Consider the following 56,563-nt stretch of genomic DNA (forward strand, 5'->3'; position numbering starts at 1 on the left):
AAGGGCTAAAGAATCGGAGGGCGACGGCACAGCCTTGGGTTTTCGCAACTCAACCAAAGGAGATATCTAGTTTAGCTACTACCTTATGCCCTTGCCGGCATTGGGATGACGTCCTTCCAACTGACTTCATGTGAAATTCGTGGCAACGAAAAAGGGGCGCCCGGAGGCACCCCTTTGAAATTCAACGTGAAAACCGCGATCAGATCGAGTCGTCGATCCAGCTTTGCAGCGCCGCCTTCGGGGCCGCGCCGGCGCGGTTCGAGATCACCTGTCCGTCCTTGAAGATGAACAGCGCGGGAATGCCGCGCACGCCCATCGCAGCGGCGGTGTTGGGGTTGGTGTCCACGTCCACCTTGGCCACCTTGATCTTGCCCTCATACTGGGCCGACAGTTCTTCCAGCGCCGGGCCGATCTGCTTGCAGGGGCCGCACCACTCGGCCCAGAAATCCACCACGACGGGGATATCGGACTGCTTCACTTCCTTGTCGAAGGTATCGTCGGTAACGGCAACGGTGGCCATGGTCATTCTCCTGATGCGAAAGGCTTGCTCGGAACGTATGCAGCGCCACCGGTATCGTCAAGGCAACCCGACCGCGCCAGCGCCGCTGTCACAAGATCGTGCGGCAGGGGCATCAGCCGTGCGGTCTGGGTCCACAGGATGGCGGTTTCGATGCGCCGACCGGGATAGACAAGCGCCAGCGCGGCGGCATAGGCGCCCATTTGCCGCAGCAGCCCCTCGGGGCAGGCTTCGGGCTGCGCGGGCACCGTGGCGTTGGTCTTGAAGTCCACCGCCAACACGTGATCGGGCGCCATGATCAGCCGGTCAATCACCCCGTGCAGGCGCCGTTGGCCCAGCGGCGCGGTCACCGGAACCTCGGCCAGCGCATCGGCGGCAAAGATCGGTGCAAGCTCAGGCGTGCGCAGCACGCCGCGCGCCTCGGCCAGAAGCTCGGCGCGGTCTTCCTCCGGCAGATCGGCCAGCAGGTTGTCGGCGGCCCGCGCCCACTCCGCCTCGGCCACGCCCGGCAGATTCTCCAACAGCAGGTGAATCCGGGTGCCGCGCGCCTTGGCCGCCTCCTCGTCCTGCCCTGCGTCCCCCGGCAGCGCCTTGGCCCCGCCCAGCTCCGACGGTCCCAGCGTCACCGGCGCCGCGGGCTGTTCCGGCGCGGGCTGGGTCAGGAACCCCGGCAGCGGCACCGCGTGGGACACCTGCGGCTCGGCCCCGGTCAGCTCCGGCGCGGTCCAGTCGCCCACCGCATAGCGCAGCCCGGAGCCGCCCTCGAACACCTCCGGCACCGCCCCGGCGCGGACCATCGCCGATTGCACCAACTGGTACCAACTGTCGCCATTCTTGTCCAAATCGCCGGCGGCGACGACGATCAGCCATTTCTCGGCCCGGGTCAGCGCGACGTACAAAAGCCGCAGCCTTTCGTACATTTGCTTGGCCTGCGCCGCGTCGCGGGCCCGGGTCAGCACCGGCGGCATCTGGTCGGCCGGGGTGCGCCACAACGGCACGTTGCCCGACATCATCACCTCGGGCATCGCCGGCGGGCGCCGCTTGCCGGTGTCGGGCAGGATCACGATCGGCGCCTCCAGCCCCTTGGCGCCATGCACCGTCATCACCCGGATCATGTTGCCGGCGCTGCCCATCTGGCGCTTGATCTCAAGGTCGTCGGTTTCCATCCAGACCAGGAAGCCGGTCAGGCTGGGTACCGCGCTGCGTTCATAGGCCAGCGCCTGGCTGAGCAGCGCGTTGATCCCGTCCTCGGCCTCGGCCCCCAGTCGGCCCAGCAGACGCCGCCGCCCGTCGTGACGGGTCAGGATCCGTTCGATCAGGTCATAGGGGCGCAGGAAATCGGTCTGGTCGCGCAGGTCGTTCAGCATCGTCAGGGTTTCGGGAAACTCTTCGGCGCGGTCGCGCAGGGCCTGCCACAGCAGCCGTCTCGGCGCGCGCCGGTGCGCCAGGTCGAACAGCGCCTGTTCCCCCCAACCCAGCAGCGGTGAGCGCAGCACCGTGGCCAGCGACAGATCGTCCTCGGGGGTGGCGAGAAACCGCAGCAGCGCCGCCAGGTCCTTGACCGCAAGCTCGGCCCCGACCTTGAGGCGGTCCGCCCCCGCGATCGGCAGCCGGGCGGATTTGCAGGCGCGGATGATCTCGGCGAACAGGTCCGAGCGCCGCTGCACCAGGATCAGGAAATCGCCCGCCTGCACCGGACGGCGGCGGAATTCCCCCGGTTTAGAGCCGTCTATCGGCACCGTTTCCCCGGTTTCGATCATTCGCTTGATGCCCTGCGCGATCCGCTCGGCCAGGACCACGTTGTGATGCCGGGCGCCGGGCCGGTCGACCGGGTCGGTCCAGTCGCCGTCGTCGTCATCCTCGACCTTTTCCACCACCGGCCAAAGGTCCACCCGCCCCGGCAGGTCGGATTTGAAGGCCCGGTGCAGCGCGTCCTTGTGGAACCCGGCCTCGGCCTTGCCCTCGAACACCAGGTCGACAAGCTGCAGGATCGCCTGCGCCGAGCGAAAGGAGAACTCCAGCGTCAGATCCTGAAGCCCGGTTCCGGTATCCTCCAACCGCCGCGAAAATTCCGCCTGCATCCGGTCAAAGGCGTCCGGGTCCGCCCCCTGGAAGGAATAGATCGACTGTTTCTTGTCGCCGACCACGAAAATCGTGCGCTCCACGTCCGCCCGCGCCCCCTGGCCCGAGGTGAACTCCTGTGCCAGCTTCTCGATCACGTCCCATTGCTCGGGGCTGGTGTCCTGTGCCTCGTCCACGAGGATGTGGTCAATGCCGCCGTCGAGACGATAGAGCACCCAGGCCGCCACGCTGGGATCGTTGAGCAGGTGGCGCGTCTTCAGGATCAGGTCGTCGAAATCGAGCCAGCCGCGCAGCTGCTTGCGGCGCTCGTACTCGGGCAGAAAGGCGGCGGCAAAGGCATGCAACGCCTGCGACTTGCGCGCCGCCGCCAGCCCCAGCCGACGCGACCGCGCGGCCTCGACCCGCAGCATCAACGGTTCCACCCGGTCCATCAGATCGGGGTGGGCGTTGCGCAGATCCTTGGTTGGAAAAGACCCTAACTTGGCCGAAAACGGCTCTTTCGCGCTGGCCCCGGTGAGAAAGACACTCTCCAGCACCGGCAGGTCGGCAAGCCCCGGATCAGTGATCGCGGCGAGCTTGTCGGCCGCCTTCTGATCGGTGCTCTTGCCGCTGGCCAGGACTGCGCGCAATTGGCCCAGCACCTCCGCCTCGCCACCCAGGAACACCTCGTCCGTCAAGGCGGTGTCGTCATAGCCGGGCGGCAGGTCGAACAGCGCCCAGAGCGCCTCGGCATCCAGCGGCTCGGAAAAACCGGCGCGCTTGCCGGTTACGGCGGCGGTCAGCGCGGTGAAGTCGGTGTCGGTCAGACGCTCGGCCAGGGCCGCGATCAGCGCGGCGTTCGGACCGTCGGCGAAATCCTCGACGATCTCGGCGCGCAACAGGGCGGCGGCGCGATCCTCCATCTCGGCGAATTGCGGGCTGACCCCGGCCTCCAGCGGAAAGCGGCGCAGCAGCGAGGCGCAGAACGAGTGGATGGTCTGGATCTTCAGCCCGCCGGGGGTCTCGATCGCGCGGGCGAAAAGCGTGCGCGCATGGGCCAGCCGCTCGGGCGTGATCGCGCCCTCGGCGCCCAGCTCGGTCAGCGCCTGTTCCAGGTCCGCGTCGCCCAGCATCGCCCAGGCGCCCAGCCGTTTGAACAGGCGGTTCTGCATCTCGCTCGCCGCCGCCTTTGTATAGGTCAGGCACAGGATGTGCTGCGGCTCGACATCCGCCAGCAACAGCCGCGCCACCCGGTCGGTCAGCACCCGGGTCTTGCCCGAGCCGGCGTTGGCCGCCAGCCAGGTCGAGGCATCGGGCCGCGCCGCCTGAACCTGCCGTTCGGTGGCCTCGTCGCGGGGGGTCATTCCAGGTCCTCCGGGGTGGGTGTGGTGCTGCGGTCCCATTCGCCGAAGCGGGCGAGCTGGTCATAATCACCGATGTCGCTGTCCTTGAACAGCATCCGGCGCGCGGTATAGCCCTGATCGGGTTGCGCATAGGCGGTGAGCAATTCGCGCAGCTCAGCCAGCACCTGCGCCGGCGGTTCATCCTCCAGCGGCGCGGCCACCTCCTTGTAGCTGCTGCCGACACCGATAAAGGCCGCCCCGGCGACCGGCGCGGGGGCCAGGTCGCCGAAGCCCGCCTGTTCGGCCATCGCCGCCTCGATCAACAGCTGCTTGTCGAACTTGGCCTGCTGGTCGCGGGTTGGTGGCGCGCCGGTCTTGTAGTCATAGATGAACAGGGCGCCGCGTGCGTCCATGTCGATGCGGTCGGCCCGACCGACCATGCTGACACCCGGCGGGCTGAGCACCATCTTGCCGGTCTGTTCGAAGGCGGAACTGATCGCCTCGGCCTGCCGCCCGGCTTCGGCGGCGAGAAAGGCCTCGGCGATCCGGCCCAGCCGCGCCAGCCAGAGCGCGCGGGCGCTGGGCCAGGGCACATGCTCTTCCAGCACCTCGCGGGCGCGGGTCAGCAGGGCCTCGCGGCTCAGCGGGGCACCCCGGCCCAGGTCGTCACGCACGAAGCGCTCGAACACCTCGTGCAGCACGGTGCCGCGCAACCGCGGGTCGGGTTCCTGCACCAGCGAATCCAGCGCCGACAGCCGCAGCACCCGCCGGGCATAGACCGCGTAGGGATCGCGGATCAGCCGCTTGATCTCGGTGACGCTCAGCCGGTCGGGGCGCGCCGCAACCGGCGGGCGCGGCGAGGGGCGCGGCGCGGGGGGCACCGGGCTGGCCTGTTCCAGCGCCTCGGCCCAGGAAAGATAGGTGCGTCCGCGCGCCCGCATGTCGGCCAGCGCCTGCGGTCCGCCCTGATCCGGCAGGCCCGCCAACAGGTTGGTCAGCCGGTTCAGCCAGCGCGACGGCACGGTTTCGGCATCGTCCGAGCGTTGCGCGCGGGTCAGCCAGACCTCGGGCGCGGCGATGGCCTGTTGGAAATCATGCGCCGAAAGCCCGATCCGCCGTTCCGGCAGCAACAGGCCCGCACGGTCGCGCATCTGTCGGTTCAGCCAGGGATCGGGGCGCGCCGCCTCGGGCCAGCTGCCCTCGTTCAGCCCGCCGAGGATCAACAGATCGGCGCCCATCACCCGTGCCTCGAGCGTGCCCCAGATCATGATGCCGGTGAAACCGGCGTCGCGGTCGCGCACCTCTTCTCCCTGCAACAGCGCGGCCAGAAGATCGGCAAAGTCGCGGGCAGACATCTCGCCGCCGTGACCGGCCTCGCGTTCCAACGCCTCGATCACTTGCAACGCCTTCTGGCCGGCGTTCTTCTGCCAGAGCGTACCTGCGCCCTCCGCCTCGCTGCCGGCGGCGATCCGTTCGGCCAAGGTGCGCAAATCGGCGACCCAATCGGACAGCGGCCGCGTCCCGGGACGCGACCGGTCGAGGAAAGCGTCAGAGATCCAGTCGAGCCATCCGGCCAGTGCCGCATCATCCCGGCGCGCGGCAAAGCGGGCCAGCCCCTCGGCATCGGGAAAGGCCGGGCCGTTGCGGCGCAGGTCCAGCTCCAGGTCGCGGGTGTGGCGCAGGTGGTCGCCTCGCCCGGCCCCGTCATGGCACAGCGGATGTTTCAACAGCGTCAGCAGCGCCTCGCTGGTCAGCCGCGCGACGAACAGCTCGGCCACGTGGCGCAGGAACCGGCCCGGCGGCGACAGGTGCAGCGGTTGACCGGCGCTGTCATCGGGGGTGATCCCCCAGCGTTCCAGCGCCGCCGTGACCTGCCGCGTCAGCATCCGGTCGGGCGTGATCAGCGCCGCCGACTGCCCGGTTTCCGCCGCCTCGCGCAGGCGCAGGGCAATGGCCAGCGCCTCGTCCCTCGGGCCGGCGGCCTCGACCAGCGTGAGGTCGGAGGTGGCCCGGTCGAGCCCCGCCAACCCCGGCCCCTCGGCCATCCAGGCATCGGTCACGGGTGCGGGCCGCAGGGCGAGCGAGACCAACCGGTTGCGCTCGGGCGCGGGGGGTGCAGTCTCGGTCCAGCGCCGGATGTCGGCGGGCGTAATCTCCAGCGCGTCCATCAGCTTGCGAAAGCGGTACTGCGGGTGATCCTCGGAGGTCAGTGCGCGCTCCAAGCCCGTCCACACCGCTTCCGGCTGGTCGAAATCAAAGCCGGGCAGCACGACCGCACCCTGCGGCAGCCGCGCCACCGCCTGCATCAGCATCAGCGTGGTGCCCCGCGACCCGGTGGACCCGGCCAGGATCACCGGGTGCTCCGGTGGTGCCGCCTGCCAACGGGCGATCAGCCCTTCGACCACCCGGCGCTGGCGGGCCTGCGCGTCAAGCTCGTCCTCGTCGCTGCCGATCAGGTCGTCGGCGATGCCGATGAAGGCCTGCGCCCGCGCCCAGTGGCCCGACAGGTCGCTGACGTCGAGGCTGCGGATATCATGCGGCGACACCCCCTCGCCCTGCATCTCGTCGATCAGCCCGGCAAGGCTGTCAGCCAGGTCGTAGAGCGAGGCGCGCGCGGCGAGGTCCGGTTGCTGGTCCAACAGCTTGGCGATGAGCTGGGTCAGTTCCAGCCGTCGCCGCAGCGGCGGGATCGCGGGCGGTAGCCGGTCCATCGCGCCGCTCTCGCCAAGGTCGGTGACCAGCGACAGGCGTGGCAACAGGCGCGGCGGGCCGGCGTCGAAGATCGCCCGGACGCGGCGGGCCATGCGGCGGGTGTTGACCACCAGCTGCACCCGCGCCAGCGCCTCGGGCGGCTGGCCTTCCTGCCGGGCACAGAGCCCTTCGACCAGCGCGCGCGGGAAATCCACCCCGGGCGCCAGCGCAAAGACGCGGGGTGTCGCGCTCGGATCAAACATCTCCGGCCTCCGCCAACAGCGTTTCGGCCAGCGTGATACCGCCGGGATGGCCCACGTCGCACCAGCGGCCGGGGTATTCCAGCGCGAACAGGCGGCCACGCGCCAGCATCCTGTCCCAGACCCGGTTGAGCGAGAACACCTCTTCTTCGATCTCGTCCAGAAGATCGGTGCGCAGGATCTGCGCCCCGCCATAGATCAGCCCCGGACCCCGCGTTATGCGCCCCTCTGTGTCCATCGCGAAATCGCCCGCGCCCTGGTGGCCCAGCGCCCGGTCCGGGGGCACGCAGATCAGCAGCGCGTCCATCTCCTCCGGCTCCCACGCCGCGCGGAGCAGCTCCATCGGGTTCGGTCCGGCCCAGATCGCATCGGTATTGAGGGTAAAGACCGGCCCCGGACCCAGCAGCGGCCGCGCGGCGCGCAGACCGCCGCCGGTATCGAGGATGTTCGGCGTCTCCTGCGACAGCGCGATGCCCAGCGGTTCCAGGTGCGCGCGCAGCATCTCGGGCTTGTAGTGAAGGTTCGCCACCACGCGCGGCAGCTCCAGTGGGCGGACCAGCTCCAGCGCATGGTCGATCAGTGGGCGGCCCGCCACCTCGACCAGCGGTTTCGGCCGGTCGCGGGTCAACTCGCCCATGCGGGTGCCGAACCCGGCGGCGAACAGCATGGCGGCCTGCGGGCGCGCGGTCATTGCGGCCTCAGTTTGGCAAGCGCCTCGGGCGTGGGGGCCGGAAGCGCCTCGAGCAGCAGCTCGGCGACCGGAGCCAGCGCGGGGTGTTCGAGGTCGCGCAGCAGATGCGCCCAGACCGCCGGGATCAGGTCGACATAGTGCGGCTTGCCGTAATCGGTGGCGAGCCGGGCAAAGACGCCGAGGATGCGCAAGGCCCGCTGGGCGCCCAGCACCGCGTAGGCGGTGCGAAAGGCGTGATCGTCCAATCCGGTGGCCGAAACGTACAATTCGGTCATCGCCAGCTCGATCCCCGCCGGCACCTCGCGGCGGACATCCTGCAACAGCGAGACGAGGTCATAGGCCGGGTGGCCCAGCATGGCATCTTGGAAATCCAGCAGGCCGACGCGGGCGGGACCGGCGCGCTCGGGCAGCCAGATCAAGTTCTCGGCATGGTAGTCGCGCAGCGCCACCACCTGGCGCCCGCCGGTGGTCTTGCGCAGGATGTCCTCGAACCGAGGCAGGAACCGGGTCAGCGCCGCGCCGCCGTCGTCCCCCGTGATCCCCATCCGGTACTTGCGAAAGGCGAGGGCAGAGAGCTCGGCCATCAGCGGCGGTGCATAGGGCGCCAGATCGGGCAGCGGTGCATCGAACAGCGTGACCAGAACCTGCGTCGCGGCCTCGTAGAGTTGGCGCTCGGGCGCGGGATCGGCCTCGAGCACTCGGGCGAACAGAGCGTCGCCCAGATCCTCGAGCAGCAGAAAGCCGGTTTCGGCATCCTCAGCGTGGATCTGCGGCGCGCTCAGTCCCTGGTCGCGCAGGTACTGCGCGATGGCGGTGAAGGGGCGCACATCCTCACCCTTGTCGGGGGGCGCGTCCATCAACACGGCGCTTTGCCCGGTAACAGGATCGGTCAGCCGTTCGTAGCGGCGGTTGGAGGCATCGCCGGCCAGCGGCGCGCGGGTCGCCTGCGCCCAGTCGGTGGTGGCGAGAAAGCTGTCGGCCAGGGTGCTTCGGTCAGTCATTGGCGGTCTCATGCAGGGGGGTCAGAACCTCGGCCCAGCGTGGGGTCGACCAGTCGAGCGTAAGGTGGCGACGCTCCGGGTCCGTGGTATCGGGTTCAAAGGTGATGCGCAGCGCATCGGGCGGGGTGAGCGGACCCAGTTTCTCGGGCCATTCGATCAGGCAGATTTCATGCTCCATCGCCTCGGCGAGGCCAAGCTCCTCGACCTCCTCGGGCGCCGACAGCCGGTAGAGATCGGCATGCCAGAGCGCGCCGGCGCTTGTGTCGTAGGTCTGCACGAGGGTGAAGGTCGGCGAGGGGATGTCCTCGGGGACGTCCAGCAGCGGCTGGATCAGGGTGCGGGCGAAATGGGTCTTGCCGGCGCCGATCGGGCCGTCGAGCAGCAGGCAATCGCCCGGACGCAGCAGCGCGCCCAGCCGGGCCGCCAGACGGGCGGTCGCCTCTGGTGAATCGAGCGAAAGGGAGAGGGGTGGTCGGATCATGGCGCCACAATGGCGCCGCCGCCGCCGGGCCGCAAGCCGGATCACCGCTGCTCGGCGTCCACCGGTTGTGCGGAAAGGGCGGGCCCGGTCGCGGGCGACGGTGTGGTGACGAATTCGACCATGGTCGCGCCGTTCTGGATCGGGCGCACGGTGCAATTGAGATGCTGGCCGTCGCGCATCCGCACCTCGGCGCGCCAGTCGCTGCGATGCTCGCGCGAGGAGACGAAATCGCGCAGCTCTCCCCAGGCCGGGGTGGCGTGACACTTGTCCTGCCAGCCGCGTGTTGCATCGACCACGGTGAACTGGGCAAAGCTGCTGTCGGGGTCCACCGCCCAGAGATCGCGGTAGGCCGCGTTGCAAAAGGTCAGCGTTCCGTCGGGTGCGAACACCGCGATGGCCCGGTCCAGCGCGTCGAGAACCGCCTGGTTCTGTTCCAGTTCGGCGCGAAACCGGCGGGTGAGCGTGACCTTGGCGGTGATGTCCTCGAACAGGAAGGCGACGGCGCCGTCCGGGTGGGGCCGACCGCTGACCGAATAGGTCGAGCCGGAGGGCAGCGACCAGGTTTCCTGGTACTGGCCGCTGGCGGCGGCCTCGACCAGATCGGCGAGTTTCTTGCGCCAGGAGACGTAATCCCTGGGTTCCGGCATCATAGCGCTGTCGCGCAGCCGGTCGAAGAAACTCAGCAGGCTGGGGCGGCTGGACAGGAACTCGGCCGGCAGCGCGGTGAGGTCGATCAGCGCCGGGTTGAACAGCGCCAGTTGCCGGGTGCGGTCAAAGATCGCCAGCCCGATCGACAGTTGCGCGAAGGTCTTGGTCAGGGTCTGGACGAAATTGCGCTGGGCGGCCTCGGCATCGACGACGGCGTTGACGTCGGTGGCATAGCACAGGTGCCCGTTCTTGTGGCGGATCGTCCAGACGTCATACCACAGCTTGTGGTCCTCGCCCTCGACGGTGACGGATTGGCGCTGCTTGCGGCGCGTCGATGCATCGGAAAGCAGGTTCGGGAACAACGGGCAGGCGGTGTCGGCGCCGCGCCCGCGCGCCTTGCGGACCAGCGCGGCATAGGCGGTGTTGCACCAGGTCACCCGCCCCTCGTCGTCGACACGCCAGGCCGGATAGGGGGCGGCGCTGGTGGCGGTGCGCAGGATCTCGAGCTCGCGCGCCAGGGGCGGCAGGTCGGCGTTGGACATCGGTTCCCCGGCGCGCAACTGCACCCGGGTGATCCCGTCCACCCATTCGCACATCGCCTCGCCCGGGGGATCCCCGTCCAGCGCGGGAACCGAGAGCCGGCCGGCCTCGCGCACCTGTTCGGGGTCCTGCGGAAAACTGGGATAGCTGGGCAGCAGCACCTCGCGCAGCGCTCCCCAGGAAACGTTGTCCGCCGGGTCGCCGACAAAGGCCCGGGCGGAGGAAGATGCGTCGATCAGCTCGGTTCCGTCGAACAGGAACACCGGGTCTCGGTCCGGCCCGGTTCCGCGTGGCGCGGATCGCACCGGCGATGGCGCGCGCGCCGACGGCGACAGCCACAGGGCCGCCAGCATCGCGGTGGCAAGGCAGATCGCGACAAGCGCCGCCCCTTCGCCGAAAGTGATGTCAAACATGCCCGCTGTCCCCGGTTGCCGGCGGTATCGTCCAGTCTGGGGCCAAAAGGGTTAAAACGAGTTTAACCATTTTATCCCATTGCCTGGCCTGACGTCCCCGGGCGCGGATCATGCCTTGATCGGGCGGTTGGCGCCAAGGGGCAGAGCAAATTCGCCCTGTTGCGCGTCGATCTTGCTGCGGGGCCAGACCAGCTGGACGATCGCGCCGCTCTGGTCGGGGCGGATCGGCACCGTCTTGTACGGGTCGAGCCCGTTGAAGAAACTGAGCGTCGCGCCCGAGCGTTCCAGCAGCGTCTTGGCGATGAACAGGCCCAGGCCCATGCCCTCGTATCCGGGGCGGTCGGTGTTGTCCTGGGTGTCATGGGCCTCGGGCTGTCCGCTCCGGCGGCGCACGAAGGGGTCGCCGATGCGTCCGATCACCTGCGTCGGAAAACCATGTCCGTCGTCAATGATCCGGACCCGGATCTCGTCGTCTGTCCATGTCATCTCGACCCAGACGTTGGCTTCGGCGAAATCCACCGCGTTCTGGATCAGGTTGCGCAGCCCGTGGATCACTTCGGGCAGGCGCAGGATCGCCGGTTGCTGGGGGTCGGCCCCCTCGCCCGGCTCGGCGCTGAAATGGATGGTCTTGCCGCGCTGCATATGCGGTTCGGCGGCCTCGCGCAGCACCGCGCTGAGCGGCGCCTGGCGCAGGTGCAGGTCATCTTTTCCGGCGCGGCCCATGTCGCGCAGGATGTCGCGGCAGCGGTCGGCCTGTTCGCGGATCAGTTCCGCGTCCTCGCGCAGCTCGGGCTGGTCCTCCAATTCCTCGATCAGTTCCGAACTGGTGAGCTTGATCGTCGCCAGCGGCGTGCCCAGTTCATGCGCGGCGGCGGCCACGACACCGCCCAGGTCGGTCAGCTTCTGCTCGCGCGACAGCGCCATGTGGGTGGCCGAGAGTGCCTCGGACATGGTCTGCATTTCCGAGTTGATGCGGAACGAATAGGCCCCCATGAACACCGCCGCGATGATGATGGCGGCCCAGTTGCCGAAAATGAATATGTCGGGGACGCGCAGGATGAACCCCTCGGCGGTGCGCAGCGGCAGGTTGAACTGCGCCAGCAGCGTGACCAGAAGGATCGCGGTGCCGCCGACGATCAGCGCGGCCCGCAGCCCCAGGACATTGGCGGAGATCGTGACCGGCGCCAGCAACAGCAGCGCGAAGGGGTTGTTCAGCCCGCCGGTGAGATACAGCAGGAACGCCAGTTGCAGCAGGTCGTAGAGCACCATGAGAAAATTCTCGAACTCGGACAGCCGCTTGTTTTCCGGGAACAGGAACATGGCGCTGACGTTGACGGCCACGGAAATGCCGATCGCCAGGTAGCACAGCAAAAGCTCGATCTGCAGGTGATACATCTGCTGGGCGGCGGTGATCGCGCCGACCTGGCCCGCGATCGCGACCCAGCGCAAAAGAATAAGAGTGCGCAGCCGGATCCAGCTGCTGCGCTCCTGGCCGCGCCAAATGCCCACATTGGATTCCGGCATGATCCGCCTAAGTCAGTTGCATCGGCTGAGGACGGTGATAGGTCTCCTGCCGCGAAGGATCAACAATTCTTGTTTCGAAGGCCCCATCATGACCCGCATTTATGCCATCATTGCCGCCGTTCTCGTCGCCGTCGGGCTGGGCGCCCTGTGGTTCGTCAGCCGCCCCGCCGGGGGGGACGACCAGTTCGCCCAGTGTCGCACCACCAAGGTCGCCGGCGGCAGCAGCCAGATCGGCGGTCCGTTTGAACTGGTCAATTCCAAGGGCGAGACGGTGACCGACAAGGATGTGATCACCGGGCCGTCGCTGCTGTATTTCGGTTATACCTATTGCCCGGATGTCTGCCCGCTGGACAATTCGCGCAATGTCGAGGCGATCGACATCCTCGAGGAGCGCGGCAAGATGGTGACGCCGGTCTTCATCTCGGTCGATCCGGAGCGCGACACCCCCGAGGTTGTGGGCGATTTCGCGGCCAACCTGCATGAGCGCATGATCGGCCTGACCGGCAGCCCCGAGCAGGTCAAGGCGGCCAGCAAGGCCTACAAGACCTATTTCAAGCGCCAGGACGAGGGCGACGAGGACTATTACCTGATCGACCACTCGACCTTTTCCTACCTGGTGCTGCCCGAACATGGCTTTGTCGAGTTCTTTCGCCGCGACCTGACACCCGAGCAACTTGCCGACGGGATCGGCTGTTTCGTCGACAACATGTAGTCTCGGGGCGGTTGCCGGCTTTGGGCGTTTGACCTTTGTTCCTGCGCTGCTATTAGTCATTGACAGGCAAAATATAGCGAGCCCGCAAAGGAGTGCGCATGGTCGGACCAGCTTTGAGCGAGATCGGGGAGGACAGATCCCTGATGCTCGTCGATGATGACGAGCCGTTTCTGCGACGGCTGGCCAAGGCGATGGAGAAGCGCGGTTTCGAGATCGAGACCGCCGGATCGGTGGCTGCCGGCAAGGCGATCGCCACGGCGCGGCCGCCGGCCTATGCGGTGGTCGACCTGCGGCTCGAGGATGGCAACGGGCTCGACGTGGTCGAGGTGCTGCGTGAAAAACGCCCCGACAGCCGGGTCGTGGTCCTGACCGGATACGGCGCCATCGCCACCGCCGTCGCCGCGGTCAAGATCGGTGCGACCGATTACCTGTCCAAGCCGGCGGATGCCACCGACATCGTCAACGCCCTGCTGGCCAAGCCCGACGAACTGCCGCCACCGCCGGAGAACCCGATGAGTGCGGACCGCGTGCGCTGGGAGCATATCCAGCGGGTCTATGAGCTGTGCGACCGCAATGTCAGCGAGACCGCGCGGCGGCTGAACATGCACCGGCGCACCCTGCAACGCATTCTGGCCAAGCGCAGCCCGCGCTGAGGGATCGGTGATGACAGAGGCGGATCCGCTCGGACCCGAGAGCCAGCCGCTGCCCGAGGGTGGCTGGTCGGAACAGATCGTCACGCTCGAGGGCGCCACGGTCGTGCCCCCCGACGAAAGTGCCTTTGTCCAGCCGGCCGGCATTCTGGACCGCGACGGGCGCTATTGCCCGCATGGTGCGCTTTGGCGCAAGTACCGGCCGCTGACCACCGAGCCGCCGAAGCCCGATGGGGTTACGGCGACCCTGCCGGGCCGCTGGCTCTGGGGTGGGGTGCTCTGGGCGCATTTCGGACATTTCCTGGTGGAAAGCACTGCGCGGCTCTGGGCGCTGGACCACCTCGACGCCCCGGTCGACGGCATCCTGTTCATCCCCAAGCGCCCACGCGTGGGAGAGATGGTGCGCGGCTTCCAATCTGATTTCATCGGGCAGATGGCGCCGGGCCTGCCGATCAAGGTGGCGGCGGAACCGATGCAGGTCGAGGAACTGGTGGTGCCCGGCCAGGGCTTTGGCTTGGGCAAGATCACCGCCGGTACGCAAAAGTTCCGCGATGCGATCCATTCCCGCTTCGCGCAGGATGTGGCGGCGGAAGGGCCGGAAAAACTCTATATCTCGCGGTCACAACTCGGGCTCGGCAAGGGCGGGCTGCTGGGTGAGGAGCGGCTGGAAGAGCTGCTGATGGATGAGGGATACGAGATCTTTCACCCGCAGAACCACGATATCGTCACCCAGCTGGCCCGCTACAAGGCGGCAAAACAGGTGATCGCGGCGGATGGCTCGGCGTTGCACCTGTTCGCGATGGTGGGCCGGGCCGATCAGCCGGTGGCGATGATCCTGCGGCGCAAGTCGGGGGCCAACAACCTGCTGGCGCTGAACGTGGCACATTTCTGCGGCTCGAACCCGGTGGTGATCGAGGCGTTGCGCACCGAATGGGTCAAGGCCAGGCAGAAGAAATCCAACCGGCTGTCGTTCGGCGAGCTGAACCACGCCGGGCTGGGCCGGGCGCTGGGCGAGGCCGGCTTCGTGCGCAAGGGGCAGGACTGGCCGGTGCTCAGTGAAGAGGAACGGCAGAAGATCCTGTCGGACAAGGGGCTGGGTGGAAACGGCGATTTTGTCGAGTCACCCCATTACAAGAAACGACGCATCCGTGCCCTGCGGCAGGCCCGCCGCGCCGACCGCGCCGAGACGGCGTCCTAGCCGAGGTCTGCGATCAGCGCCGCGTGCCGCGCGGTATAGGCGGCGCGCACCTCTTTCGGCGGACGCAGGCGGATATCCAGGTCTGCAATCAACGTCCTGTCGGGCTTGCCAAAGAACCTGTCGGCCTCGGACTCGGCAAAGCCGGCGATCCGGACCGCCTCCATCCAGGCGCTGATGCGGTCGGCCTTCTTGATCTGGCGTTTCACCTTGATAGGGATCGCGGCCGGAAGGCCGAAGCGGATATGGATCGCCGCCGCCAGCCGCGCGTCCAACTCGCCATAGCTGGGGCCCACCGCTGCCTTGACCGGAGAGATCATGTCGCCGATCACGTATTCGGGCGCATCGTGCAGCAGCGCCGCCAGCCGCCATTTCACCGGTGCCCCGGGGGCGATGCGGGCGAACAGGTCCTCGACCAGCAGCGAATGCTCGGCCACCGAATAGGCATAATCACCCCGCGTCTGGCCGTTCCAGCGCGCGACGAAGGCCAGGCCGTGGGCGATATCCTCGATCTCGATATCCACCGGCGTCGGGTCCAGCAGGTCGAGCCGGCGGCCGGAGAGCATGCGTTGCCAGGCGCGGGGCTGTTTCATTCGGGTCACCATCTGGTTCGCGGGTGGACGCTTTCTGACCGTTTGGGCGACGCGGCGCAACGGCGTTTGCCACAGGTCGGGCGGTTTCCGGGCGCAGGCATTGTTCCCGAGGGGTCCCGATGGTATCTGCCGGGCCAAGGACCGCATTCAGGGAACGACAAACATGGCAACAGATTACATCGTCAAGGACATTGCACTGGCCGATTTCGGGCGCAAGGAACTGGACATCGCAGAGACCGAGATGCCGGGCCTGATGGCCCTGCGCGAGGAATACGGCGAGGCACAGCCGCTGAAAGGCGCGCGGATCGCGGGCTCGCTGCACATGACGATCCAGACCGCCGTGCTGATCGAGACCCTGGTCGCACTGGGCGCCGAGGTGCGTTGGGCGTCGTGCAACATCTTCTCGACCCAGGACCACGCCGCCGCTGCAATCGCCGCCAGCGGCGTGCCGGTGTTCGCCGTCAAGGGCGAGACGCTGGAAGAATACTGGGATTATGCCGATCGCATCTTCGACTTCGAGGGCGAGGGCGCCAACATGATCCTCGACGACGGTGGTGATGCCACGCTCTACATCCTGATGGGTGCCCGCGTCGAAGAGGGCGAGACCGACCTGATCGAGACGCCGACCAGCGAGGAAGAGGTCGCGCTGTTCGCCCAGATCAAGAAGCGGATGGAGAAGAGCCCGGGCTGGTTCGTCAAGCAGCGCCACCTGATCCAGGGTGTCAGCGAGGAAACCACCACCGGCGTGCATCGCCTGTACAAGATGATGGAAAAGGGCCACCTGCCCTTCCCCGCCATCAACGTGAACGACAGCGTCACCAAGTCGAAGTTCGACAACAAGTACGGCTGCAAGGAATCGTTGGTCGACGGCATCCGCCGCGCCACCGACACCATGATGGCCGGCAAGGTCGCGCTGGTCTGCGGCTATGGCGACGTGGGCAAGGGCTCGGCCGCCTCGCTGCGTGGCGCAGGTGCCCGTGTGAAGGTGACCGAGGCGGACCCGATCTGTGCGCTGCAGGCGGCGATGGACGGGTTCGAGGTGGTCCTGCTGGAGGATGAGGTTGCCCATGCCGACATCTTCATCACCACCACCGGCAACAAGGACGTGATCCGCATCGAGCACATGCGCGAGATGAAGGACATGGCCATCGTCGGCAACATCGGCCACTTCGACAATGAGATCCAGGTCGCCGCGCTGAAGAACCACAAGTGGACGAACATCAAGGACCAGGTGGACATGATCGAGATGCCCTCGGGCAACCGCATCATCCTGCTGTCCGAGGGACGTCTGCTGAACCTCGGCAATGCCACCGGGCACCCCAGCTTCGTGATGTCGGCCAGCTTCACCAACCAGGTGCTGGCGCAGATCGAGCTGTTCACCCGTGGCGAAAATTACAAGAACGAGGTTTATATCCTGCCCAAGCACCTCGACGAAAAGGTCGCACGCCTGCACCTGAAGAAGATCGGTGTGAAACTGACCCAGCTCAGCGCGGAACAGGCGGATTATATCGGGGTGCCGCCCGAAGGCCCGTTCAAGCCCGAGCATTATCGCTACTGATCCGATTTCACGGGTCGGAACAGACGCCGCGGGACCTGGGTCGCGCGGCGTTTTCCGTTGCCGGGCCCGACGGGGAAGATCCCCGCAAAAATCCCTTTGTGCCGCCTGAAATCATCGGTACTCTCCCCCGGACGGCCTCAGGATGTCCTGGCGCCGAAACGAAACTTTGTGCGACCGGTTACGATGGGAGAAAATTCATGGGCAAACGCGACGAGCTGATCGCGAAATACGCGGAAGACCTTGAGAAGAAATGTGGCATGACGCCCGATATGGACCTGCTGACCAAGGTCACCATCGGCTGCGGCCCGGCGATCTACAACGCCGACGCCTCCACCGTGGCCGGCAGCCAGCCCAGCGAGCTGGAGACCGTCAAGGAAAACTTCCTGATGAAAAAGCTCGGCCTGCCTGACGGGCCGGAGCTGATGGAGGCCATCAACAAGGCCATCGAAACCTATGGCCAGTCCGAGCGCAACAAGTACCGCGCCGTGATCTACTACATGCTGACCAAGCAGTTCGGCAAAGAGTCGGTCTACGGCTGAGACCGCCTGCGGCCGGAAACGGTGTCGCAGCGCAGGTTCAGGACAAGTTCGGTGCGCTTTTCGCCCTGTCGGGAGGCGCACCGTGAGCGGGTATGGCGCGAGGTGACGGTTTGAGCAGTGACGCGCGCGCATGATTTCACCGCGATCCGCGCGGCCCTTGCCGACCGGCGATACCTGTTGGTGGCGGTCGCCCTTTGGTATCGCGACGATCAGGGCGCGGTCTGGCTGGACGTGTCCTGGTGCCGTGACCTGATCGGCCATCTGGACTATCTGCAGGACCTGACCGTTCTGGCGCCCTGCCGCCCCCTCCCCGATCCGTGCCCCGACAACCTGCGCCCGCTGGGCGAGGTTCCGGGGCTGCGGTTTGTCGAGTTTCCCTATCCGGATTCGACCCTGCGAGCGCTGCTTCGGGCTCCGGCCATGGTCGCGGCGGCGTGGCGAGCGGTGCGGGGGGCGGATATCGTGCACAGCGGTGCGGCGGGCTGGCCCTTGCCACCCGGGTTCTTCGTCAACCCGATCGCCGTCCTGCTCCGCCGTCCGTTGGTGATCGTGATCGAAAGCGCGTTCTGGCGGCTGACCGGGCCGGGGCCACATGGGGCGCTGCGCCGGTTTCGTGCCCGGATGACCGAGGCGCTGGCGCGCTGGTCGATCCGACGGGCGCGCCTCACGGTGCTGACGCACGAGGGGTATCGCGACAGCCTGGCGTGCGACGCAAAGGGCGAGGTCATGGTCATTCCCGCCAGTTGGATCGACGCCGAAATGGTGGTGTCCGAGGCGGCGGCCAAGAGTGACCGCAGCGGACCTGTGCGGCTGTTGCTGGCGGCGCGGATGACCCCGGAAAAGGGCATCGCCGATGCGCTGGACGCGCTGGAGCGGGCCGGACCCGGCCTGTCTCTGACGGTGATCGGTGAGGGACCGTTGCGCGACCGTGTCGCCGAGGCGGCTGCGCGATTGGGGGACGACCGTCTGCGCCTTCTGGACCCGGTCCCCTACGGCCCGAAATTCTTCGACCTGCTGCGCGCCCATGATGCGGTGCTTGTGCCCACCCTCAGCGACGAGCAGCCGCGCATACTCTACGATGCGTTTTCACAGGCAAGACCGGCCTTGGCGACCTCGACTTCCGGCCACCGCGAGGCGGCGCGCGAAGGCGAAACCGCCTGGTGCTATCCGCCGGGGGATGTCGCGGCGCTTACCGCGCTGATGAACCGGGCGGCCTCGGATCCGGGCGCGCTGCGGGCGATGGGGCCCGCCGCCCGCATGATGGCGCTGAGCCACACGCATCAGGGCATGCATTTCACGCGGGCGCAAAAGCTGGCCGATTTGTTCGGCGGTGCGTGACGATCAGGGCGCGACCCCGGCCAGGGCGCAGATCACCGTCCACTCGGCCTCGCTTACCGGCTGGACCGACAGGCGGGAATTTTTCACCAGCACCATGTCCTGCAACCGCGGGTCGGATTTGATCTGGTCCAGCGTCACCGGGGTTGCGACCGGGCGCAGCGCCTTGATGTCCACGCATTCCCAGCGGGGATCGTCGGTGGTGCTGTCCGGATGCGCCTCGGCGCAGACCTCGACCAGCCCGACGATCGCCCGCTCCTTTTGCGAGTGGTAGAAGAAGCCCTTGTCGCCCAGCTTCATCTCGCGCATGAAATTGCGCGCTTGATAGTTGCGCACGCCGTCCCATTCCTCGCCTGCCTCGCCCTTGGCAAGCTGGTCGTCCCAGCCCCAGGTCGAGGGTTCGGATTTGAACAGCCAATAGGTCATCAGCCGACGACCTTTTTCCATTCGATCAGATCGACCTTGTCGAACAGACCGGCCTTGGCATAGGGATCATTGGCGGCCCAGCCCTCGGCCGCGGCCATGTCGGCCACGTCCAGGATCACCAGCGATCCGGCCATGTCGCCGTTCTCGATCAGCGGGCCGGCCTGGGCGACGACGCCGGTTTCCTCGATATAGGCAAGGTGCGCGCTGCGGTTGTCCTTGCGGATTTGCAGTGCGCCGGCTTTGTCACGGGCAATCAGGGCGATCAGCATGTCATTCCTCCTTGAGGGGTCGGGTCAAAAGCGCGGTCATCGCCGCGTCGAGGGTGAGTTTTCCGTCCAGCAGTCCGACCACGCAGGCGGTGATCGGCATGTCGAGGTGCATCGTTTCCGCCTTGGCCGCCACCGCCTGCGCGGTGGCTGCACCTTCGACGGTGATCGAGGGGTCGAACCCTTCGCCTCGGCCCAGCGACAGGCCCAGACGATAGTTGCGCGACCCTTCGGAGGTGCAGGTCAGGGCCAGGTCGCCGAACCCGGAGAGGCCCGCCAGCGTTTCGGCCTGCGCGCCGAGCGCCACGGCCATCCGCTGCATCTCGGCATAGCCGCGCGTCATCAGCGCCGCGCGGGCGCTTTCGCCCAAGCCTGCGCCGATCACCGCGCCGCAGGCGATGGCGATCACGTTCTTGAGCGCGCCGCCGAGCTCGGCCCCCACGGTGTCGGTGCTGCGATAGAGCCTGAGATTTGCGGTGTTCAGACCCTGTTGCAGGGATTTTGCCAGTCTGTCGTTGGAACAGGCCAGCGTCAGCGCGGTCGGCAGCCCGGCAGCGATGTCATGGGCAAAGCTTGGCCCGGTGAGCAGCGCAGGCTGTGCGTCTGGCAGGGCCTCGGCGATCACCGCGACCGGCCCCAGCCCGGTGCTCAACTCGATCCCCTTGCAACAGGCGACAAGGGTCTTTCCGGCCAGTATGTCGCCCTGCGTGACCAGAAGATCGCGCAGCTTTTGCATCGGAACGGCCAGCAACAGGGTCTTGTTTTCCGCCGCGACGCCGATATCGGCGGTCACTGTCAGCGCTGCAGGTAGGCTGTGCCCCGGAAGTCGCGCGGCGTTCTCCCGCGCCCCCTGCATGGCGCGCGCATGATCGGCCGACCGTGCCCAGAGGCACACCGGCCCGCGCCCGGCCAGCGAGATCGCCAGCGCCGTGCCGAAGGCGCCCGCACCGATCACCGAAACGCTCATGCCTTGGCCCCCTTCTTGCCGCCGCCGATCAGCGACGGGCTGGTGCGATCGAGCGGCCAGCGTGGACGGGCGGCGAGGGTCAGGTCATCGCGCGCGCCAGCGCGGAACCGTTCGATCCCGGCATAGGCGATCATCGCTGCGTTATCGGTGCAAAGGCGCAGCGGCGGCGCGGTAAACGTGACGCTTGTGTCGGCGCAAACCGTCTCTAACCCGGCGCGAATGGCCGAATTTGCGGCCACGCCGCCCGCCACCGCCAACAGCGGTGTTTCGGGCTGCTCTGCAAGATAGAGGCGCAAGGCGCGGCGGGTCTTTTCCGCCAGCACGTCAACAATCGCCTGCTGGAACCCGGCGCAAAGGTCGGCCCGGTCCGCGCGTGTCAGCCCGCCCTTTTCCGCCACCACCTGGTCGCGGGTGCGCATCAGCGCGGTCTTCAGCCCGGAAAACGACAGGTTGCAATCGTTCCGATCCAGCAGCGGGCGCGGAAAGCGAAAGCGTTTTGGATCGCCCTGTTTTGCCTCGGCCTCGACGGAGGGGCCGCCCGGTTGCGGCAGGCCCAGCAGCCGCGCCGCCTTGTCAAAGGCCTCGCCTGGGGCATCGTCGATGGTGCCGCCCAGCCGTTTGAAATCCTCCGGCCCGCGCACCACGAGATATTGGCAGTGCCCGCCGGAGACCAGCAACATCAGGTAGGGAAACGCGGCCGCATCGGTCAGGCGCGGGGTGAGCGCATGGCCCGCAAGGTGGTTTACCCCGATCAGCGGCAGCCCGGTCGCCGCCGCGATCCCCTTGGCGCACATCACGCCCGACAGCACCCCGCCGATCAGCCCCGGCCCGGCAGTGACCGCCACCGCATCCAGGTCGGCGAACCCGACCCCGGCCCGTTGCATCGCCTCGGCGACGCAGATGTCGACCTTTTCCGCATGCGCCCGGGCGGCCAGTTCCGGTACCACGCCGCCAAAGGCGCTGTGCACCTCGGTCTGGCCATAGACGATGGAGGACAGGATCTCGGCCCGCCCGTCGCCCTGACGCACCACGGCGGCCGCGGTATCATCGCAGCTGCTTTCCAGCCCCAGTATCGTGATCAGCTGTGCCATTGTTTCCGGCCGTTGCGTCGCGTTGCCTTGGCAGGTAACACTCCGAACCTTGGCAAACAATCCCGGGGGGAGCGATGCTGACGCTGCAGATGACACGCCCGCGCGCCGCGTCCGAGCGGTTCGTCGCCCGGATTGCCCCGGATCTGCGGCGACGGCTGCATGTCATCCATTCCCCGCTGATCAGGATCGTGTTTCTCCCGGACCCGGTTTCGTCTGGCGATGCGCGCGGGGTGATCTTTACCTCTGCCAACGGGGTGGCGGCGGCGCAGGCCGCCGGCTTGCGCCCTGCCCTGCCCGCCTATTGCGTCGGCGCGGCCACCGCCGGCGCGGCGCGGGACGCCGGATGGACCGTCGAAATGATCTGCGACACCGCCGATGCGCTGGTCGCGGCGCTGATCGACCGACGCCCGGACGCGCCGCTGTTGCACCTGCGCGGTCGGCACGCGCGCGGCGACGTGGCTGATCGGCTGACCGCCGCCGGGGTCGAGACCCGTGCGCAAGAGGTCTATGACCAGCAGTTGATCGACCCCAGCGAGGCGGCGCGGGTGGCGCTCGACGGGGCGGATCCGGTGATCGCGCCCTTGTTTTCACCCCGCACGGCGCGACATTTTGCCGATACCTGTGCAGGCAGGGCGCCGCTTTTCCTCGCCGCGATCAGCCGCGCGGCGGCGGAACCCCTTGAAAACATGGTCTATCGCGGGCTGATCGTGGCCAGACGGCCCGATGGCGCGGCGATGGTCACGGCGGTTGAAACCCTGGCCGCGCAGGCCACATCGGGTTGAGGCCCCCCGCGCCCCGCAGTAGTGTGGCGCGAGTTCTTTTGCCTAATCATTTGAGAATCGGAGGGGATTTCAGGGTGGCCGACAAGACCGATCCGAAACCCGACACGGACGTCGAAACAAATCCCCAGGCCGAGACCGGCCCCGAACAGGGGGGGCAGGCGACCGATCCCGCGTTGCAGCAAGAGCCCGCTGCGGAGATGATTGACACGTCGCCCGAGGAGGCGGAGGCACCTTCCGAAGCCGAAGCCGAAGCCGAAGCCGAAGCCGAAGCCGAAGCCGAAGCCGAAGCCGAAGCCGAAGCCGAAGCCGAAGCCGAAGCCGAAGCCGAAGCCGAAGCCGAAGCCGAAGCCGAAGCCGAAGCGGTGGAGCCCGCACCGCAGATCGTCGAGCGGGTGATCGAGAAGCGCGGCGGGTTTTTCCCGGCGCTGATCGGCGGGGTTCTGGCGGCGGCGCTTGGGTTTGTCGCGGCCCGCACCGAGATTCTCGACCCGGTCCTGCCCGCAGCGTTGAAATCCGGCACCTCCGGCGCGGCGATCACCGCGCTGCAATCGGATGTTTCCGCAACCTCCGATGCGTTGAGCGCGCTGCAGGGCCAGGTCTCGGGCCTCGATATTCCCGATCTGGCCCCGTTGGAGGCGAAACTTGGCGGCCTCTCCGATCAAATCACGGACAGCGCGGGTGCGCTGGACAGCCTGCGCACCGAGGTTTCCGACCTGTCAGGTCAACTCGCGGCGCTGGACAGCCGCCTGACCGAACTTGAAAAACGCCCGCTGACAGATGGCGCGGCGCCCGAGGCCGTCGCCGCCTATGAGCGTGAGCTTGCAGCGATGCAAGAGGCGCTGGCCGCCCAGCGGGCCGAGGTCGAAAAGATGGTCACCGACGCCCGCGAGACCGAGGCCCGGGCCTCGGAGGCGGCCCAGCTTGCCGCCAACCGCGCCGCCGTGGCCCGGTTGCGCGGGGCGCTGGACAGTGGCGCGCCCTTTGGCGGTATCCTGGAAGAACTGCGCACAGGCGGCGTTACCCCGCCCGATGCGCTGACCGCCAGCGCCGAGGGAGTGGTGACGATGGCCACCCTGCGTGACACCTTCGCCCCGGCGGCGCGCGAGGCCTTGGCCGCGGCCCGGGCCGGCACCGTCGAATCCGACCGCAGCCTTGGAAGCTTTCTGCGGCGCCAACTTGGCGCCCGCTCGGTCGAGCCGCGCGAGGGCGACGATCCGGACGCGATCCTGTCCCGCGCCGAGGCGGCATTGACCGAAGGCCGGTTGCAGCAGGCGCTGGACGAGATCGCCGCCCTGCCCGAGCCCGCCCGTGCCGCCCTGGCCGATTGGACCGCCCTGGCGCGCCTGCGCCTCTCCGCGCTCGGCGCCGCCGAGACCCTGGCGCAAAGCCTGAACACCAACTGAGGGGTCTGCGATGCTGTGGTCACTTCTGAAAATCCTGATCTTCGTCGCCGTCATTGCCGCACTGGCTCTTGGGGCCGGAATGCTGCTGGAAATGCGCGGTGGCTTGCAGATCACCGCGGCAGGCACCGAATACACGCTCGGGCCGCTGCAATCGGTGATCGCGCTGGTGGCGCTGGTGGTGCTGCTCTGGCTGCTGCTCAAGCTCGTCTCGCTGCTGGTGGCGACCTGGCGGTTCCTGAACGGCGATGAAACGGCGCTGTCGCGGTTCTTCGACAAGGGCCGGGAAAAGCGCGGCTACAAGGCGCTGGCCGATGGCATGATGGCGCTGGCCTCGGGCGAGGGGCGGCTGGCCATGGCCAAGGCGGCGCGCGCGGCGAAATACCTCGAGAAACCGGAACTGACCGACCTGCTCACCGCTCAGGCCGCCGAGATGGCCGGCGACACGAGGAAGGCCGCCGAGACCTACAAGAAACTGGTGACCAACGAGGCCACCCGTTTTGTCGGCGTGCGGGGGATCATGAAGCAGAAGCTGGCCGAGGGCGATCGCGACACCGCCCGCAAGCTGGCCGAGAAGGCGCTGGCGTTGCGGCCCCGGCACGAGGAGACGCAGGACGTTCTTCTCGACCTGCAGGCGCGGGCGCAGGATTGGGCCGGCGCGCGCAGCACCCTGTCGGCCAAGCTCAAATCGGGGAATTTGCCCCGCGATGTGTACAAACGCCGCGACGCGGTCCTGGCGCTCTCCGAGGCGCGCGAGGTGATGGACGAGGATATGCCGATCGAGGCGCGCGAACGCGCCATCGAGGCCAACCGCCTGTCGCCCGACCTGGTGCCGGCCGCCGCCCTGGCCGCAAGGGCCCATATCGCGCAAGGCAAGCCGCGGTTGGCGGTGCGGGTGCTGAAAAAGGCGTGGGAGGCCCAGCCGCACCCCGACCTGGCCGCCGCCTTTGCCGCGATCGCCCCGGACGAGTCCCCAGCGGAACGGCTGAAACGGTTCCAGACGCTGACGCGGATCAATCCGCAGGACCCCGAAACCCGGCTGCTGCTGGCCGAGCTGAACATCGTCGCCGAGGATTTCCCCGAGGCGCGTCGGGCGCTGGGCGACCTGGCCGAAAAGGCCGCCGATGCCCGCCCGCTGACGCTGATGGCGGCGATCGAACGGGGCGAGGGGGCCGAGGACAAGGTGGTGCAGGGCTGGCTGGCCCGGGCGCTGAGCGCGCCGCGCGGCCCGCAATGGGTCTGTGACAACTGCAACCACATCCACGCCGAATGGGCACCGTTCTGTGAGTTCTGCCACAGCTTCGACACGCTGAGTTGGACCACGCCGAAGATGCCCGAGATCTCCAGCGCGATGGGCGGGGCGATGCTGCCGCTGATCGCCGGACGGCTCGAGGACCAGCGCGCCACCCCGGACGAAACCCCGGAGGCGGAAGAGGTGGAAATGCCCGAGGCCGAACTGCTGGAGGCCGAAGAGGTGACGGAGGACGGGCGAGAGGCGAAATAACCCCTTTCCTGCCCCGCGCGGCGGTGCTATGAGCGCTCCGCACCAGGGCCGCTGTAGCTCAGCTGGTAGAGCACGTCATTCGTAATGATGGGGTCGGGGGTTCGAGTCCCTTCAGCGGCACCACTGGATTTCCCGGATCAGAATTGACGATCACGCGATAGCACCGCGTTTGCGATGCCCAGATTTTGGCCGGGCATGCAGGGTTTGGTCATCGTGGATCCGGGGGCGCAGAAACGCCGCCTCAGCCGATCTCGGCCATCACCTTGTCGAGTGCGCGCGACAGCGTGTCGAGGGCGCCGTCAAGCTCGTCCTCGGTGGCGATTAAGGGCGGCGCCAGCAGCAGGTGGTCGCCCAGGCGACCGTCGCGGGTGCCGGCCATGGGATAGCAGATCAACCCCTCGGCAAAGGCGGCTTTCTTGAGCTTGCCCGCCAGCCCCAGCGCCGGATCGAAGGGAGTTTTGGTGGTGCGGTCGGCGACGAATTCCATTCCCCAGAACAGCCCGCGCCCGCGGATGTCGCCCACGTGCGGGTGCTGGGCAAAGCGCGCGCGCAGCTGCCGTTCCAGGTAGGCACCGCGCGCGCGGACCTGTGCCACGAGGTCGTTGTCGAGCAGTTCGCGCAGCACGGCGAGCCCGGCGGCGGCGGCGACCGGGTGGCCCAGGTAGGTGTGCCCGTGCTGAAAGAACCCGCTGCCGTCGGCGATGGTGTCATAGATCGCGCGGGTGCAGAGCATCGCGCCGATCGGTTGGTATCCCGCGCCCAACCCCTTGGCGATGCAGAGGATATCGGGATCTACCCCCTCGGCCTCGCAGGCGAAGAGATGGCCGGTCCGGCCCATGCCGCACATCACCTCGTCGAGGATCAGAAGCACGCCGTATTTGTCGCAGATCTCACGGATGCGTTTGAAATAGCCCGGCGCGGCGGGCACCGCGCCCATGGTGGCGCCGACCACCGGCTCGGCCATGAAACCCATGACGGTATCGGGGCCCAGCCGCAGGATCTCGTCCTCCAGTTCCTGTGCGGCGCGTAGCCCGTAGTCCTCGGGGCTCTCGTCCTCGGCGCGGTCGGTGTATTCGTTGCAGGGCGCGATGTGGCTGACCTCGATCAAGAGCGGCGCGAATTGCGTCCGCCGCCAGGCATTGCCCCCGGCCGAGAGCGCGCCAAGCGTGTTGCCGTGATAGCTTTGCCGCCGGGCGATCAGGTGGCGGCGCTGCGTCTCGCCCTGTTCGGTAAAATACTGCCGCGCCAGCTTGATCGCGGATTCGGTCGCCTCGGAGCCGCCGGACACCAGGTAGACCCGGTCGATGTCACCCGGCGCATGGGCGATCAGCAGATCGGCGAGCTGTTCGGCCGGATCCGAGGTGAAGAACCCTGTATGGGCAAAGGCAAGCTGGTCGACCTGGTCCTTGATCGCCTGCCGCACCCGGTCGTTGGAATGCCCAAGGCAGGAAACGGCGGCGCCGCCGGAGCCGTCGAAATAGCGTTTGCCATCGGTGTCGATCAGGAAGCACCCCTCGCCATGGCTGGCGGTGGGCGGGTTGGCGTGACAGTGGCGGGGGAAGATGTGGCTCATAGCGCGGTCCTTTCCAGTTCATCGACGAGGCGGGCGACCGAGTCGGCGTTGTCGCGCAGCGGGGTGCCGTCCGCGTCGGTCAGGTTGTTCTCGAACCCCACGCGCAGGTCACCGCCCTGGCGGGCGGCCTCCAGCAGGCAGGCATGTTCGGCGGGGCCGAAGGCGCAGATCATCCAACGCCCGGGCGGTTTCGCCGCCAGCAGCGGGGTGAGGTCGGCGGGGGTCGCGACCTGCCCGGTGGCATAGCGACCCAGAACCAGCAGCGTGCTGTCCTGTCCGGGACGCACGATGCCCTGTGCCTGCCAGCGGGCGAGGAGGGCGGCATCCTCGGCATCATAGAGGATGTGCTGCACCTCGGTCCCGGCGTCGGCGCAACTGGCATAGACCCGCGGGGCGAGGGCCTCGTTGCGCGCGATCTCGCGCACCGAGATGCTGGCCCAGCGCGGTTTCAGCCGTGTTAGACACGAAAACTGCGCCTCGACATCAAAGATGCCGGCGGACTCGGTGGTGATCTGAACGCGAAGGTCGGGCACGGCGTGGGCCAGTTCGGCCAGTGCCTCGGTATATCGCCCGGCATCAAGGGAATGCCGCCCGTCATCGTCGCGCACATGCAGGTGCAACGCGTCGGCGCCGGCTGCGTGACAGGCGCGGGCGGTTTCGACGATCTCGGGGATCGTGACGGGCAGGGCGGGGTGATCGGCCTTGCCGCGCCGGGCGCCGTTGGGGGCCACCATGATCAGGGGTCGGGTCATCGCGTTATCCTTTCATCCTTGCGCCGTCAGGGTCGTAAAGCGGGCCATGCACCACCGTGGCGGCATGAAGGGTGCGGGCGATGTCCACCATGACCCGGGTCCCGTCGGCGGGCAGCCCGGCGGACATATGTGCCAGCGCCACGGGCCGCCCGATGCGGTAACCGAAGGCGCAGGAAGTGGTCTGGCCGATGATCTGCCCGTCAAGGAGGATCGGTTCGTGCCCCAGCGGCACCGCATCCGCATCGTCGAAGCGGAGCGAGGTGATGCGGGGTGTTGCGCCGCTTTCGCGGGCCTCGGCCAGGGCCTCGGCGCCGATGAACCCGCCCTTTTTGCGGGTGGCGAAATCCAGCCCGGCGGCGATCGGGGTCACGTCGCTGTCCAGCTCGTGCCCCATGGCGCAAAAACCCTTTTCGATCCGCATGGAGGTTTGCGCGTAGAGACCGGCGGGCACCGCCCCGGCTTTGGTCAGCGCGGCATAAATCATTCGCGCACTCTCGGCCCGGCAGGTGATCTCCCACCCCGCCTCGCCGACATAGGACAGCCGCGCGGCGCGGACGTGGTGGCCGGCGATATGGGCTTCTCCGTGCTTGAAATAGCCGATCCCGGCCAGCTCCGGCGCGCCGACCTCACCGGCGATGCGGGCGGCCTCGGGGCCCATCAGGCCGAGCACGGCATAGTCCTCGGTGCTGTCGGTGAGGGTCACGTCGAACCCCTCGGCGTGGCGGCGGAACCAGGCGAGGTCGCGCTTGATCGCGTTGGTGCCGGTGAACAAGCGGTAATGATCCGGTGCAATGCGCTGGGCGGTGAGGTCGGATTCAAATGTGCCGCGCGCGTTCAGCACGGCGGTATAGATCACCGACCCGGGCGCGCGCGCCATGAAACCGGCGCAGCAGTGCAGCAGAAAGGCCTCGGCCTCCGGTCCCTTGACCTCGATCTTGCCGAAGGGAGAGGCATCGAAGATCGCGGCACGTTCATGCGCGGCGGTAACCTCGGCGCGGACATTCTCGAACCAGTCGGGGCGGCCGAAGGTGGGGCGCGGCTCGGCCGTCTTGTTGAAATAGAGCGGCCGTTCCCAGTCATAGACCTGGCCCATATGCGCCTTGGCGTCGCGGTACGCGGCATCCAGCGGCAGGCGCCGCAGATCGCGCGCGGTGGCGGGTTGCCGACCCGGATAGGCGATCTCGTAATGGGTGCCGAGAATCTCGGGCGCGCGGGCCATCAGGTGGTCGAGCGAGTTGAACACCGGGGCAAAGCGCTTGGCGTCGGCCTCGGACAGGTCATAGGCGGTATGGCCGTGCACGATGCAATGGGCCAGGTTCATGCCCGCACCTCCGCCAGAGGCGATGCCGACCGAATTCATGCCGCAACCCAGGAACAGACCCTGTGTTTCCGCGGTTTCGCCCAGCATGAAGGTGCCGTCGGGGGTGAAACTCTCGGGGCCGTTGAGCAGCATCTTGACCTCGGCCGTTTCCAACGCTGGCAGCCGATGCAGCGCGTTCAGCATCATCGGTTCGAAATGGTCCCAATCTTCGGGCAGCAACCCGAACTCGAAGGTTTCGTCCAGCACGCCGGGCGCGATGGGTTTGCCCATCGGTTCGAAGCAGCCCACCAGCAAGCCACCGCTGTCGTCGCGGATATAGAGGTGGCTGTCGTGGTCGGACAGCGTGGGCATGTTGCCGGTGATCCCCTCGACCGGCTTGGTCAGCAGGTAGAAATGTTCGCAGGCCAGCGCCGGAACCTGCGCCCCCGCCATCGCGCCGACCTCGCGCGACCACAGCCCGGTGCAGAGTGCAATCGCATCGCACATGACGGTGCCTTGGGTGGTTTCGACGCCGCACACCCGGCCGTTCTCGGTGAGAATCCCGGTGACGCCGGTGCGTTCAAAGATCTTTGCCCCCATGCCCCGCGCGCCCTTGACCAGCGCGGCACAGACGTCGGAGGGGCTGACGCGCCCATCCTCGGGTGACCAGACCGCGCCGAGCACGTCCTCGGCGTTCATCAGCGGCCAGCGTTCCTTTGCCTCTTCGGCGCCGATGGAATGCGCCTCGACCCCATAGGCATGGGCCAGCGCCTCTTGCCGCCGGATATGGGTCATGCGGTCGGGCGTGGTGGCGATCGAGAGCGAGCCCTTTTGAATCCAACCCACCGATTGCCCGGTCTCCTGTTCCAGCCGGCTGTAGAGGTCGACGGAATAGCGGATCATCCGGGTGAGGTTGCGGCTGTGGCGCAGGGCGCGGACCTGGGCCGCCGAATGCCAGGTGGTGCCCGAGGTCAGCGCGTTGCGCTCGAGCAGGATCGCGTCGCCGGCGCCCATCTGGGCCAGGTGATACAGGGTGGAACAGCCCATGATGCCGCCGCCGATCACGACGACGGAGGCATGGGAGGGGAGGGGGGAGGTCATGGTGATGCCGATCTTTGGCCGGTGTGGTTCATGTCGGGAGTCAAGGATGGCGGAAATACAGTTTCAGTCAATCGACAGGAAAAAAATCAAATGTTATTTCAAGACAGCCCCTGCGAAAGGACGACTGCCGTGGATCCGACCCTGAAAAACCGAACGGTTTCCGCATTGAAAGAGGCGATCCCCGCGTTGTCGCCGCGCCTCAAGACCGTGGCCAAGTATATCGTCGACCACCCGAGCGATTTCGGACTGGACCCGATCCGGGAAACCGCGCGCAAATGCGGGGTCAGCACCTATACGTTGGTGCGCATGGCCGCGCGCATGGGGTTCGACAGCTATGACGCGTTGCGCGAACCGTTCCGCCACGCGCTGGTGTCGGCCAATGCGCTGGTCGATCGGCCGGACTGGATCGAAAGCATGCGCCAGCGCGGCCCGCTGGGCGCGGTTCAGGCCGAGGCGGCGCTGAACACCATGGCGATCGTGCAGCGGTCGCTGGAGCGGCAGAACCCCGACGAAATGGAGCGCGTGGTCGACCTCTTGCTGGGGGCGAACAACGTCTATCTGACGGCGGTGCGGGCCAGTTACGCGCTGGCCTATTATTTCCACTACGTGGGGCGGATGGCGCTGCCGTCGCTGCAGCTTGTGCCGCGCCATATCAACAGCGCCATTGACGAGTTGAACACCGCCGGTGCGGGCGACGTGATGATCGCGATTTCGTTTCAGCCGTATTCCCGCGAAACGATCGAGGCCTGCCGCTTTGCCCATGCGCGGGGGGTGAAGCTGATCATGATCTCGGATTCCGAGGTGATCTCGTCCGAGTTCCGGCCCGAGGCGACGCTGGTCGCCGCAACGGTCAGCACCCATCATTTCGGCTGTTACACCGGCGCCATGGGCGTGATCGAGAACCTGCTGGCGCTGCTGGTCCACCGTGGCGGCGCGGCGACGCGGCAGCGAATCACGTCGTACGAGGACCTGCGAAAGGACACCAACGCCTACTGGATCGCGAAAAAAAACTTTAGTTTTTAGGTGACAACCAAAATAACTTTGGCGAGTTTCGAGGATACGAATACCATAATCGACCCAGGCCGGTTCAACGGCCGGGTGGGGAATTTTAGTTGGGAGATGTCCATATGAACGTCAAAACCACCCTCATGGGGCTTGTCGCCGCCGTCACCGTCGGCATGGCCGGCGGGGCCTCGGCGCAGGACCAGAAGTTCATCACCATCGGTACCGGCGGCGTGACCGGCGTGTACTATCCGACCGGCGGCGCGATCTGCCGGCTGGTGAACAAGGGCCGCAAGGAACACGGCATCCGCTGTTCGGTCGAATCGACCGGCGGCTCGGTCTACAACACCCGGACCATTCGCCAGGGCGAGCTGGATTTCGGCGTGGTGCAATCCGACGTGCAGAAGGCGGGCCTGGACGGCACCGGCGCCTTTTCCGAGGACGGCCCCTATCCCGAGCTGCGCGCGCTGTTCTCGGTCCACCCCGAGCCGATGCACGTGATGGCCCGCGCCGATGCCGGCATCAGCAGCGTTGATGACCTGAAGGGCAAGAAGGTCAACATCGGCAACCCCGGATCCGGCACCCGCGTTCTGGCCGAGACGCTGATGAAGTATTCCGGCATCAGCCCGGACGATTTCGCACTGGCCGCCGAGCTGAAGTCGTCGGAGCAGTCCGCCGCGCTTTGCGACGGCAAGATCGACGCCACCATCTGGGCCGCCGGCCTGCCGAACGGGTCCAGCCAGGAGGCGACCTCGTCCTGTGACGTGAAGATCATCCCGCTGGACGGGCCGAACATCGACAAGCTGCTGGCGGACAACACCGCCTATGCCGCCGCGACCATCCCGGGCGGCATGTATCCGGGCAACCCCGACGACATCCCCAGCTGGGGCCCCAAGGCGACCTTCGTGACCTCGGCCGAGACGCCGGACGAGGTGGTCTATGCGGTGGTTTCGGCGGTCTTCGACAATTTCGAGGACTTCAAGAAGCTGCACCCGGCCTTTGCCCGCCTGAACGAGGCCGAGATGATCAAGGACGGGTTGAGCGCGCCGCTGCATCCGGGCGCCGAGATGTACTACAAGGAGCGCGGCTGGAAGTAATCCGGCCCCGTGACATGTAAACCAGTGACCCCCTCCGACACTCCGGTGTGTCGGGGGGTTTTCCAATAAGAACAAACGTTTCAGCGGGGACAATTCATGGCGCAGACCCAGGGCGAGAGGCCGGCCGACAGCGATCTGGAGGATTTCATCGCGGATTCGGATACCGGCGGACGGCAGCCGCAGGGCGGGTTCGACCGCAAGGCGTTGTGGGTCATCCCGCTGATCTGGTCGCTTTACCAGCTCTGGATCGCCTCGCCGCTGCCCTATATCCTGAAGATCGGGGTTTGGAACGACACCCAGACGCGGGCGATCCACCTCGGCTTTGCGGTTCTGCTGGCCTTTCTGGCCTTTCCCGGCTTCAAGACCAGCCCGCGCCATCACATCCCGATCCTGACCTGGATCATCGCCATCGCCGGCGCTGTCGCGGCCTCTTACCTGTGGTGGGATTATCGCGGCGTTGCCAACCGCACCGGCGTGCCCAACACCACCGACCTGGTGATCGCCGGGATCGGCATCGTGTTGTTGATGGAGGCGGCGCGGCGGTCGCTGGGCATCCCGCTGATGGGCGTCGCGCTGTTCTTCCTGGCCTATGTGTTCTTTGGCAGCTGGTCCGGCCTGCCGGAAATGGTCCAGTGGAAGGGCGCCTCCTTCGAAAAGGCGATGAGCCACATGTGGCTGACCACCGAGGGGGTGTTCGGCGTCGCGCTGGGGGTGTCCTCGGGGTTCGTTTTCCTGTTCGTGCTGTTCGGCGCGCTGCTGAACCAGGCAGGCGCCGGCAACTATTTCCTGAAACTCGCCTTTGCGGCGCTGGGTCACCTGCGCGGCGGGCCGGCCAAGGCGGCGGTGATTGCCTCGGCCGCGACCGGGCTGATTTCGGGGTCGTCCATCGCCAACGTGGTGACCACCGGTACCTTTACCATCCCGCTGATGAAAAAGGTGGGCTTTCCGTCGCACAAGGCCGGCGCGGTCGAGGTGTCTTCGTCGATCAACGGGGTGCTGACGCCGCCGGTGATGGGCGCGGTCGCCTTCCTGATGACGGAATACGTGGGCATTCCTTACGTCGAGGTGGTGAAAACCGCCATCGTGCCCGCCGCGATTTCCTACATCGCGCTGATCTACATCGTGCACCTCGAGGCGCTGAAGATGAACATGCCGGGCACCAGCCGGATGCACCCGGTCAAGTTCATGCTGGGCGCGATCTTCATCATCGCGATTTCGATCGTGATCGGTGGTGGCACCCTGTTCCTGTGCGGCGTGATCGTCGACGCGGTCGAGGCGGCGCTGGGCGGGGCCTCGACCTTGGCGCTGGTGGTGATGATGGGGCTGGCCTATGTCGCCGCGGTCCGCTTTGCCGCCAAGGGGCCCGACCTCGAGGTGAGCGTTGAATCGATGCAGCACCTGCCGCCCACGCGCGAGATCTTCAAGACCGGCATTCACTATCTCATGCCGATCCTGCTGTTGATGTACCTGCTGATGATCGAGCGGAAATCGCCCGGCCTGTCGGCATTCTGGTCGACGGTGTTCATGCTGGTGATCCTGGCCACGCAGAACCCGCTCAAGGCGTTCTTTCGCGGCGAGGGCGAGGTGGCCCGCCATGTTCGCGAGGGGATCGCCGACATCGCCGACGGGCTGATCATCGGCGCACGCAACATGATCGGGCTGGCCGCCGCCATGGGTGTGGCCGGCATCATCGTCGGCGCGGTCACGCTGACCGGCATCGGGCAGGTGATGGCCGAGTTCGTGGAGTTCCTGTCGGGCGGCAACCTTCTGGCGATGCTGTTCTTCGTCGCGCTGATCTCGATCGTGCTGGGCATGGGGCTGCCGACCACCGCCAATTACATCGTGGTCAGCTCACTAATGGCCGGCGTGGTGGTCGAGCTGGGGGCGCAGAACGGGCTGATCGTGCCGCTGGTGGCGGTGCACATGTTCGTCTTCTACTTCGGGATCATGGCGGACGTGACGCCGCCGGTGGGGCTGGCCAGTTTCGCCGCCGCCGCGATCTCGCGCGGGGATCCGCTGCGCACCGGGTTCCAGGCGTTCTTCTACTCGATCCGCACCGCGCTGTTGCCGTTCCTGTTCATCTTCAACACCGACCTTCTGCTGATCGACGTCGGCCCGGTGCAGGCGGTGTTCGTCTTTGTCGTCGCGATGGTGGCGATGCTGCTGTTCGCGGCAGGGACGATGAACTATTTCCTCGTGCGGTCCCGGCTGTGGGAGAGCGCGGCCCTGTTGCTGGTCGCCTTCACCCTGTTCCGACCGGGCTTTTTCCTCGACATGATGCAGCCCGAGTTCGAGACCCGCGCTGCCTCCGAGATATTCGAGCGCGCCGAGGCGGCGGGTGACGATGCCTCGCTCCGGGTACGGCTGGTCGGCGAGGACCTGATGGGCGATGCGATCGACGCGCGCTACCTGCTGCCGCTGGGCAAGGCCGGGGCGGATGGGCAGACGCGCCTCTATGACGGGGCGGGGCTGGAGTTCCGCGAAGAGGATGGCGCGCTGTTCGTGGACAACCTGAACTTCGGCGGTCCCGCCGAGCAGCTGGGCATTGATTTCGACTGGGAGCTGGTGGAGCTTGAGGTGGCCGCCGACCGGCTGCCGAAAGAGGTGTTCTTCCTGCCGGCCTTCCTGCTGCTGGCATTTGTCGCTCTGTTGCAACTGCGCCGAAAACGGCGCCAACCGGAGGGAGCCCGGGCATGACCAAGCATGTTCTGTGTGCCGTCGACCTGAGCCATGGCGACAGCGAGAAGGCGCTGCTGAAACGCGCCGCCGACCTGGCCGGGTTCTATGGCGCCTCGCTCAGCGTGGTGACGGTGGTGCCCGACTACGGCATGTCGATCGTCGGCTCCTACTTCAAGGAGGGGACGATGCGAAAGGCGGTCGAGGACGCCAATACGCAGTTGCACGCGTTTGTCGATGCGGCGCTGCCGGGGCATGGCCAGGTGCAGCACATCGTCGAGGTCGGCACCGTCTATGAGCAGGTCCTCGACGCAATCAAACGCTCCGAGGCCGACCTGGTGGTGATGGGCGCGCATAAACCCGACCTGGCCGACCGGGTGCAGGGGCCAAACTCGGCCCGGGTGGCGCGCCATGCGGATGTGTCTGTCCTGATCGTGCGGGACTAGGGCAAGCAGGGATTATCAGGTTTTTCCGGCGGGTCTTTCTGCCCCAGCCGATAGGGAAAGCGGTTGGAAATGCGCGTCGGCATGATCAAGTGGTGATGTAGCCCCGCAACCAGCCCGGAATTCCCAGATGAGCCAGCGTCCCTATTATGCCCCCACCGGCGGCCTGCCGCCGCAGACCCAGCTTCTGACCGGGCGGGCGATGTTCACCGAGGCCTATGCGGTGATTCCGAAAGGGTGTTTCAGCGATATCGTCACCAGCCTGCTGCCGTTCTGGGACCGCGCCCGCTTCTGGGTGATGGCGCGGCCGCTGTCCGGCTTTGCCGAGAGTTTTTCGCAATACATCGGCGAGCTGCAGCCCGGCGGCGGCAGCGACCGGCCCGAGACCGATCCACGCGCGCAGGCGGTGCTTTTCGTGGTCGAGGGCTACTTGACGCTGACCCTGGCGGGTGAAACCCATGAAATGGGGCCGGGCGGCTATGCCTACATCCCCGCCGGGACGGAGTGGCGGCTGCACAATCACGGCGCCGACCCGGCCCGCTTCCACTGGGTGCGCAAGGCCTATTGCGCGGTCGAGGGGCTGGATGCGCCCGCGCCCTTTGTCACCAACGAGGCCGAGATCGCGCCGACCCCGATGCCGGACACCGACGGCAAATGGGCGACCACGCGCTTTGTCGATCCCGCCGATCTGCGCCATGACATGCAGGTGAACATCGTCACCTTTCAGCCCGGCGCGGTGATCCCCTTTGCCGAGACCCACGTGATGGAACACGGGCTTTACGTGCTCGAGGGAAAGGCGGTCTATCGGCTGAACCAGGATTGGGTCGAGGTCGAGGCCGGCGATTTCATGTGGCTGCGGGCGTTCTGTCCGCAGGCCTGTTACGCCGGCGGGCCGGGTCCGTTCCGCTACCTGCTTTACAAGGATGTGAACCGGCACATGGCGCTGTAAGGCGCGTCAAGATCATCCGGGAAAAACGCCCGCCCCTTTCCGAAAGGGCGGGCGTTGGTGTTTTCGAGATCTGCCCGGGCGGATCACTCGCCCGGCATCGACCCCTTGCCATGCCCGGCCATGCCGCCGGCGACCTCTTCGGTCGACTCGTCCGACAGATGTGCGGGCAGGATCAGGTTCAGCACGATGGCAATCAGCGCGGCGGGCAGGATGCCCGAGGCGCCCAGGATGCGCAGCGTGTCGGGCAGGTGTTGCAGCGCGTTGGGCGCGCCCGGCGCCACGTTCATCACCTCGAGCTGCAGCCCCAGGCCAACCGACAGCGCGACCGCAAAGATCACCATGTTGCGCTTGTTCCAGTCGACGTCCGACAGCATCGAGATACCCGACGCGACCACCATGCCGAACATCACGATCACGCCACCGCCCAGCACCTCGATCGGGATGGTGCGGATCACGCCGCCGACCTTGGGGACCAGCCCGCAAATGATCAGGAAGATGGCGCCGAAGGTCACCACGTGGCGGCTCATCACGCCGGTCATCGCGATCAGCCCGACGTTCTGCGAGAACGAGGTATTGGGCAGCCCGCCAAAGATACCGGCGATGGCGGTTCCGAAGCCGTCGGCAAAGGTGGCGCCCTGGATTTCCTTGTCGGTGGCCTCGCGCCCGGCGCCGCCCTTGGTGATGCCGCTGACATCGCCGACCGTTTCCACCGCCGAGACGAAGGCCATCAGGCAGAACCCGATGACGGCGGCAAAGGAGAACTCGAACCCGTATTTGAACGGCTGCGGCAGGGCAAAGGCGGCCGAGCGCGCCCAGCTTGCGGCGATGGCGTCAAACGTCAGCATCCCCACCGCCAGCGCATAGACATAGCCCGCCGCGATCCCCACCAGAACCGCCGAAATCGACAACATGCCTCGGGCAAAGAATTTCAGCACCAGCGTGACCAGGATCACCACCAGCGCGGTCGACCAGCTCAGCAACCCGCCATAGCTTGCCGCGCCGCTGGCCTTGGCCGGGACACCGCCGGCGGCGTATTCGATGCCCACCTTGACCAGCGCCAGGCCGATCATGGTGACCACCAGCCCGGTGACCAGCGGCGGCAGGGCAAAGCGGATCCTGCCGATCACGGTGCCCAGCGCGGCATGGAACAGCCCGCCGATCAGCACCCCGCCGAACAGCGCGGCCAGCGCATCGACCCCCTTGCCGGCAACCAGCGGGATCATGATCGGCAGAAAGGCAAAGGAGGTGCCCTGAACGATCGGCAGCGCCGCGCCCACCGGCCCCAGCGTGATCGTCTGCAACAGGGTGGCGACCCCGGCGAACAGCATCGACATCTGGATCATGTACAAAAGCGCGGGGAAATCGGGCGAATTGGACCCGAATCCGAAGCCGGCGGCCCCCGCCACGATGATTGCCGGGGTGACGTTCGATACGAACATTGCCAGCACGTGCTGGATGCCCAGCGGCACCGCCACCGCCAGTGGCGGGGTATAGTTGGGATCGCGCAGCTGCTCGGCGCTGCCGATGGATGATGTGGTCACTTGTCGTCCCTCCGTGTTGGGTCGCCGGCGTTGTTGTTATCGCTGTGCCGGCGGACAGGTCGTGTCAGTTCGCCGCGACCTGCCAGGGCGCGTCGAACCAGTGTTCCTCGAGGTTGTCACCGGGACCGATCCGGTCGATCACCGCGAACAGGCCGGGCGCCTGCAGCGGCGTGAGAACCCCGTGCCAGGTGTCTCTCAACAGGTTGATCCCCTGTCCGGGGGCGGTCAAGAAGGCACGCGGCTTCGCCGGGGCGCCGCCGGCGTCTGCGGCGACAATGACCAGGAACGATGTCGGATTGAGCGGAATGAAGGCCTGGCTGCCCAGCGGGTGCCGTTCCATCATCTCCAGCCGATAGGGCAGGGCGCGCGGCTGCGCGTCGAACAGGCTGATGCCTGCACGCCCCTCGGTGAACTCCATCCGGGCCAGATCGTGATGCCGCCCGCAAAGCCCCTGGTTGATGATCTTGTCCGGGGCCTCCTTCAGCGCGATCACGTCGCCAAAGGGGGCGAAACCGGCAGCGGTCAGGGGCTCGGTGTGGACCGTCCTCACGGCAGCATGTCCTTGAGCCGTATTTCGGCGATCCGCTCCACCTGCTTGCAGGCCTCGCCGAACTCGTTCTCGCTGTCGTTGGCCAGCCGCCGCTCAAAGGCGGCGAGGATGCCCGGTTTGTCATGGTCGCGCACCGCGATGATGAAGGGAAACCCGTGTTTCTCGACGTAACCGGTGTTGAGGCGGGTGAAATTCGCGCGCTCTGCATCGGTCAGCGCATCGAGCCCGACGCTCGCCTGTTCGGAGCTGCTCTCCGCCGTCAACCGCCTGGCCGCGGCCAGTTTCCCGGCCAGGTCGGGATGCGCGCGCAGCACGCCCAGCCTTTCCTCGTCACTGGCGGACCGGAAGGCGCGGCACAGCGCGTTGTGCAGCCCCACGGCGCTGTCGTGCGCCGGCCCCAGTTCCAGCGCAAAGGCGCGCTCGGCGATCCATGGTGAATGTTCGAAGATGCCGCCGAAAGCCTCGACAAAGCGGGCGCGGTCCATCCGGCTGGGCCGGTCCCAGCGCCGGTGCGGGTGGGTTTTCGCCCAATGCCGCGCGACGTCGATGCGGCGCGGGGTCCAGACATCCTCGTACTCGGAGATGTAATCGAGGAATCGTTTCAGCCCGGCCAGTTTCCCCGGCCGTCCGATCAGCCGGCAATGCAGCCCGATGCTCATCATCTTCGGCGCGCCGGCCTGCCCCTCGGCATAGAGCACGTCGAAGGCGTCGCGAAGATAGGTAAAGAACTGCTCGCCGGTGATGTAGCCCGGCGCGGTGGCAAAGCGCATGTCGTTGGCCTCGAGCGTGTAGGGGATGATCAACTGGTCGCGATCCCCCACCTCCAGCCAATAGGGCAGATCGTCATCATAGGTGTCGGAGACATAGGCGAACCCGCCCTCCTGCGCGACCAGACGCACGGTATTGGCACTGCACCGCCCGGTGTACCAGCCCAGCGGGCGTTCGCCGACCACCTCGGTATGCAGCCGGATCGCCGCGTCGATCGCGGCGCGCTCCTCTTCCTCGGGCATGTCCTTGTGCTCGACCCATTTCAGCCCGTGGCTGGCAATCTCCCAGCCGGCGGATTTCATCGCCGCCACCTGTTCGGGGCTGCGTGCCAGCGCGCTGGCCACGCCGTAGATCGTCACCGGCACATCGGCGCCGGTGAACAGCCGGTGCAACCGCCAGAACCCGGCCCGCGCGCCGTAGTCATAGATCGATTCCATGTTCCAATGGCGCTGTCCGGGCCAGGGCGCGGCGCCGGCGATGTCGGAGAGGAACGCCTCGGAGGCCGCATCGCCATGCAGAATGGAATTCTCGCCGCCCTCTTCGTAGTTCAGGACGAATTGCACCGCGATCTTGGCGCCGCCGGGCCATTTCGGGTCGGGCGGGGTGGCGCCGTAGCCGCGCATGTCGCGGGGGTAGCGTGTCATTCCTGCGGTCTCCTGCTGTTGATCTGCCTTGTAGAACATTACAATAGCGCACAGTTTCCTGTATTTCCTGAAGGAGTTGTAGCCATTTCCGGGGTGCGGCAGAGTGCCCTTGCGCGTAGAAAACGGGCAGGCAAATCCAGGGGGGCGATGATGGCCGGATATTTGACGACCCATGTTCTCGACACGGCGCGCGGCTGCCCGGCCGCCGGGCTAAGGATCGAGCTGTTCCGCATCGAGGGCGAGGCCCGCACCCTCTTGCGCAGTTTGCTCACCAACGAAGACGGCCGCACCGATGAACAGATCCTGCCAGCGTCGGAATTCGAGCCGGGCACCTACGAGCTGGTCTTTCACGCCGGCGCCTACCTCGACGAGACCGGCCCGGCGCAGGAGCCGCCCCGGTTCCTCGACCTGATCCCGCTGCGCTTCGGCATGGGCGAGGAAAGCCATTACCACGTGCCGCTGCTGCTCTCGCCCTTCGGGTATTCCACCTATCGGGGGAGTTGAACCGCGCGCGTCGCGCCTGCCCGCGCGTCGGAATATGAGTATTTAGGAAGAGAAGAAGCCGGGTATGGTCCTGTCCCTTCTTCTCTTTGAAAATACTCGAACGCGCCGGACGGGGCGGGGCGCGCCGTGGGTCATTTGAGCGCCTGGGCGATGCGCTCGGCCATGAAGTCGATGAACAACCGCGTCTTGGGGTCCTGCCGCCGCCGGTGCATGTAGAGACAGGCCAGCTGGATCGGCACCGGAGGCTCGGCCTCGGCCACCGGGACCAGCGCGCCGGATTTCAGGTGTTCGGCCACCTCGAACACGGGTTTCAGGATGACTCCGTGCCCCTCCAGCGCCCAGCCGGTCAGAACGTCGCCATCGTCGGATTCGAACGGGCCGCGCACGGAGAACCGCCGCACGCCGTCGGGTGTCTGCAGCGGCCATTGGAACTCGGGCGCGCCGGGATAGCGCAGGTTCAGGCAATCGTGCTTGTCGCGCACCAGCGCCTCGCCGGTTTCCGGCATGCCGCGCCGGGCGATGTAGGCGGGCGCGGCGCAAAGCACACGGGGACAATCGGCGATCTTGCGGATGCGCAGGGCGGAATCCTCGGGGATGCCGAGAAAGAAGGCGAGGTCCAGCCCCTCGGCCGCGAGATCGAGCTTGCGGTCCGACAGCCGCAGCCGGATGTCGATCAGCGGATAGTCCGCCTTGAACGTGGGCACGGCGGGGGCGATCAGGCGACGGCCCAGCCCCAGTGGTGCGGCGATGTAGAGCGAGCCGCGCGGCGTCATCGTCACGTTGGAGATCTCGGCCTCGGCGGCATCGACGGCCTCGAGGATCTTGCAGGCGCCGCGATAGAACAGGTTGCCCTGTTCGGTGGGATTGAGCGTGCGCGTGGTGCGCTGGAACAGGCGGACGTTCAGATGCTCTTCGAGCTGGGAGATTCGCGCCGAGGCGACCGCCGCGGAAATGCGTTGATCGCGGGCGGCGGCGGACATGTTGCCCAATTCATAGACACGCACGAAGGTTTGGATATTGTCCAGATAGGCCATGGGGGCTCATTGTTCGTTTTTATTTGAAGCATCTTGGCGCTTTCCCCGGATACATGACAATACGGGAATAGGCTAGCAGGGGGCAAAGCGCCCGAAGGAGAGAGCGATGCAGGACTTGGCGATCATCTGGGACTGGCTGGCATTCGCGGTGCGCTGGCTGCACGTGATCACCGCGATCGCCTGGATCGGGTCATCGTTCTATTTCATCGCGCTGGACCTGGGGTTGCGCAAGGCGCCGCATCTGCCCGTGGGCGCCCATGGCGAGGAATGGCAGGTGCATGGCGGCGGGTTTTACCACATCCGGAAATTCCTGGTCGCACCCGAGCATATGCCCGAGCATCTGACCTGGTTCAAATGGGAAAGCTATTCGACCTGGCTGAGCGGTGCGGCGTTGTTGATGATCGTCTATTGGGCGGGGGGTGAGCTTTACCTGATCGACGCGGGCAAGGCCGAACTGACCCTGTGGCAGGGGATCGCGATCTCCGCCGCCTCGCTGACCGTGGGCTGGATCGTCTATGACCTGCTGTGCAAATCGGGGTTGGGCGAGCGACCGACGCTGCTGATGGTTCTGTTGTTCGTGCTGCTGGTGGCGATGGGCTGGGGCTATAACCAGATTTTCACCGGTCGGGCGATGATGCTGCACCTGGGGGCGTTTACTGCCACCATCATGACGGCGAACGTGTTCTTCATCATCATCCCGAACCAGAAGATCGTGGTCGCCGACCTCAAGGCGGGCCGCACGCCGGATGCGAAATACGGCAAGATTGCCAAGCTGCGCTCGACCCACAACAACTACCTGACGCTGCCAGTGGTGTTCCTGATGCTGTCGAACCACTATCCGCTGGCCTTTGCGACCCAGTACAACTGGATCATCGCGGCGCTGGTGTTCCTGATGGGGGTGACGATCCGGCATTATTTCAACACACGGCACGCGCGCAAGGGCAACCCGATGTGGACCTGGGTCGCCACGGCGGCGCTCTTCGCCGCGATCATGTGGCTGTCGATGGCGCCGCTGGAGCAGCAAAGCTATGAGGAGAGCGCGGCGCGCGCGCTGACCCCGACCGAAACCGTCTTTGCCGAGGCCGAGGGGTTCGACGAGGTGGCCGACATCGTGCTGGGTCGCTGTTCGATGTGCCACACGCGCGAGCCGGGCTGGGACGGTATCCACCGGGCGCCCAAGAACGTGCTGCTGGAAACCCGGCCCGAGATCGCGGCGGCGGCGCGACAGATCTATATCCAGGCCGGGGTGAGCACGGCGATGCCGCCGGCGAACATCAGCTGGATCGAGCCCGAGGAGCGGGCCAAGATCGTGGCCTGGTACCGGGCCGCGAGCGCGCGCCTGCCGCTGCGGCTGGCCGCGAACTGAGGGCACCTGTCCCACCGTCACGCAAGGAAACACTGGACCGCCCCGGCGCGCCGCAGCACTCTGCGGTCGAGGGAGGAACCTTGCATGATGGAGTTGCCCAAGCCCGGCACGCGGCCGTGGCATGCCTTTTACAATCCGGGCGTGCGACCCGATTTCGTGCCGCCAAGGACCACCCTGACCGCGATGATGGCCGAAGCCTTTGCTGCCCATGGGCCGAGGGTGCTGATCGAGTATCCGGGCGAAGAGATCACCTATGACCAGATGAAGGCGCGGGCGGCGCGGGCGGCGTCGGCCCTGCGCGCCCATGGCCTTGTCTCCGGCGACCGGATTGCGCTGCATCTGCCGAACTGCCCCTGGCACCCGGTGTTCTTTTTCGCGGCGATGACCGCCGGCCTGGTCGTCACCCATCTCAGCCCGCTGGATGCGCCGGAGGAGATCGCCCACAAGCTGGCCGACAGCGGTGCCAGGCTGGTGATCTCCTTGGCCCGCCCGGAGTTTGCCGAACCGTTGACCGCCGCGGCGGCGCATGGGCCGATCCCGCCGGTGGTGCAATGCCCGGACGGGGCGGAGACCACCGTTTCGGACGGTGCGATGGCAATCGAGGCATTCTGGGCCGGGCACGCGGGCGCGGAGTGGCAGCCTGTGCCGGTCGAGCCGGAGGATATCGCGCTGTTGCAATATACCGGCGGCACCACGGGCCGGCCCAAGGCGGCGGTGCTGACCCATGCAAACATCGCCGCTGCGGTGAATATCTATCGCGAATTCCTCACCGGCGAGGTGGCGCGCCAGCCGGGCAAGCATACGCTGCTTTACGCGCCGGTGTTCCATATCCTGGGGCTGTCCACGCAGCTCCTGCGCGGCTTCGCCGATGGGCTGACCCTGCATCTGCGGCCGCGCTTTGACGCGGGGCGGGCGCTGGACGATATCGAGACGCATGGCATCAACATCCTGTCCGGTGTGCCGACCATGTGGATCGCGATCCTGCGCCAGCCGGGGGTCGAGATGCGCGATCTGTCGTCGCTGGAGTTCATCGGTTCGGGCGGTGCGCCGCTGCCGGTCGAGGTCTATCGGAAGGTCTGCGCGTTGACCGGTCTCAAGCTGCGCGGCGGCTGGGGGATGACCGAGACGGCGCCGGCGGGCTCCAACGTGCCGGGGGGATTGCCGGATGACAAGCTGGGGACGATCGGCATCCCGCTGCCGGGACTGGAGATCAAGATCGTCGATCCCGCCGATCCCGCGCGGGATCTGGCGCCGGGCGAGGATGGCGAGATGGCGATCCGGGGTCCCAACGTGACGCGCACTTACTGGAACCGGCCGGAAGAGACGGCGGCCGCCTTTCACGACGGCTGGTTCCTGACCGGCGATATCGCCCATATGGACACCGACGGGTTCCTGTACCTGGTGGACCGGAAAAAGGACATGATCCTGTCGGGGGGATTCAACGTCTACCCGGTGATGATCGAGGATGCCGTGCACCGCTATCCGGGGGTGTCCGAGGCGATGGCGATCGGGGTGCCCGATGCCTATCGCGGCGAGAGCGCCAAGGTCTTCGTGGTGCTGAGCCCCGGCGCGCAGCAGTTCACGCTGGAACAGTTGCAGGCGTTTCTGGCCGACAAGCTGGGACGGCACGAGATCCCCCGCGCGTTGGAGTTTCGCGACGCCCTGCCAAAGACGCCCGTGGGCAAGCTGGATCGCAAGGCGCTGCGCGCGGAGGTCGGCGCCGAGGCGGCGCTGGCCTGATCCGGGGTCGTCAGCCCCGGGTCCAGCCCAGCGTTGCGGCCAGCCGGTCCTGCGCGGCGAGATACTCCGCCTCGATCCGGTCCACCAGTTGGCCGGCCGGGATCACCTTGCGCACCGCGCCGATGCCCTGGCCCGAGCCCCAGATTTCCTTCCAGCTCTTGGGTTTTTCCCGGTTCGGGCCGAAATCCATGGTCGAGGGGTCGGAGCGTTCGAGCTTGTCCGGGTCCATCCCCGCCGCCGCGATCGAGGGTTTGAGGTAATTTCCCCAGACCCCGGTGAAGAGGTTGGAATAGACGATATCGTCTGCACCGCCCTCGACGATCATTTGCTTGTACCGCGCTTCGGCATTGGCCTCTTCGGTTGCAATGAAGGCCGAGCCGACGTAACCGCCATCCGCCCCCATCGCCTGTGCCGCAAGCAGGCTGTCGCCGCGCGCGATGGCCCCGGACAGGAACAGCGGGCCGTCGAACCAGTCGCGGATTTCCTGTACCAGCGCCAGCGGCGAGAGCGCGCCGGCATGCCCCCCCGCCCCGGCGGACACCGCGATCAGCCCGTCGGCGCCCTTTTCGACGGCCTTTTTCGCAAAGCGGTTGTTGATCACGTCATGCAGGGTGATGCCGCCCACCGAATGGGCCGCGTCGTTGACCCAGGTCTGCGCCCCCAGCGAAGTGATCCAGACCGGCACCTTGTATTTCACACAGATCTCCACATCCCGTTCCAGCCGCGCGTTCGAGCGGTGCACGATCTGGTTGACGGCAAAGGGCGCGGCGGGCCGGTCGGGGTTCTCCTGGTTGTGGCGGTCCAGCTCCTCGGTGATGCGGGTGAGCCAGCGTTCCAGCTCGATCGGTTCGCCCTCTTTCTCGCGGGCGTTCAGCGCGGGAAAAGAGCCGACGATCCCGGCCTTGCACTGGGCAATCACCAGGTCGGGGTTGGAGATGATGAACAGCGGGCTGCCGATCATCGGCAGGCGCAAATGGTCGAAGACAGCGGGCATGGTCATGGCGGAAATCCCTCGCGTTGCGCCGCCCCGGCGCGGCGGGGACGGGTCAGAACCTGAGCCCGTATGTCACGGAGAGCCCGACCTCAAGGCAAGCGCGACGTGACGTGAGAACCCGGGTGTGGCGCGGTGCAGGGGCCGGGGTAACGGTGGCATGGACGAGGGCCGCCCTGTCCTCGCCCGCCGCATTTCACGCGAATTACATCGCCACAGGCTTGCGTGGGTGCGGAGGGTCGGGGATGGTGCGCCGTGACACGGCGACAACGGAAAGGGACCGGCAGGATGAGCGATACCTGGGACGAGGATCTGTTTGCCAAGGGGTTGGCGCAGCGCAAGGCGACGCTGGGGGCGGAGTACGTTGACCGGAACCTGGCGGCTGCCGATGATTTCACCCGACCGTTCCAGGAGGCGATGACCGCCTGGTGCTGGGGGTTCGGCTGGGGCGACGAGACCATCGACCCGAAAACCCGCAGCATGATGAACCTCGCCATGCTCGGGGCGCTGGGCAAGATGCACGAATGGGAAATCCACTGTCGCGGCGCGCTGAACAACGGCGTTACCCGGGACGAGATCCGCGCCATCATCCACGTCGTCGCCATCTACTGCGGTGTGCCGCAGGCGCTGGAGTGTTTCCGGGCTGCGAAAAAGGTTCTGGACGCGCAATCAGGTGATTGATCCTGCGGGTGCGGCGCCCGTTACAGCGTGTCGCACCGCCTCCGGGTGGCCACGGGATAATACACATATTAAATAGATAATACTTCCGCCCCAAAGCGACGAGCATTCCAGTGGCATCGAAATCCTCCATTTCCCGCCTGATCGCGGGCAGGCCGCGCCGGTTGCTGCGGCAGGCTTCGGTCTGGTCCACCCTGTCCGGGGCCCTGTGGCCGGTGCAGGCGGCACTGGTGGCCTGGGTGATACAGGATTGGGCTTCCGGCACCTTTGGCGCAACCGGATGGGTCGCGGCGACCTCGTTCGCCGTTCTGGGCCTGATGCGGGCGGTGGCGGACCGGATCGCCGGGCGACGGGCCTTTGCCGCCGCCGACCAGGTGGTTGCGGACCAGCGCAAGACGCTGCTCGACCGGGAAAGCCTGCGGACCGACCGCGCCATCGCCTCGGCCGACCTGGCCGCGCTCTTGTCGGAGAAACTGGCGCTGCTGTCGCCCTACGTGTCCCGCTATCGCCCGGCCATGGCGCGGGTGATGGTGCTGCCCATTCTGTACCTCGTGCTGACCGTCCCGCTGTCCTGGGCGGCGGCGGTGATCCTGTTGGCGGCGGGGCCGCTGATCCCGGTGTTCATGGCGCTGGTGGGCATGGCGGCGAAAGAGGCCAGCGCGCGGCAGATGGTCGAGATCGGCGACATGAACGCGCTTTTGATCGACCGGATCGCGGCCTTGCCCGATATCCGCATTCTGGATGCAGCCGAGAAATCGCGCGCCGATTTCGCCGCCCTGGCCGAGGGCGTGCGGCGGCGCACCATGGCGGTGTTGCGCGTCGCCTTCCTGTCCTCGACCGTGCTGGAGCTGTTCTCGGCCATCGGGGTGGCGATGGTGGCGGTGTACGTCGGGTTTTCGCTGTTGGGCGAGATCACCTTCGGCGCCTATGCCGCGCCGATGACCCTGGGCGAGGGGGTGTTCATCCTGCTGCTGGCGCCAGAGTTCTTTCAGCCGCTGCGCGACCTGGCCGCCGCCTGGCATGACAAGGCCGCTGCCGAGGCCGTGGCCGACGAGCTGGAGGCGCGGATGACGCGCGAGGCGGCGCAGGTCCTGGGCACCGGCGCGCGGGTGGAGCGGCTGGAGGGTCCGCCGACGCTGGACCTCGCGGGCGTTACAATCATGCGCGGCGGACAGCGCCACGCGCTGCCGGATATCAGTGTCGGGGCGGGTGAAAGCGTGGCCTTGCGGGGCCCGAGCGGAACCGGGAAATCGACCCTGTTGGAGCTGGCTGCCGGGCTGCTCCGCTCCGAGGCGGGACAGGTCGTGGTGGCGGGTCGGCCCCTGGACGATGACACCGCCGACGGCTGGCGGGCGCGGATCGCCTTCGTGCCGCAAACCGTGCATGTGCCCGATGTGACCCTTCGGGAGTTCCTCGACCCCCACGGTCAGGGCGCGGACATTCAGGCGGCGCTGGACAAGGCGCGGGCCGCGGCCATCGTCGCGGCGCTTCCCGAGGGGCTGGAGACCCGGCTGGGGGAGACCGGCGCCGGCGTGTCCGGCGGCGAGGCGCGGCGGCTGCTGCTGGCGCGCGCCTTCCTGACCGGCGCCGACGTGATCCTGGCCGACGAGCCGACCGCCGACCTCGACCGGGACACCGCACGTGAGATCATCGGGGCGCTGGTCGATATCGGCCGCGCGGGGCGCACGGTGATCGTGGCCACCCATGACGACGCGCTTTGCGCGGCGATGGACCGGGTGATCGGGATGGAGGGCGCAGGATGAGGGCGCTTTGGCGGATCTTCCGGCTGCTCTGGGAGGCGGACTCCTGGGCGATGTGGCGCGGCGCGGCGCTGACCGTTGTCGTTCTGATCATGGGGGCGGCGCTGCTTGGCCTGTCGGGGTGGTTCATCACCGCGACGGGGCTGGCCGGGATCGCCGGGATCGGCATCGCCTTTGACGTGTTCCGCCCCTCGGCGGGGGTCCGGTTCCTGGCGCTGGGCCGGGCCGGCGCGCGCTATGGCGAGCGGCTTTTAACCCATGACGCCACGCTGCGGGCGCTGGCAGCCTTGCGGATCACGCTCATGCACCGGCTGGAACATTGGCCGATCGACGCGTTGCGACGGTTGCGCGGCGGCACCGCGCTGACCCGGATCACGGCGGATGTCGATGCGCTTGACGGGGTGGTGCTGCGGCTGGCGCTGCCGGTCGCGGCGGCGCTGATCACCCATGTGGTGGCCTTTGTCATGCTCGCATGGCTGGCGACGCCAGCGGTGGCGGCGGCGATTGCCCTGGGGTACCTGGCGGGCGGATCGCTGATCCTCATGCGGGTGGCGATGCGCACCTTTGCCCCCTCGACCGAGGCGGAAACGGCGATGCAGGCCCTGCGCCAGCGCGCCATCGGCCTGTTTCGCGGCCAGCGCGAGGCGATCCTGCAGGGGCTGATGCCGTCCTGGCGGGACCGGATCGACGCGGAGGAATCGCGCGCCCGTGCCGCGCAGGACCGGCTGGACCGGATCGACACGGCGGCGGGCATGGCCCTGTCGGTGCTGGTGGCGCTGGTCACGGCGCTGGTGCTTGGCCTTTCCGGCGGGCTGATCGCCAGCGGGCGGATTGACGCGGCGCAGGCGGCGATCGGGGTGTTCGTGGCGCTGGCCCTGGCCGAAACGGTGATGCCGTTGCGCCGGGGACTGGCCGAAATCGGGCGGATGCGGGATGCGGCGGGTCGGGTGATGGCGCCGGCGCCGCAGGGGGAACGCCCGTTGTCGGCGGGTGGCAAGCCCCCCGCGACCGACCGCGCCGCCGGTTTGGTGGTGAGCGACCTTGACCTTGCGCGTCCCGGGCGGGCCGGGCTCTTGCTGCACGGTGTGAGTTTCTCGGTGGCACCGGGTGAGATGCTGGCGCTGCGCGGGGCCAGCGGGTCGGGGAAAAGCACGCTTCTGGATGCGCTGGCGGGCATCGGCCCGATGCAGGGTGGCGAGGTGCGGGTTCTTGGCGCCTCGCTGGCCGATTGGCCGGAACCGGCGCTGCGCGGGCGGCTTACCCTTTTGCCGCAGCGGACCGCGCTGCTGGGAGGGACCGTGCTTGAAAACCTGCAGATCGCCCGGCCCGACCTGAGCGAGGACGCCGCCTGGGAGGTGTTGCGCGCGGTGGCACTGGACGGGGTAATCCACGGGCGCGGCGGCCTGCAGGCCCGGCTGGGCGAGGGGGGCGCAGGTCTCTCTGGTGGGGAATCGCGGCGCCTGGCGCTGGCCCGTGCCCTGTTGCGGCGGCCCGATATCCTGCTGCTTGACGAGCCGACCGAGGGGCTGGACGACCCGACTGCACGTCGCGTGGTAGCGGGGGTCCGGGCCTATCTGCCACGGGCGGCCATCGTCGCGGCAACACACCGCGCCGCCGAGACGGATGGGGCAGATCGGCAAGTCGATCTGAAAAAATACATGCCGAAAACCAGATTCCTTTGACGCAGATCAAATCGAAACCGGGGGGTGCGGGTGTACCCCGATCCCAATGATGTATTTTCCAAGCAGGTTTGTGTCATGCGAATCTGCACACTCAAACCGAGGAGATGACAATCATGGAATTTGATGTCGTCGAGCTGTCGCGCCTCCAGTTTGCGATGACGGCGATGTATCACTTCCTCTTCGTGCCGCTGACGCTGGGTCTTTCGATCCTCGTCGCGATCATGGAGACGGTCTATGTGATGACCAACCGGCCGATCTGGCGCCAGATGACGAAATTCTGGGGCACCTTGTTCGGGATTAACTTTGTTCTGGGCGTTGCCACCGGCATCACCATGGAATTCCAGTTCGGCATGAACTGGTCCTATTACAGCCACTATGTCGGCGACATCTTCGGCGCGCCGTTGGCGATCGAGGGGCTCATGGCCTTTTTCCTCGAGGCCACCTTTGTCGGGCTTTTCTTCTTCGGTTGGGACAAGCTGAGCAAGACCGCGCACATGGTCGTCACCTGGCTGGTTGCGCTGGGGTCCAACTTTTCGGCGCTGTGGATCCTGATCGCCAACGGCTGGATGCAGAATCCTGTGGGGGCACAGTTCAATCCCGACAGTATGCGTATGGAAATGACCAGCTTCTTTGACGTGATGTTCAACGAGGTGGCGCAGGCCAAGTTCGTGCACACCGTTTCGGCGGGCTATGTCACGGCGTCTGTTTTCGTTCTGGGCGTGTCGGCCTGGTACATGCTGAAGGGGCGTCATATCGAATTGGCCCGCCGGTCGATCGCGGTCGCCGCAAGCTTTGGCCTTGCCTCCGCGCTGTCGGTGGTGATCCTGGGCGATGAGTCGGGCTATTCCGCCAGCCATACCCAGAAAATGAAACTCGCCGCGATCGAGGGCATGTGGGAAACCCACGATGCGCCCGCGTCCTTTACCCTGGTCGGCTTCCCCGACAAGGAAGCGCGCGAAACCCATTACGCACTCGAGATTCCGTGGGTGATGGGGCTGATCGGCACGCGCTCGCTGACCCAGGAGATCCCCGGCATCAACGACCTGGTCGCCGAGGCCGAGAACAAGATCCGGCGCGGCATTACCGCCTATGATGCGCTGATGACCATCCGCGAGCAGCGCGGCAATGCCCCGGCCGAGGCCCGGTTCGTGTTCGAACAGAACTCGGGCGATCTGGGCTTTGCCTTCCTGCTCAAGCGTTACGTGGACGACCCGCGCGAGGCGACCGAGGAACAGATTGCCATGGCCGCAGAAGATACCATCCCCGGTGTTGCGCCGCTGTTCTGGGCGTTCCGCCTGATGGTCGCGCTCGGCTTCAGCTTCATCGCGGTGATGGCCTATTTCGCCTTCATGGCCAGCTTCCGCGGCATGCGGTTCCCGCGTCCGGCGCTGTGGCTCGGGGTGATCATCATCCCGACGCCCTGGATCGCCGCCGAGCTGGGCTGGTTCGTGGCCGAGTTCGGACGTCAGCCCTGGACGGTTGACGGCGTGCTTCCGACCGCCTTGTCAGTGAGCCATCTGAGCGTGGCCGACCTTTTGATCACGCTGGCGGGATTTGTCACCTTCTACACTATTCTTTTCATCATCGAGATGGGCCTGATGGTGAAATACATCCGCAAGGGCCCGACCGAGGATGTGGAAGAAACCGAAACCTGGATGGCGCGGCACGAACACCGCCTGCGCACGCATGACGGCAAGGGCCCGTTTGCGCCCGAGCCTGCGGAGTAAGACCAATGATCCTCTATGAAATGATCGATTTCGATATCCTTCGCGTGATCTGGTGGGTGCTTCTGGGTGTCCTGCTGATCGGCTTTGCCCTGACCGACGGGTTCGACATGGGAGTCGGTGCGCTGGTTCCCTTCGTCGGCAAGACCGATGTGGAGCGCCGCGTGGCGATCAACACGATCGGCCCGATCTGGGAGGGCAACCAGGTGTGGTTCATCCTCGGCGGCGGCGCCATCTTTGCCGCCTGGCCCCCGCTCTACGCGGTGAGCTTCTCGGGGTTCTACCTGGCAATGTTCGCGGTTCTCGCGGCCTTCATCGTGCGGCCGGTGGCGTTTACCTATCGCTCCAAGCGTGACAGCCAGACCTGGCGCAACAGTTGGGACTGGGCGCTGTTCGTGGGCGGTGCGTTGCCGGCGCTGCTGTTCGGCGTGGCGGTTGGCAACGTGCTTCTGGGCGTGCCGTTTCACCTGACCGAGGACCTGATGCCGATGTATGACGGCAACTTCTTCACGAAGTTCATCGGGTTGCTGCGGCCCTTTGCGATCGTGTCCGGGCTGGTGTCGCTGTCGATGCTGCTGATGCACGGCGCGGCGTGGTTGACGCTGAAGACCGAAGGCGTGGTCCAGATGCGTGCCCGCACCATCGGCACCTATGCCGGGATCGTCGCGGCGGTGACCTATGCCATCGCCGGTGTCTGGCTGGCGCTGGGCGTGGACGGGTTCCAGGTTGTCAGCGAGGTCGCGGCCAACGGTCCGTCGAACCCGCTGTATTCCGAGGTGGCACGCGGTGGCTCGTGGCTCGACGCCTACAGCGCCCGGCCCTGGATCGCGATCGCGCCGATCATGGGGTTTGTCGGCATCGCGATGGCGGTGATGGGGCTGCGCGCCGGGCGCGAGGTTTCGACGCTGCTGTGGTCCAAGCTGGCGATCACCGGCATCATCTCCAGCGTCGGGTTGACGATGTTCCCGTTCATCCTGCCGTCGATCGTGGATCCCAACAGCTCGCTTACGGTCTGGGACAGCTCGTCCTCGGCGCAGACGCTGTTCGTGATGCTGGTGGCGGCGGTGATCTTCGTGCCGTTGATCCTGGCCTATACCGCCTGGGTGTACAAAGTGCTCTGGGGCAAGGTGACCGAGGAAGATGTCACCGGTGGCCACAGCTATTAAGGAAGGAAGACGACGATGTGGTATTTCGCTTGGTTGCTGGGCCTTCCGCTGGCCGCGCTGTTCGCTGTTCTGAACGCCATGTGGCTTGAGATGCGCGAAGACGCCAGTCTGACTCAAGAAGACGGCAAGAGCTAGCCTCTCCCTTTTTCGTCCCCGGGAGGGGTCAGACCGGGACGGGCGCCTTTCGGGGCGCCCGTTTCCGTTTGCGCGGGTCCAGGGGTGTTTCGGCCCCGCCGGTCGAGGAAGGCAAAAAGCGCATCTTCAATACAGCTTTTTGATCTGGGTCAAAATTCGGCATCCCATCGTATGCAAGTATCGACATATGATTCACAGGAAGCGGAACATATGACCGACCAAGAACAGTTTTCTCCGTCCCGTCGCGGGTTCCTTGGCCTCGCCGCCGGGGCCGCCGCCCTCGCGGGGACCGGGGCTGCCGGGCCGGCCTCTGCGCAGGTCTCCACCCGTGCACATATCGTCATTCTCGGCGCCGGCGCGGCCGGCACGGCGCTGGCCAATCGGCTGGTGCACCGCTTGGACGGCGCGCGGATCACCCTGATCGACGGACGCAAGCAGCACCTTTACCAGCCGGGCTTCAGCCTGATTGCCGCCGGGCTCAAGCCGGCCGGCTACTCGGTCAGTCAGACCGCCGACTGGTTGCCCTCGGGGGTCACGCTGAAACAGGACTACGCCGCCAAGATCGACCCGGAGGCAAAGACCGTCTCGCTGCAGGGAGGCGAAACGATCAGCTACGATTACCTGATCGTTGCCACCGGATTGACGCTGGACCATGACGCCATCGAGGGGTTCAGCCTGGATCTCGTCGGGACCGAGGGGATTGGCGCGCTTTATGCCGGGCCGAATTACGCCGCCCGGACATGGCTGGCCGCGTCCAAGTTCACCGAAGAGGGGGGCGTTGGTCTGTTCACCCGGCCCGCGACCGAGATGAAATGCGCCGGCGCGCCGCTCAAACACACCTTCCTTATCGACGACATCACTCGAAAGGCGGGCAATCGCGGCAAGGCCGAGATCACATATGCCTCAAACAACGCCTCGCTCTTCGGGGTGCCGATCGTGTCGGAAAAGGTGCGCATGCTGTTCGGCGATCGCGGCATCAACGCGGCCTACTCGCACGTTCTGCGCGGTATCGAGCCGGGCCAGAAACGCGCCACCTTCGATACGCCGGATGGGCGGGCAGAGCTTGAGTATGACTACATCCACGTGATCCCGCCGCAACGCGCCCCGCAGGTGGTGCGCGACAGCGGGCTGAGTTGGGCCGACAAATGGGTGGATCAAGGCTGGGTTGAGGTTGACCAGCACAGCCTGCGCCACCGTCGTTATCCCAATGTCTTCGCGGTGGGCGACGTGGCCGGCGTGCCCAAGGGCAAGACGGCGGCATCGGTCAAATGGCAGGTGCCGGTGGTCGAGGCGCATCTGGTCGCCCAGATCGCGGGCGATACCACGGATGCGGCCTACAACGGCTATACCTCCTGCCCGATGATCACCCGGATCGGCCGCGCCATGCTCGTCGAGTTCGATTACAACGACGATCTCGCACCGTCGTTCCCGGGGATCATCGCCCCGCTGGAAGAGCTGTGGATCAGCTGGCTGATGAAGGAGGTGGCGCTCAAGGCCACCTACAACGCGATGCTGCGCGGTAGGGCATAAGGGAGAGCACATCATGAAAGACCTGACATTCGGAACCCTGATCGCGGTGTTCGAAGAAATCTTTGGCCGGGGGCTTTTCTGGGTGATGGTGGCCGCCGCCACGATCGTCACCCTGGCATACTTTTTTGTGCTGATCCGCGACCGCGCGGTGAGCTGGAAGAAGTTCCTCTGGGCCCAGCTTTCGATGCCCTTCGGCGCGCTCGCGGCCGTGCTTTTCGTGCAGTTGATGACCCATTCTGGCTTTGGCGATATCGGCGGGCCGGTCGACGTGATCGTGCTGCTGATGGTCGCGGTGGCCGGGGCGATCGGCCTTGCGATCCTGGTGTATACGCTGGAATCGCTGGTCCGGAGCAAAAGCAGACTCGACCCTTGAAAATTACCCGCGCGGGTTGTCGCGCGGGCCCGCTTCCCATTCTCATTCAAAGGAGACTGACATGAAACGTATTCTCACCGCCGCCGCCTTGGCCGCGACCGCCCTGACGGCTCCGGCCCAGGCCGAGGCCCCTGAAACGCTGGTCACCGTGCTGACCGCGCCCGAGCCGCAAACCCAGCTGATGGCGATGGTTCTGACCATGCAGGCGGCGCAAAAGGGGGTGACCCCGCATATCATGCTCTGCGGTCCGGCGGGTGATCTGGCGCTCAAGGACGCGCCGGCAAGCGCGACCGCCGGTCAGCCGCCCAAGAACATGAGCCCGCAGGGCCTGATGCAGGCGATCATGAAACAACCCGGCGCCAGGGTCGAGGTCTGCGCGATCTACCTGCCGGGCAAGGGCGCCGATCCCTCGGTTCTGCTGGATGGCGTGGGCGTGGCCAAGCCCGGCGACATGGCCGGTGCCATCCTCGACGAGAACGCCCGCGTGATGAGCTACTGATCCGGTCTTGCCCTGACCGAATGAAGACCCGTCGCGGCCCCGGTCGCGGCGGGTCTTTGCGATCCGGGGTCAGATCAGCGCCGCAAGGCCCATATCAGCCAGCTGCCGGGCCACCTGCGCGGTGAATCCCTCCGGCTCGGACGGCCGCGGCGAGTACCAGAACACCGGCGCGTTCAGCAGGATCAACACGCTGTGCAGCGCCACCGAGAGGTTCTGGCGCCGGAACTCTCCCCGTTCCATCCCCTTGCGGATCACCGCGCGAAACAGATCTTCGTACCGGGTGTTGGCCGCCTGGATGCGAACCTCCATCGCGCGGTCAGCTGCCTTGGGGGATTTCGGCTCCAGCCCGGTGTAATGCTGCATCACCACCTTGTGGTAGGGCAGGCTTTGAAACACGGCGGCGACATGGGCCAGCGCCATGTTGTGAAAGTTGCGCCCCGGCGGCAGGCTGTCGTCGATCACCGGGGCAACTGCCTGCCGGGTGAATTCCGGCGCCTGGAGGCGCACCGCGCCCAGCAGTGCCCCCTTCGAGGTGAAGTGGTGATAGATCCGCCCCTTGGTTGCGCCGAGGCTGCGCGCGATGTCATCCACCGAGGCGACGCTGACCCCCAGTTTCATGAAACAGGCGGCGGCGGCATCGAGGATTTCGCTCTGCGGCTCGGTAAGCGTATCTGGCATCGGGGTCCGAAGGCTGTGATGGCGATGCCCCCCCTCTGGGTGTGCCGCGCCGGTGGCAAATGGAACCAAAGTTCCGTCTTCTGGCGGTGGGTATGGATATTTCTTGCTTTGAGCGCGGATGTAAAGAAACATTCCTGCGCATAGGTGATTGACAAAGCACCGACATACCGCGTGGTATGTCGATAAGCCGAAGAGCTGGATTCGTGGGAAAACAGGGATCCGCAGGGCGCACCGGAGGAGGAGAGGCCGGTGCGCCCCGTCATGCCAAGACGGCGAGGGGAGGACAATTTGGACGTATTGCAACTGCTGGTCAGCGGGCTGGCGAATGGCTGTGTTTACGGTCTGATCGCGCTGGGCTTCGTGCTGATCTACAAGGCGACCGAGGCGGTGAACTTCGCCCAGGGCGACCTGATGATGCTGGGCGCCTTCGTGACGCTGGGCCTGACCAACGCCGAATACATGGATCTGCCGTTCTGGATCGCCGCGCCGCTGGCAATCGGGCTGATGGCGCTGATCGGCTACCTGCTGGACCTGGTGATCCTGCGTCACCTGTTCGGCCAGAGCCAGACCGCAGTGGTGATCCTGACCATTGCCATGGGGTTTGTCCTGCGTTTCGTCGCCGGGGCGATATGGGGGCATGAACCGCAATCGCTGGAAAGCCCGCTGGCACACGGCGATTTCCAGGTCGGCGGTGTCGTGCTGGGCATGGCCGACCTGGCGGTGATCGTGGTCACCGTGCTGATGACGATCTTCCTCTACCAGTTCTTCCAGCGGACCAAGCTGGGGCTGGCGATGCAGGCGGCGTCGCAGAACCAGATGGCGGCCTATTACATGGGGATCCCGGTGAAACGGGTTCAGGGCATGATCTGGGGCCTGTCGGGCGCGGTGGCGGCGGTCGCCGGCATCCTGTTCGCGTCCAAGGGCGCCATCGACCCCAACGCCGGGTTGCTGGGGATCAAGGCCTTTGCGGCGGCGGTCATCGGCGGCTTTGGCAGTCTGCCGGGTGCGCTGGCGGGCGGGCTGATCGTGGGGGTGATCGAACCCTTTGCCTCGCGCTACCTCGCGGCCGGCTACTCGCAGATCGCGCCCTATGCGCTGCTGCTGTTCGTTCTGGTGTTC

General features: G+C 66.7%; 49 protein-coding genes and 1 tRNA gene (1 of these 50 cut by a window edge). 28 read left to right on the plus strand and 22 right to left on the minus strand.

The features are described 5' to 3' along the window. Positions 1-199: 199 nt before the first annotated feature. The 8 genes from trxA to regB all read right to left on the minus strand — a co-directional run bounded on the left by trxA (position 200) and on the right by regB (position 12,170). Positions 200-520: a thioredoxin gene (gene trxA / locus ABWV23_RS18975; protein WP_353350608.1), complete on the minus strand. Its 321-nt coding sequence runs from the start codon at positions 518-520 to the stop codon at positions 200-202. A 2-nt stretch (positions 521-522) separates the two neighbouring features. Continuing rightward, the gene (gene addA / locus ABWV23_RS18980) at positions 523-3,942 is read right to left on the minus strand and encodes a double-strand break repair helicase AddA (protein WP_353350610.1); all 3,420 of its coding nucleotides are present in this window, start codon (positions 3,940-3,942) and stop codon (positions 523-525) included. Next, on the minus strand, positions 3,939-6,875 hold the full coding sequence (gene addB, locus ABWV23_RS18985) for a double-strand break repair protein AddB (RefSeq protein WP_353350612.1): 2,937 nt from the start codon (positions 6,873-6,875) through the stop codon (positions 3,939-3,941). The genes addA and addB overlap by 4 nt, the downstream gene beginning before the upstream one ends. Beyond that, positions 6,868-7,563, minus strand: a complete 696-nt coding sequence (locus ABWV23_RS18990; RefSeq protein WP_353350614.1) for a nucleotidyltransferase family protein — start codon at positions 7,561-7,563, stop codon at positions 6,868-6,870. Before ABWV23_RS18990 ends, addB begins: the two co-directional genes overlap by 8 nt. Beyond that, the gene (locus ABWV23_RS18995; protein WP_353350616.1) at positions 7,560-8,564 is read right to left on the minus strand and encodes an aminoglycoside phosphotransferase family protein; all 1,005 of its coding nucleotides are present in this window, start codon (positions 8,562-8,564) and stop codon (positions 7,560-7,562) included. The genes ABWV23_RS18990 and ABWV23_RS18995 overlap by 4 nt, the downstream gene beginning before the upstream one ends. Then, on the minus strand, positions 8,557-9,045 hold the full coding sequence (tsaE, locus tag ABWV23_RS19000; RefSeq protein WP_353350618.1) for a tRNA (adenosine(37)-N6)-threonylcarbamoyltransferase complex ATPase subunit type 1 TsaE: 489 nt from the start codon (positions 9,043-9,045) through the stop codon (positions 8,557-8,559). Before tsaE ends, ABWV23_RS18995 begins: the two co-directional genes overlap by 8 nt. 41 nt (positions 9,046-9,086) lie before the next feature. Continuing rightward, positions 9,087-10,646 carry a PAS-domain containing protein gene (locus tag ABWV23_RS19005; protein WP_353350620.1) on the minus strand — a complete coding sequence of 520 codons (1,560 nt, stop codon included), beginning with the start codon at positions 10,644-10,646 and terminating at the stop codon, positions 9,087-9,089. Between the two features lie 108 nt (positions 10,647-10,754). Continuing rightward, a complete protein-coding gene (regB, locus tag ABWV23_RS19010; protein ID WP_353350622.1) occupies positions 10,755-12,170 on the minus strand; it encodes a sensor histidine kinase RegB in 1,416 nt (471 codons plus the stop codon). Positions 12,171-12,258: 88 nt separating this feature from the next. Here regB and ABWV23_RS19015 point away from each other — a divergent pair, with 88 nt between their 5' ends. The 3 genes from ABWV23_RS19015 (at position 12,259) to ABWV23_RS19025 (ending at position 14,730) form a co-directional block, all read left to right on the plus strand. Further along, positions 12,259-12,882: an SCO family protein gene (locus ABWV23_RS19015; RefSeq protein ID WP_353350624.1), complete on the plus strand. Its 624-nt coding sequence runs from the start codon at positions 12,259-12,261 to the stop codon at positions 12,880-12,882. A gap of 98 nt (positions 12,883-12,980) precedes the next feature. Continuing rightward, the gene (locus tag ABWV23_RS19020; protein ID WP_353350627.1) at positions 12,981-13,535 is read left to right on the plus strand and encodes an ActR/PrrA/RegA family redox response regulator transcription factor; all 555 of its coding nucleotides are present in this window, start codon (positions 12,981-12,983) and stop codon (positions 13,533-13,535) included. Between the two features lie 10 nt (positions 13,536-13,545). Then, positions 13,546-14,730, plus strand: a complete 1,185-nt coding sequence (locus ABWV23_RS19025; protein WP_353350629.1) for a glycosyltransferase 61 family protein — start codon at positions 13,546-13,548, stop codon at positions 14,728-14,730. On the opposite strand, the gene ABWV23_RS19030 is transcribed toward ABWV23_RS19025, so the two are convergent. After that, positions 14,727-15,320 (minus strand): HD domain-containing protein, encoded by a 594-nt coding sequence (locus ABWV23_RS19030; protein ID WP_353350631.1) that lies wholly within the window; start codon positions 15,318-15,320, stop codon positions 14,727-14,729. The genes ABWV23_RS19025 and ABWV23_RS19030 overlap by 4 nt on opposite strands. 163 nt (positions 15,321-15,483) lie before the next feature. Between ABWV23_RS19030 and ahcY the strand changes: the two genes are divergently transcribed. The 3 genes from ahcY (at position 15,484) to ABWV23_RS19045 (ending at position 18,755) form a co-directional block, all read left to right on the plus strand. Next, positions 15,484-16,878, plus strand: coding sequence for an adenosylhomocysteinase (ahcY, locus tag ABWV23_RS19035; protein ID WP_353350633.1), 1,395 nt, complete (start codon positions 15,484-15,486; stop codon positions 16,876-16,878). 197 nt (positions 16,879-17,075) lie between these two features. Continuing rightward, complete coding sequence (locus ABWV23_RS19040; RefSeq protein WP_353350635.1) at positions 17,076-17,417, plus strand: DUF2853 family protein; 342 nt, start codon at positions 17,076-17,078, stop codon at positions 17,415-17,417. A 117-nt stretch (positions 17,418-17,534) separates the two neighbouring features. Next, entirely contained in the window at positions 17,535-18,755 is a 1,221-nt protein-coding gene (locus ABWV23_RS19045) for a glycosyltransferase family 4 protein (protein WP_353350637.1), read from the plus strand. 3 nt (positions 18,756-18,758) lie between these two features. Here ABWV23_RS19045 and ABWV23_RS19050 read toward each other — a convergent pair whose 3' ends face one another. From ABWV23_RS19050 to tsaD, 4 genes are read right to left on the minus strand one after another with little or no spacing between them, the layout of a single operon-like run. Further along, the gene (locus ABWV23_RS19050) at positions 18,759-19,178 is read right to left on the minus strand and encodes an EVE domain-containing protein (protein ID WP_353350748.1); all 420 of its coding nucleotides are present in this window, start codon (positions 19,176-19,178) and stop codon (positions 18,759-18,761) included. Then, entirely contained in the window at positions 19,178-19,447 is a 270-nt protein-coding gene (locus tag ABWV23_RS19055) for a YciI family protein (RefSeq protein ID WP_353350639.1), read from the minus strand. Before ABWV23_RS19055 ends, ABWV23_RS19050 begins: the two co-directional genes overlap by 1 nt. Before the next feature lies 1 nt (position 19,448). Beyond that, positions 19,449-20,411 (minus strand): NAD(P)H-dependent glycerol-3-phosphate dehydrogenase, encoded by a 963-nt coding sequence (locus ABWV23_RS19060; RefSeq protein ID WP_353350641.1) that lies wholly within the window; start codon positions 20,409-20,411, stop codon positions 19,449-19,451. Further along, positions 20,408-21,502 (minus strand): tRNA (adenosine(37)-N6)-threonylcarbamoyltransferase complex transferase subunit TsaD, encoded by a 1,095-nt coding sequence (gene tsaD, locus ABWV23_RS19065; protein WP_353350643.1) that lies wholly within the window; start codon positions 21,500-21,502, stop codon positions 20,408-20,410. The genes ABWV23_RS19060 and tsaD overlap by 4 nt, the downstream gene beginning before the upstream one ends. A gap of 74 nt (positions 21,503-21,576) precedes the next feature. Here tsaD and ABWV23_RS19070 point away from each other — a divergent pair, with 74 nt between their 5' ends. The 4 genes from ABWV23_RS19070 (at position 21,577) to ABWV23_RS19085 (ending at position 25,311) form a co-directional block, all read left to right on the plus strand. Beyond that, positions 21,577-22,284, plus strand: a complete 708-nt coding sequence (locus ABWV23_RS19070; RefSeq protein ID WP_353350645.1) for a uroporphyrinogen-III synthase — start codon at positions 21,577-21,579, stop codon at positions 22,282-22,284. A 74-nt stretch (positions 22,285-22,358) separates the two neighbouring features. Further along, a complete protein-coding gene (locus tag ABWV23_RS19075) occupies positions 22,359-23,687 on the plus strand; it encodes a COG4223 family protein (protein ID WP_353350647.1) in 1,329 nt (442 codons plus the stop codon). Positions 23,688-23,697: 10 nt separating this feature from the next. After that, on the plus strand, positions 23,698-25,188 hold the full coding sequence (locus ABWV23_RS19080; protein ID WP_353350649.1) for a heme biosynthesis protein HemY: 1,491 nt from the start codon (positions 23,698-23,700) through the stop codon (positions 25,186-25,188). Between the two features lie 47 nt (positions 25,189-25,235). Next, positions 25,236-25,311: transfer RNA gene (locus ABWV23_RS19085), tRNA-Thr, on the plus strand. 118 nt (positions 25,312-25,429) lie between these two features. On the opposite strand, the gene ABWV23_RS19090 is transcribed toward ABWV23_RS19085, so the two are convergent. From ABWV23_RS19090 to ABWV23_RS19100, 3 genes are read right to left on the minus strand one after another with little or no spacing between them, the layout of a single operon-like run. Beyond that, on the minus strand, positions 25,430-26,761 hold the full coding sequence (locus ABWV23_RS19090; RefSeq protein WP_353350651.1) for an aspartate aminotransferase family protein: 1,332 nt from the start codon (positions 26,759-26,761) through the stop codon (positions 25,430-25,432). Next, positions 26,758-27,513: a beta-keto acid cleavage family enzyme gene (locus ABWV23_RS19095; RefSeq protein WP_353350653.1), complete on the minus strand. Its 756-nt coding sequence runs from the start codon at positions 27,511-27,513 to the stop codon at positions 26,758-26,760. Before ABWV23_RS19095 ends, ABWV23_RS19090 begins: the two co-directional genes overlap by 4 nt. Positions 27,514-27,517: 4 nt before the next feature. Beyond that, positions 27,518-29,914 (minus strand): GcvT family protein, encoded by a 2,397-nt coding sequence (locus ABWV23_RS19100; protein ID WP_353350655.1) that lies wholly within the window; start codon positions 29,912-29,914, stop codon positions 27,518-27,520. A gap of 129 nt (positions 29,915-30,043) precedes the next feature. Between ABWV23_RS19100 and ABWV23_RS19105 the strand changes: the two genes are divergently transcribed. From ABWV23_RS19105 to ABWV23_RS19125, 5 genes are all read left to right on the plus strand, one after another. After that, complete coding sequence (locus tag ABWV23_RS19105) at positions 30,044-30,937, plus strand: MurR/RpiR family transcriptional regulator (RefSeq protein WP_353350657.1); 894 nt, start codon at positions 30,044-30,046, stop codon at positions 30,935-30,937. A gap of 104 nt (positions 30,938-31,041) precedes the next feature. Then, positions 31,042-32,013 carry a TAXI family TRAP transporter solute-binding subunit gene (locus ABWV23_RS19110; protein WP_353350659.1) on the plus strand — a complete coding sequence of 324 codons (972 nt, stop codon included), beginning with the start codon at positions 31,042-31,044 and terminating at the stop codon, positions 32,011-32,013. A gap of 96 nt (positions 32,014-32,109) precedes the next feature. Further along, positions 32,110-34,710, plus strand: a complete 2,601-nt coding sequence (locus ABWV23_RS19115; RefSeq protein ID WP_353350661.1) for a TRAP transporter permease — start codon at positions 32,110-32,112, stop codon at positions 34,708-34,710. Next, positions 34,707-35,135, plus strand: coding sequence for a universal stress protein (locus ABWV23_RS19120; RefSeq protein ID WP_353350663.1), 429 nt, complete (start codon positions 34,707-34,709; stop codon positions 35,133-35,135). The genes ABWV23_RS19115 and ABWV23_RS19120 overlap by 4 nt, the downstream gene beginning before the upstream one ends. Positions 35,136-35,262: 127 nt before the next feature. After that, positions 35,263-36,081 (plus strand): bifunctional allantoicase/(S)-ureidoglycine aminohydrolase, encoded by an 819-nt coding sequence (locus tag ABWV23_RS19125; RefSeq protein ID WP_353350665.1) that lies wholly within the window; start codon positions 35,263-35,265, stop codon positions 36,079-36,081. An 83-nt stretch (positions 36,082-36,164) separates the two neighbouring features. Here the strand turns inward: ABWV23_RS19125 and ABWV23_RS19130 are convergent, their stop codons facing one another. The 3 genes from ABWV23_RS19130 to puuE form a co-directional block, all read right to left on the minus strand. After that, entirely contained in the window at positions 36,165-37,622 is a 1,458-nt protein-coding gene (locus ABWV23_RS19130) for a uracil-xanthine permease family protein (RefSeq protein ID WP_353350667.1), read from the minus strand. Between the two features lie 64 nt (positions 37,623-37,686). Further along, entirely contained in the window at positions 37,687-38,172 is a 486-nt protein-coding gene (locus ABWV23_RS19135; protein WP_353350669.1) for an ureidoglycolate lyase, read from the minus strand. Further along, positions 38,169-39,584 carry an allantoinase PuuE gene (puuE, locus tag ABWV23_RS19140; RefSeq protein WP_353350671.1) on the minus strand — a complete coding sequence of 472 codons (1,416 nt, stop codon included), beginning with the start codon at positions 39,582-39,584 and terminating at the stop codon, positions 38,169-38,171. Before puuE ends, ABWV23_RS19135 begins: the two co-directional genes overlap by 4 nt. Positions 39,585-39,734: 150 nt before the next feature. Here puuE and uraH point away from each other — a divergent pair, with 150 nt between their 5' ends. Beyond that, on the plus strand, positions 39,735-40,088 hold the full coding sequence (gene uraH / locus ABWV23_RS19145; RefSeq protein WP_353350673.1) for a hydroxyisourate hydrolase: 354 nt from the start codon (positions 39,735-39,737) through the stop codon (positions 40,086-40,088). 131 nt (positions 40,089-40,219) lie between these two features. Here the strand turns inward: uraH and ABWV23_RS19150 are convergent, their stop codons facing one another. After that, positions 40,220-41,122 carry a LysR family transcriptional regulator gene (locus tag ABWV23_RS19150; protein ID WP_353350675.1) on the minus strand — a complete coding sequence of 301 codons (903 nt, stop codon included), beginning with the start codon at positions 41,120-41,122 and terminating at the stop codon, positions 40,220-40,222. A 106-nt stretch (positions 41,123-41,228) separates the two neighbouring features. Between ABWV23_RS19150 and ABWV23_RS19155 the strand changes: the two genes are divergently transcribed. Continuing rightward, complete coding sequence (locus ABWV23_RS19155) at positions 41,229-42,488, plus strand: urate hydroxylase PuuD (protein ID WP_353350677.1); 1,260 nt, start codon at positions 41,229-41,231, stop codon at positions 42,486-42,488. 84 nt (positions 42,489-42,572) lie between these two features. Next, positions 42,573-44,228 carry an AMP-binding protein gene (locus ABWV23_RS19160; RefSeq protein WP_353350679.1) on the plus strand — a complete coding sequence of 552 codons (1,656 nt, stop codon included), beginning with the start codon at positions 42,573-42,575 and terminating at the stop codon, positions 44,226-44,228. A 10-nt stretch (positions 44,229-44,238) separates the two neighbouring features. On the opposite strand, the gene ABWV23_RS19165 is transcribed toward ABWV23_RS19160, so the two are convergent. Continuing rightward, a complete protein-coding gene (locus tag ABWV23_RS19165) occupies positions 44,239-45,228 on the minus strand; it encodes an NAD(P)H-dependent flavin oxidoreductase (protein ID WP_353350681.1) in 990 nt (329 codons plus the stop codon). A 279-nt stretch (positions 45,229-45,507) separates the two neighbouring features. Between ABWV23_RS19165 and ABWV23_RS19170 the strand changes: the two genes are divergently transcribed. From ABWV23_RS19170 to ABWV23_RS19210, 9 genes are all read left to right on the plus strand, one after another. Next, complete coding sequence (locus tag ABWV23_RS19170; RefSeq protein WP_353350683.1) at positions 45,508-45,900, plus strand: carboxymuconolactone decarboxylase family protein; 393 nt, start codon at positions 45,508-45,510, stop codon at positions 45,898-45,900. 110 nt (positions 45,901-46,010) lie between these two features. Further along, the gene (gene cydD / locus ABWV23_RS19175) at positions 46,011-47,660 is read left to right on the plus strand and encodes a thiol reductant ABC exporter subunit CydD (protein WP_353350685.1); all 1,650 of its coding nucleotides are present in this window, start codon (positions 46,011-46,013) and stop codon (positions 47,658-47,660) included. Further along, positions 47,657-49,339 (plus strand): amino acid ABC transporter ATP-binding/permease protein, encoded by a 1,683-nt coding sequence (locus ABWV23_RS19180; RefSeq protein WP_353350687.1) that lies wholly within the window; start codon positions 47,657-47,659, stop codon positions 49,337-49,339. The genes cydD and ABWV23_RS19180 overlap by 4 nt, the downstream gene beginning before the upstream one ends. A 113-nt stretch (positions 49,340-49,452) precedes the next feature. After that, the gene (locus ABWV23_RS19185; protein ID WP_353350689.1) at positions 49,453-51,066 is read left to right on the plus strand and encodes a cytochrome ubiquinol oxidase subunit I; all 1,614 of its coding nucleotides are present in this window, start codon (positions 49,453-49,455) and stop codon (positions 51,064-51,066) included. Between the two features lie 5 nt (positions 51,067-51,071). Then, positions 51,072-52,229 (plus strand): cytochrome d ubiquinol oxidase subunit II, encoded by a 1,158-nt coding sequence (cydB, locus tag ABWV23_RS19190; protein ID WP_353350691.1) that lies wholly within the window; start codon positions 51,072-51,074, stop codon positions 52,227-52,229. A gap of 15 nt (positions 52,230-52,244) precedes the next feature. Continuing rightward, positions 52,245-52,364, plus strand: coding sequence for a cytochrome bd-I oxidase subunit CydX (cydX, locus tag ABWV23_RS19195; protein WP_353350694.1), 120 nt, complete (start codon positions 52,245-52,247; stop codon positions 52,362-52,364). A gap of 210 nt (positions 52,365-52,574) precedes the next feature. After that, a complete protein-coding gene (locus ABWV23_RS19200; RefSeq protein WP_353350696.1) occupies positions 52,575-53,894 on the plus strand; it encodes an NAD(P)/FAD-dependent oxidoreductase in 1,320 nt (439 codons plus the stop codon). 13 nt (positions 53,895-53,907) lie between these two features. Further along, positions 53,908-54,267: a DUF5368 domain-containing protein gene (locus ABWV23_RS19205; RefSeq protein WP_353350698.1), complete on the plus strand. Its 360-nt coding sequence runs from the start codon at positions 53,908-53,910 to the stop codon at positions 54,265-54,267. Positions 54,268-54,328: 61 nt separating this feature from the next. Next, positions 54,329-54,766: a DsrE family protein gene (locus ABWV23_RS19210; RefSeq protein WP_353350700.1), complete on the plus strand. Its 438-nt coding sequence runs from the start codon at positions 54,329-54,331 to the stop codon at positions 54,764-54,766. 69 nt (positions 54,767-54,835) lie between these two features. Here ABWV23_RS19210 and ABWV23_RS19215 read toward each other — a convergent pair whose 3' ends face one another. Beyond that, a complete protein-coding gene (locus ABWV23_RS19215) occupies positions 54,836-55,444 on the minus strand; it encodes a TetR/AcrR family transcriptional regulator (protein WP_353350702.1) in 609 nt (202 codons plus the stop codon). 288 nt (positions 55,445-55,732) lie between these two features. Here ABWV23_RS19215 and ABWV23_RS19220 point away from each other — a divergent pair, with 288 nt between their 5' ends. Next, positions 55,733-56,563: the 5' portion of a branched-chain amino acid ABC transporter permease gene (locus ABWV23_RS19220; protein WP_353350705.1), read on the plus strand. The gene runs 45 nt beyond the window's last position; 831 of the gene's 876 nt are visible here — the first part of the coding sequence; the start codon lies at positions 55,733-55,735; the stop codon falls past the right edge of the window.

The organism is Aquicoccus sp. SU-CL01552 (assembly GCF_040365005.1).
GTDB lineage: Bacteria > Pseudomonadota > Alphaproteobacteria > Rhodobacterales > Rhodobacteraceae > Antarcticimicrobium.

Bases quoted from the DNA above. Each gene is read 5' to 3' on its own strand.
- ABWV23_RS19110 (WP_353350659.1), top strand. From the start codon at position 31,042: ATGAACGTCAAAACCACCCTCATGGGGCTTGTCGCCGCCGTCACCGTC.
- ABWV23_RS19165 (WP_353350681.1), bottom strand. From the start codon at position 45,228: ATGACCATGCCCGCTGTCTTCGACCATTTGCGCCTGCCGATGATCGGC.
- ABWV23_RS19025 (WP_353350629.1), top strand. From the start codon at position 13,546: ATGACAGAGGCGGATCCGCTCGGACCCGAGAGCCAGCCGCTGCCCGAG.
- ABWV23_RS19100 (WP_353350655.1), bottom strand. From the start codon at position 29,914: ATGACCTCCCCCCTCCCCTCCCATGCCTCCGTCGTCGTGATCGGCGGC.
- ABWV23_RS19005 (WP_353350620.1), bottom strand. From the start codon at position 10,646: ATGTTTGACATCACTTTCGGCGAAGGGGCGGCGCTTGTCGCGATCTGC.
- ABWV23_RS19020 (WP_353350627.1), top strand. From the start codon at position 12,981: ATGGTCGGACCAGCTTTGAGCGAGATCGGGGAGGACAGATCCCTGATG.
- ABWV23_RS19210 (WP_353350700.1), top strand. From the start codon at position 54,329: ATGAAACGTATTCTCACCGCCGCCGCCTTGGCCGCGACCGCCCTGACG.
- cydB (WP_353350691.1), top strand. From the start codon at position 51,072: ATGATCCTCTATGAAATGATCGATTTCGATATCCTTCGCGTGATCTGG.
- ABWV23_RS18995 (WP_353350616.1), bottom strand. From the start codon at position 8,564: ATGACTGACCGAAGCACCCTGGCCGACAGCTTTCTCGCCACCACCGAC.
- ABWV23_RS19080 (WP_353350649.1), top strand. From the start codon at position 23,698: ATGCTGTGGTCACTTCTGAAAATCCTGATCTTCGTCGCCGTCATTGCC.
- puuE (WP_353350671.1), bottom strand. From the start codon at position 39,584: ATGACACGCTACCCCCGCGACATGCGCGGCTACGGCGCCACCCCGCCC.
- ABWV23_RS19180 (WP_353350687.1), top strand. From the start codon at position 47,657: ATGAGGGCGCTTTGGCGGATCTTCCGGCTGCTCTGGGAGGCGGACTCC.
- ABWV23_RS19070 (WP_353350645.1), top strand. From the start codon at position 21,577: ATGCTGACGCTGCAGATGACACGCCCGCGCGCCGCGTCCGAGCGGTTC.
- addB (WP_353350612.1), bottom strand. From the start codon at position 6,875: ATGTTTGATCCGAGCGCGACACCCCGCGTCTTTGCGCTGGCGCCCGGG.
- ABWV23_RS19200 (WP_353350696.1), top strand. From the start codon at position 52,575: ATGACCGACCAAGAACAGTTTTCTCCGTCCCGTCGCGGGTTCCTTGGC.
- ABWV23_RS19125 (WP_353350665.1), top strand. From the start codon at position 35,263: ATGAGCCAGCGTCCCTATTATGCCCCCACCGGCGGCCTGCCGCCGCAG.
- ABWV23_RS19050 (WP_353350748.1), bottom strand. From the start codon at position 19,178: ATGACCTATTGGCTGTTCAAATCCGAACCCTCGACCTGGGGCTGGGAC.
- ABWV23_RS18990 (WP_353350614.1), bottom strand. From the start codon at position 7,563: ATGACCGCGCGCCCGCAGGCCGCCATGCTGTTCGCCGCCGGGTTCGGC.
- ABWV23_RS19215 (WP_353350702.1), bottom strand. From the start codon at position 55,444: ATGCCAGATACGCTTACCGAGCCGCAGAGCGAAATCCTCGATGCCGCC.
- ABWV23_RS19030 (WP_353350631.1), bottom strand. From the start codon at position 15,320: ATGAAACAGCCCCGCGCCTGGCAACGCATGCTCTCCGGCCGCCGGCTC.
- ABWV23_RS19095 (WP_353350653.1), bottom strand. From the start codon at position 27,513: ATGACCCGACCCCTGATCATGGTGGCCCCCAACGGCGCCCGGCGCGGC.
- ABWV23_RS19160 (WP_353350679.1), top strand. From the start codon at position 42,573: ATGATGGAGTTGCCCAAGCCCGGCACGCGGCCGTGGCATGCCTTTTAC.
- addA (WP_353350610.1), bottom strand. From the start codon at position 3,942: ATGACCCCCCGCGACGAGGCCACCGAACGGCAGGTTCAGGCGGCGCGG.
- ABWV23_RS19205 (WP_353350698.1), top strand. From the start codon at position 53,908: ATGAAAGACCTGACATTCGGAACCCTGATCGCGGTGTTCGAAGAAATC.
- tsaD (WP_353350643.1), bottom strand. From the start codon at position 21,502: ATGGCACAGCTGATCACGATACTGGGGCTGGAAAGCAGCTGCGATGAT.
- ahcY (WP_353350633.1), top strand. From the start codon at position 15,484: ATGGCAACAGATTACATCGTCAAGGACATTGCACTGGCCGATTTCGGG.
- ABWV23_RS19185 (WP_353350689.1), top strand. From the start codon at position 49,453: ATGGAATTTGATGTCGTCGAGCTGTCGCGCCTCCAGTTTGCGATGACG.
- ABWV23_RS19040 (WP_353350635.1), top strand. From the start codon at position 17,076: ATGGGCAAACGCGACGAGCTGATCGCGAAATACGCGGAAGACCTTGAG.
- ABWV23_RS19170 (WP_353350683.1), top strand. From the start codon at position 45,508: ATGAGCGATACCTGGGACGAGGATCTGTTTGCCAAGGGGTTGGCGCAG.
- ABWV23_RS19060 (WP_353350641.1), bottom strand. From the start codon at position 20,411: ATGAGCGTTTCGGTGATCGGTGCGGGCGCCTTCGGCACGGCGCTGGCG.
- trxA (WP_353350608.1), bottom strand. From the start codon at position 520: ATGGCCACCGTTGCCGTTACCGACGATACCTTCGACAAGGAAGTGAAG.
- tsaE (WP_353350618.1), bottom strand. From the start codon at position 9,045: ATGATCCGACCACCCCTCTCCCTTTCGCTCGATTCACCAGAGGCGACC.
- ABWV23_RS19120 (WP_353350663.1), top strand. From the start codon at position 34,707: ATGACCAAGCATGTTCTGTGTGCCGTCGACCTGAGCCATGGCGACAGC.
- cydX (WP_353350694.1), top strand. From the start codon at position 52,245: ATGTGGTATTTCGCTTGGTTGCTGGGCCTTCCGCTGGCCGCGCTGTTC.
- uraH (WP_353350673.1), top strand. From the start codon at position 39,735: ATGGCCGGATATTTGACGACCCATGTTCTCGACACGGCGCGCGGCTGC.
- ABWV23_RS19115 (WP_353350661.1), top strand. From the start codon at position 32,110: ATGGCGCAGACCCAGGGCGAGAGGCCGGCCGACAGCGATCTGGAGGAT.
- ABWV23_RS19055 (WP_353350639.1), bottom strand. From the start codon at position 19,447: ATGCTGATCGCCCTGATTGCCCGTGACAAAGCCGGCGCACTGCAAATC.
- ABWV23_RS19015 (WP_353350624.1), top strand. From the start codon at position 12,259: ATGACCCGCATTTATGCCATCATTGCCGCCGTTCTCGTCGCCGTCGGG.
- regB (WP_353350622.1), bottom strand. From the start codon at position 12,170: ATGCCGGAATCCAATGTGGGCATTTGGCGCGGCCAGGAGCGCAGCAGC.
- ABWV23_RS19150 (WP_353350675.1), bottom strand. From the start codon at position 41,122: ATGGCCTATCTGGACAATATCCAAACCTTCGTGCGTGTCTATGAATTG.
- ABWV23_RS19155 (WP_353350677.1), top strand. From the start codon at position 41,229: ATGCAGGACTTGGCGATCATCTGGGACTGGCTGGCATTCGCGGTGCGC.
- ABWV23_RS19090 (WP_353350651.1), bottom strand. From the start codon at position 26,761: ATGAGCCACATCTTCCCCCGCCACTGTCACGCCAACCCGCCCACCGCC.